The sequence below is a fragment of the Alistipes sp. 56_sp_Nov_56_25 genome, from assembly GCF_001915285.1.
GTDB lineage: Bacteria > Bacteroidota > Bacteroidia > Bacteroidales > Rikenellaceae > Alistipes > Alistipes shahii.
On sequence record NZ_MNQF01000066.1, the window covers coordinates 57672 to 115342 of the forward strand.

General features: G+C 58.2%; 39 protein-coding genes and 1 pseudogene (2 of these 40 cut by a window edge). 27 read left to right on the forward strand and 13 right to left on the reverse strand.

What is annotated here, in order from left to right; all coding sequences use genetic code 11:
• The 8 genes in view from BHV64_RS12675 to BHV64_RS12710 are tightly spaced (at most 49 nt apart) and all read left to right on the forward strand, a layout consistent with a single transcriptional unit that may run on beyond the window.
• Positions 1 to 1289 carry the 3' portion of a beta-N-acetylhexosaminidase gene (locus BHV64_RS12675; protein WP_009599147.1) on the forward strand. Its footprint begins 565 nt before the window's first position, so only the last 1289 of its 1854 coding nucleotides appear in the window; the start codon falls outside the window, past its left edge; the stop codon is at positions 1287 to 1289.
• 10 nt (positions 1290 to 1299) lie between these two features.
• Positions 1300 to 3630: a beta-glucosidase family protein gene (locus BHV64_RS12680; RefSeq protein ID WP_015546730.1), complete on the forward strand. Its 2331-nt coding sequence runs from the start codon at positions 1300 to 1302 to the stop codon at positions 3628 to 3630.
• A 34-nt stretch (positions 3631 to 3664) separates the two neighbouring features.
• Positions 3665 to 5953: a glycoside hydrolase family 3 protein gene (locus tag BHV64_RS12685; protein ID WP_039940910.1), complete on the forward strand. Its 2289-nt coding sequence runs from the start codon at positions 3665 to 3667 to the stop codon at positions 5951 to 5953.
• A gap of 22 nt (positions 5954 to 5975) precedes the next feature.
• On the forward strand, positions 5976 to 7562 hold the full coding sequence (locus tag BHV64_RS12690) for a beta-N-acetylhexosaminidase (RefSeq protein ID WP_014775056.1): 1587 nt from the start codon (positions 5976 to 5978) through the stop codon (positions 7560 to 7562).
• 32 nt (positions 7563 to 7594) lie between these two features.
• A complete protein-coding gene (locus BHV64_RS12695) occupies positions 7595 to 8704 on the forward strand; it encodes an acyltransferase family protein (RefSeq protein ID WP_014775057.1) in 1110 nt (369 codons plus the stop codon).
• A 49-nt stretch (positions 8705 to 8753) separates the two neighbouring features.
• Entirely contained in the window at positions 8754 to 10769 is a 2016-nt protein-coding gene (locus tag BHV64_RS12700; protein ID WP_288116165.1) for a glycoside hydrolase family 97 protein, read from the forward strand.
• Positions 10770 to 10773: 4 nt separating this feature from the next.
• A complete protein-coding gene (locus tag BHV64_RS12705) occupies positions 10774 to 12768 on the forward strand; it encodes a glycoside hydrolase family 65 protein (protein WP_015546734.1) in 1995 nt (664 codons plus the stop codon).
• An 8-nt stretch (positions 12769 to 12776) separates the two neighbouring features.
• A complete protein-coding gene (locus BHV64_RS12710; protein ID WP_009599127.1) occupies positions 12777 to 13613 on the forward strand; it encodes an endonuclease/exonuclease/phosphatase family protein in 837 nt (278 codons plus the stop codon).
• A 59-nt stretch (positions 13614 to 13672) separates the two neighbouring features.
• Here the strand turns inward: BHV64_RS12710 and BHV64_RS12715 are convergent, their stop codons facing one another.
• Positions 13673 to 14530: a metallophosphoesterase gene (locus tag BHV64_RS12715; RefSeq protein ID WP_231839889.1), complete on the reverse strand. Its 858-nt coding sequence runs from the start codon at positions 14528 to 14530 to the stop codon at positions 13673 to 13675.
• A gap of 340 nt (positions 14531 to 14870) precedes the next feature.
• On the opposite strand from BHV64_RS12715, the gene BHV64_RS12720 reads away from it, so the two are divergent.
• The 10 genes and pseudogenes from BHV64_RS12720 to BHV64_RS12765 all read left to right on the forward strand — a co-directional run bounded on the left by BHV64_RS12720 (position 14871) and on the right by BHV64_RS12765 (position 33171).
• Positions 14871 to 17939, forward strand: a complete 3069-nt coding sequence (locus tag BHV64_RS12720; RefSeq protein WP_009599108.1) for a SusC/RagA family TonB-linked outer membrane protein — start codon at positions 14871 to 14873, stop codon at positions 17937 to 17939.
• A 22-nt stretch (positions 17940 to 17961) separates the two neighbouring features.
• A complete protein-coding gene (locus tag BHV64_RS12725) occupies positions 17962 to 19812 on the forward strand; it encodes a RagB/SusD family nutrient uptake outer membrane protein (protein ID WP_217726866.1) in 1851 nt (616 codons plus the stop codon).
• A 29-nt stretch (positions 19813 to 19841) separates the two neighbouring features.
• Complete coding sequence (locus tag BHV64_RS12730) at positions 19842 to 20714, forward strand: discoidin domain-containing protein (protein WP_217726864.1); 873 nt, start codon at positions 19842 to 19844, stop codon at positions 20712 to 20714.
• A 29-nt stretch (positions 20715 to 20743) separates the two neighbouring features.
• On the forward strand, positions 20744 to 22477 hold the full coding sequence (locus BHV64_RS12735) for a glycoside hydrolase family 5 protein (protein ID WP_254886326.1): 1734 nt from the start codon (positions 20744 to 20746) through the stop codon (positions 22475 to 22477).
• A 2-nt stretch (positions 22478 to 22479) separates the two neighbouring features.
• Positions 22480 to 23886 (forward strand): glycosyl hydrolase family 28 protein, encoded by a 1407-nt coding sequence (locus BHV64_RS12740; RefSeq protein WP_288116169.1) that lies wholly within the window; start codon positions 22480 to 22482, stop codon positions 23884 to 23886.
• A 37-nt stretch (positions 23887 to 23923) separates the two neighbouring features.
• Positions 23924 to 26140: a glycosyl hydrolase family 28 protein gene (locus BHV64_RS12745; RefSeq protein ID WP_288116170.1), complete on the forward strand. Its 2217-nt coding sequence runs from the start codon at positions 23924 to 23926 to the stop codon at positions 26138 to 26140.
• A 42-nt stretch (positions 26141 to 26182) separates the two neighbouring features.
• On the forward strand, positions 26183 to 27634 hold the full coding sequence (locus tag BHV64_RS12750) for a hypothetical protein (RefSeq protein ID WP_229104379.1): 1452 nt from the start codon (positions 26183 to 26185) through the stop codon (positions 27632 to 27634).
• Between the two features lie 150 nt (positions 27635 to 27784).
• The gene (locus BHV64_RS12755) at positions 27785 to 29290 is read left to right on the forward strand and encodes a hypothetical protein (protein WP_254886325.1); all 1506 of its coding nucleotides are present in this window, start codon (positions 27785 to 27787) and stop codon (positions 29288 to 29290) included.
• 57 nt (positions 29291 to 29347) lie between these two features.
• Positions 29348 to 31219 carry a beta-N-acetylhexosaminidase gene (locus BHV64_RS12760; RefSeq protein ID WP_172633811.1) on the forward strand — a complete coding sequence of 624 codons (1872 nt, stop codon included), beginning with the start codon at positions 29348 to 29350 and terminating at the stop codon, positions 31217 to 31219.
• A 1036-nt stretch (positions 31220 to 32255) separates the two neighbouring features.
• Positions 32256 to 33171: pseudogene (locus BHV64_RS12765) on the forward strand (DMT family transporter).
• Positions 33172 to 33313: 142 nt separating this feature from the next.
• Here the strand turns inward: BHV64_RS12765 and BHV64_RS12770 are convergent.
• The 7 genes from BHV64_RS12770 to cls form a co-directional block, all read right to left on the reverse strand.
• Positions 33314 to 33901 (reverse strand): histidine phosphatase family protein, encoded by a 588-nt coding sequence (locus tag BHV64_RS12770; RefSeq protein ID WP_015547380.1) that lies wholly within the window; start codon positions 33899 to 33901, stop codon positions 33314 to 33316.
• A 77-nt stretch (positions 33902 to 33978) separates the two neighbouring features.
• Positions 33979 to 35622, reverse strand: a complete 1644-nt coding sequence (gene recN / locus BHV64_RS12775; protein WP_015547381.1) for a DNA repair protein RecN — start codon at positions 35620 to 35622, stop codon at positions 33979 to 33981.
• Positions 35623 to 35693: 71 nt separating this feature from the next.
• Complete coding sequence (gene coaBC / locus BHV64_RS12780; protein ID WP_217726856.1) at positions 35694 to 36914, reverse strand: bifunctional phosphopantothenoylcysteine decarboxylase/phosphopantothenate--cysteine ligase CoaBC; 1221 nt, start codon at positions 36912 to 36914, stop codon at positions 35694 to 35696.
• A 12-nt stretch (positions 36915 to 36926) separates the two neighbouring features.
• The gene (locus tag BHV64_RS12785; protein ID WP_015547382.1) at positions 36927 to 37259 is read right to left on the reverse strand and encodes a DNA-directed RNA polymerase subunit omega; all 333 of its coding nucleotides are present in this window, start codon (positions 37257 to 37259) and stop codon (positions 36927 to 36929) included.
• Between the two features lies 1 nt (position 37260).
• The gene (locus tag BHV64_RS12790) at positions 37261 to 38079 is read right to left on the reverse strand and encodes an outer membrane protein assembly factor BamD (protein ID WP_044054464.1); all 819 of its coding nucleotides are present in this window, start codon (positions 38077 to 38079) and stop codon (positions 37261 to 37263) included.
• A 257-nt stretch (positions 38080 to 38336) separates the two neighbouring features.
• Positions 38337 to 38948, reverse strand: coding sequence for a porin family protein (locus BHV64_RS12795; RefSeq protein ID WP_022062258.1), 612 nt, complete (start codon positions 38946 to 38948; stop codon positions 38337 to 38339).
• A gap of 24 nt (positions 38949 to 38972) precedes the next feature.
• Positions 38973 to 40337 (reverse strand): cardiolipin synthase, encoded by a 1365-nt coding sequence (gene cls / locus BHV64_RS12800; protein ID WP_254886324.1) that lies wholly within the window; start codon positions 40335 to 40337, stop codon positions 38973 to 38975.
• A 165-nt stretch (positions 40338 to 40502) separates the two neighbouring features.
• On the opposite strand from cls, the gene greA reads away from it, so the two are divergent.
• From greA to BHV64_RS12815, 3 genes are all read left to right on the forward strand, one after another.
• On the forward strand, positions 40503 to 40979 hold the full coding sequence (gene greA / locus BHV64_RS12805) for a transcription elongation factor GreA (RefSeq protein ID WP_015547385.1): 477 nt from the start codon (positions 40503 to 40505) through the stop codon (positions 40977 to 40979).
• Between the two features lie 136 nt (positions 40980 to 41115).
• On the forward strand, positions 41116 to 41445 hold the full coding sequence (locus BHV64_RS12810) for a hypothetical protein (RefSeq protein ID WP_171024685.1): 330 nt from the start codon (positions 41116 to 41118) through the stop codon (positions 41443 to 41445).
• Between the two features lie 235 nt (positions 41446 to 41680).
• Complete coding sequence (locus BHV64_RS12815; RefSeq protein ID WP_217726854.1) at positions 41681 to 43984, forward strand: TonB-dependent receptor; 2304 nt, start codon at positions 41681 to 41683, stop codon at positions 43982 to 43984.
• A gap of 121 nt (positions 43985 to 44105) precedes the next feature.
• On the opposite strand, the gene mdh is transcribed toward BHV64_RS12815, so the two are convergent.
• On the reverse strand, positions 44106 to 45047 hold the full coding sequence (mdh, locus tag BHV64_RS12820; RefSeq protein WP_022062254.1) for a malate dehydrogenase: 942 nt from the start codon (positions 45045 to 45047) through the stop codon (positions 44106 to 44108).
• Between the two features lie 242 nt (positions 45048 to 45289).
• Positions 45290 to 45667 carry a glycine cleavage system protein GcvH gene (gene gcvH / locus BHV64_RS12825; protein WP_015547388.1) on the reverse strand — a complete coding sequence of 126 codons (378 nt, stop codon included), beginning with the start codon at positions 45665 to 45667 and terminating at the stop codon, positions 45290 to 45292.
• 176 nt (positions 45668 to 45843) lie between these two features.
• On the opposite strand from gcvH, the gene BHV64_RS12830 reads away from it, so the two are divergent.
• Complete coding sequence (locus BHV64_RS12830; protein ID WP_149887191.1) at positions 45844 to 46473, forward strand: hypothetical protein; 630 nt, start codon at positions 45844 to 45846, stop codon at positions 46471 to 46473.
• A 4-nt stretch (positions 46474 to 46477) separates the two neighbouring features.
• Here the strand turns inward: BHV64_RS12830 and BHV64_RS12835 are convergent, their stop codons facing one another.
• A complete protein-coding gene (locus tag BHV64_RS12835) occupies positions 46478 to 47203 on the reverse strand; it encodes a biotin--[acetyl-CoA-carboxylase] ligase (RefSeq protein WP_015547389.1) in 726 nt (241 codons plus the stop codon).
• Between the two features lie 2 nt (positions 47204 to 47205).
• Positions 47206 to 48033 (reverse strand): 2,3,4,5-tetrahydropyridine-2,6-dicarboxylate N-succinyltransferase, encoded by an 828-nt coding sequence (locus BHV64_RS12840; RefSeq protein ID WP_147619899.1) that lies wholly within the window; start codon positions 48031 to 48033, stop codon positions 47206 to 47208.
• A gap of 85 nt (positions 48034 to 48118) precedes the next feature.
• Here BHV64_RS12840 and BHV64_RS12845 point away from each other — a divergent pair, with 85 nt between their 5' ends.
• Complete coding sequence (locus tag BHV64_RS12845) at positions 48119 to 50251, forward strand: prolyl oligopeptidase family serine peptidase (protein WP_288116179.1); 2133 nt, start codon at positions 48119 to 48121, stop codon at positions 50249 to 50251.
• A gap of 215 nt (positions 50252 to 50466) precedes the next feature.
• Entirely contained in the window at positions 50467 to 51723 is a 1257-nt protein-coding gene (locus BHV64_RS12850; RefSeq protein ID WP_015547392.1) for an aspartate kinase, read from the forward strand.
• An 82-nt stretch (positions 51724 to 51805) separates the two neighbouring features.
• Here the strand turns inward: BHV64_RS12850 and BHV64_RS12855 are convergent, their stop codons facing one another.
• Entirely contained in the window at positions 51806 to 52903 is a 1098-nt protein-coding gene (locus BHV64_RS12855; RefSeq protein ID WP_022062188.1) for a DUF4435 domain-containing protein, read from the reverse strand.
• A gap of 84 nt (positions 52904 to 52987) precedes the next feature.
• Between BHV64_RS12855 and BHV64_RS12860 the strand changes: the two genes are divergently transcribed.
• The 3 genes in view from BHV64_RS12860 to BHV64_RS12870 are tightly spaced (at most 44 nt apart) and all read left to right on the forward strand, a layout consistent with a single transcriptional unit that may run on beyond the window.
• Positions 52988 to 53335, forward strand: a complete 348-nt coding sequence (locus BHV64_RS12860; protein WP_015547394.1) for a translation initiation factor — start codon at positions 52988 to 52990, stop codon at positions 53333 to 53335.
• 1 nt (position 53336) lies between these two features.
• Positions 53337 to 56276 (forward strand): DUF2268 domain-containing protein, encoded by a 2940-nt coding sequence (locus tag BHV64_RS12865; protein WP_217726851.1) that lies wholly within the window; start codon positions 53337 to 53339, stop codon positions 56274 to 56276.
• Between the two features lie 44 nt (positions 56277 to 56320).
• Positions 56321 to 57671, forward strand: the 5' portion of a protein-coding gene (locus tag BHV64_RS12870) for a transglycosylase domain-containing protein (RefSeq protein ID WP_022062190.1). It continues 1052 nt past the right edge of the window; only the first 1351 of its 2403 coding nucleotides appear in the window; the start codon lies at positions 56321 to 56323; its stop codon lies beyond the right edge, outside the window.

The window sequence follows — 57671 nt, forward strand, 5'->3', positions numbered from 1 at the left end:
TCGAATGGTGGAGTTACGGCGACAGGCATTATGTACCCGAGGACACACCGGGGGCCTATGGCGGTTACTATACGAAAGAGGAAATTCGCAGAATCGTTGCCTATGCTGCCGAACGCTTCATCGAGGTGATTCCGGAAATTGAGTTCCCGGGGCACTCCGACGAGGTTTTCGCAGCTTATCCGGAGCTCTGCTGCTCGGGCCGGGCCTATACTTCCGGCGAGTTTTGCGTCGGCAATCCGCTGTCGTTGAAATTTATGGACGAGGTCCTGACCGAGGTTCTGGAGTTGTTCCCCTCGAAATACATCCATATCGGCGGCGACGAGGCCGACCGGACAGCTTGGAAGAGCTGTCCCAGATGCCGGCATCTGGCCAGGGAGTTGGGCGGAGTGGACCAGGTGCAATGCTATCTGGTCGAACACGCCGAAAAGTTTCTGGCGGAACACGGACGCACGATGATCGGATGGGATGAAATCCTGAAGAACAACCTGCGATCCACCTCTACGGTAATTTCCTACAGGGGGCAGCGAGGAGGCATCGAGGCGGCCAACCGCGGTTACGATGTGGTCATGTCGCCGGGCGAGATCCTCTATTTCGACTGGTATCAGGCCGATCCTCATACACAGCCGCGCGCGATGGGCGGTTTCTCGCCGATTCGGAAGATGTACGGTTTTCATCCCGTCCCCGATACCCCTGCAAAGGCGGCCGACAATGAATCGATAATTCGCGGTGAATTCGTTTCGCCGGATTCGGTCGAATATATCTATGACGGCGGCAAAGAGCACGTCATCGGGGTACAGGGTTGCACATGGACCGAGTTTATAGAAACGGAAAAACATTTGGAATACATGATTTTCCCGCGTTTGCTGGCTGTTTCCGAACTTGCCTGGACTCCCCGGGAGCGATGTGAGTGGAATGATTTCCGTCGTCGTATCAATGTTCATGTATCGTTGCTGCATGCGCGGGGAATCAATGCTTTTCCATTGAGCGACGACGTTGTGATTACGGCTCAGATGCTTTCCGAAGGCAAAAAGGCCCGGGTGACGCTCGACACGGAGAAATATCCCGCCGAAGTACGCTATACTTTGGACGGTACGGCCCCGGTTCCCGGATCAGACCTTTACGACGGGCCTTTTGTCGTGAAAGCGGGGACAACCGTCCGGGCGGCGCTCTTTGTCGCAGGCAGGATGGAGGGGACCATGACGGAACTCTATGTCGATGCCCGCCGCAATGTCGATAATTACTATACTTATCTGAATACTCCCGAGGTATACGCCTCGACAGACCGTTAATCGATACTTTATGAAAAAACTACTGATCGCACTGTTTTTGTTTCCCGTGACGCTGGTCGTGGCGGTTCCGTCTGCAAAGCCCCGGTTGGGCGAGGCTCCGGTCCGGAAGATCGTTGCGGCTATGAGCCTTGAGGAGAAGGCCGGCCTGCTGGTGGGAACCTCAATGGAGGGTTACGCTGGCGAGGGCGCTGTAACGGGCCGCACGTTGAAAACAGTTCCCGGTTCGGCCGGAACTACCCGCTCTTTGGAATCCTACGGCATTCCGACAACGGTGATGGCCGACGGTCCTGCGGGCCTTCGTATCGATCCGGAACGTGCAGGAGATGCACGGACTTATTTCTGTACGGCTTTTCCGATCGGCACGATGCTCGCCTCGACCTGGGACGAGGCGGCTATTGAACGCTGTGGCGCAGCGATGGGTAACGAGGTGCTCGAATATGGCTGCGACGTGATTCTCGGTCCGGGTATGAACATCCACCGCCATCCGCTCTGCGGCCGCAATTTCGAATATTATTCCGAGGACCCGTTGCTGAGCGGCAAATGCGGCGCGGCGATGGTGCGGGGCATTCAGTCGCAAGGCGTAGGGACTTCGGTCAAGCACTTTGCGGCCAACAACCAAGAGTCGATGCGCTTACAGAATGACGCCCGGGTGTCGCAACGTGCGTTGCGTGAGATTTATCTGCGAGGATTCGAGATCGCCGTCAAGGAGGGGCGTCCGTGGACGGTCATGTCGTCCTACAATCGTATCAACGGACCTTATACGCAGGAGAGCCGCGAGTTGCTGACCACTGTTCTGCACGACGAATGGGGCTACGAAGGTCTTGTCGTGTCGGACTGGATCGGAAAACGTAACACCGTGGCACAAGTACATGCCGGCAACGACCTGATGATGCCGGGAGAACCGGCTCAGGCGAGAGAGATTGTAGAAGCGGTGCGCAGCGGGAGACTCGCCGAGGCGGATGTTGACCGGTGTGTGACCCGTGTACTCGAATATATTCTGCGGACGCCCCGTTTCCGGAAACAAGCCGTGTCGGAGACTCCCGACTTGGAAGCACATGCTGCCGTATCGCGTCAGGTGGCAGCGGAAGGCATGGTTTTGCTCCGCAACGAAGGCGCTGCTTTACCACTTGCCGCAGGATGTAATCTCTCGGTGTTCGGAGTCAATGCCTATGACTGCATTGCCGGAGGTACGGGCGCCGGACACGTCAACAAAGCCTATACGGTCGATTTGGACGAAGGTTTGTGCAACGCCGGATTCCGGCTTAACACCCGTACGGCAGATCTCTATGCAAAATACATGTCTTTCGGTGAGGCACTGCTCGCGGAGCAGAACGCCCTGCGTTATTTGGGCGAAAAGTGGTTTGTCCCCGAAACGACGCTGACGCCGGAATTCATCGCTTCGCGTGCGGCGGACAGCGATGCGGCCATCGTTGCCTTAGGCCGCAATTCGGGTGAATACAACGATCGTCCTACATCGGATTTCTACCTGACGGAAGCCGAACGGGAACTGCTCGAATCGGTCTGCTCGGCGTTTCATGCCGCGGGTAAGAAGGTGGTCGTGGTGCTCAATATCGGCGGCGTGATCGAAACCATGTCGTGGAAGGAACTTCCCGACGCTATCTTGTTGGCCTGGCAGGGAGGTTTGGAAGCCGGGAATGCCATGGCTGATGTTTTGAGCGGCCGCGTATCGCCTTCGGGAAGGCTGCCGATGACTTTTCCGGCGGATTATTCGGATCATCCGTCATCGAAGAATTTTCCGCTCGACTATCGGGGGCGCTGCGGCGATTGGGCCGACGACGCCCCGGAACGGCACCTGCGAAACCTGGGATTCACTTGTTACGAGGAGGATATCTGGGTGGGTTACCGCTATTTCTCGACCCATGCTCCGGAGGCGGTGTCCTATCCTTTCGGCTATGGTTTGGGGTATACGACCTTCGAGTGGACGGATGCGGCCGTCAGGCGTTCCGGGACGGATTATGCGGTAACGCTCCGTGTAACCAATACAGGTTCGCGCGCCGGACGGGAGGTCGTTGAACTTTATGTTGCAGCCCCGCAAGGGGCGCTGCCGAAGCCCGTGCGCGAATTGAGGGCTTTTGCCAAAAGCCGGGAATTGCAGCCCGGGGAGTCGCAGGCGCTGACCCTTCGTTTCGCGGCTGCCGATCTGGCCTCGTTCGACGAGCGTATTTCGGCGTTTGTCGTCGATTCGGGGCGCTATATGGCCGAACTGGGGCGTTCTGCCGACGACATTGTCCAGCGGCTGCCTTTTGTCGCCAAAGCTTCCGAGCGCAAGGTGCATGACGTACTGAAACCGCAGGAGCCCCTGCGACGACTCAAATTCTGATGCAATGAAAATAATAGCTTGTTTGTTGATTTGTATGGGCTGCAATGCGCTGTTTGCAGCAGTGCCGCCCGCTATCCGGCCCGATGCGAAGATCGAAACCCGGATTGAAAAGATACTCGGCCGCCTGACGCTTGAAGAGAAAATCGGCCAAATGTGTCAGTTGACCGTCAGCATGGTGACCGATATGAATGATTCCGGGCATCCGTTCATCAGCGATGAGCTGCTCGATACGGTCATCGGACATTACAAAGTCGGGTCGATTCTCAACGTACCGTTCGATGAGGCGCAGTCCCGGGAGGCATGGACGCAGATTATCGGTAGGATTCAGCGTCGTTCGCTCGACTGCCTGGGGATTCCCTGCATTTACGGTGTCGATCAAATGCACGGTGCTTCCTACACCCGCGGTGCAACCTTTTTTCCGCAGGGGATCAACATGGGTGCCGCGCTGAACTGTGAACTGATGCGCCGTTCGTCGGAGATTTCGGCTTATGAAACCCGTGCCTGTGCCATTCCGTGGAATTTTGCGCCGGTGATGGATTTGGGACGCGATCCCCGATGGTCGAGGATGTGGGAGAGTTACGGAGAGGATGTTTGTGTCAATTCCCGGTTGGCGGCGGCTTCCGTGCGCGGTTTGCAGGGCGATGATCCCAATCGGATCGGGATGTATCGGGTGGCTGCTTGTTTGAAGCATTTCATGGCCTACGGCGTCCCCGTGTCGGGCAAGGACCGAACGCCTTCGTCCGTTACGCGCAACGCCCTGCGCGAAAAATATTTTGCCCCCTTTCTCGAATGTATCCGGGCCGGGGCGCTGTCGTTGATGGTCAACTCGTCCAACAACGACGGTATGCCCTTTCATGCCAACCGCGAGTTGCTCACGGGGTGGTTGAAGGAAGAACTGAACTGGGACGGGGTGATCGTTACGGATTGGAATGATATTTACAATCTATATGAGCGGGATCATATCGCCGAGAGCCGCAAGGATGCGGTTCGGATCGCTATAAATGCCGGGATCGATATGGCCATGGTCCCTTTGGACCGGGATTTCTGCGTCTATCTCCGTGAACTGGTCGAGGAAGGGCTGGTTTCCGAAAGACGCATCGATGATGCCGTTCGTCGGATTTTGCGGTTGAAAATGCGCATCGGGCTGTTCGAAGAGCCGTTCCCGGACACTTCGAAGTTCGATCGTTTCGCGAGTGATGAATTCGCCGCCGTGGCTTTGCAAGCTGCTGAAGAGTCGGAGGTGCTGCTCAAAAACGACGGAGGTCTGCTACCGCTCCCGAAGTCGGCGCGTATCCTGCTCACCGGCCCCAATGCCAATTCCATGCGCTGTCTCAACGGCGGCTGGTCTTACACCTGGCAGGGTGAGCGTTGCGATGAGTTTGCAGATCGTTACAATACGATTTACGAGGCCTTGGCGCGTAAATTCGATCATGTTACCTGGATTCCAGGCGTAGAATACGGCACCCCCTCGGAGAATTGGCAGGTGGAGCGTGTGCGGGGAATCGGCGAAGCAGTCTCGGCAGCGGCCGATGCAGACGTGATTGTCGTCTGCATCGGCGAGAACTCCTATTGTGAAACTCCGGGCAACATGAATGATCTGAACTTGTCGCAAAACCAGAAAAAACTGGTCCGCGAACTGGCGTCTACGGGGAAACCCCTCGTATTGGTGTTGAACGAGGGACGGCCGCGTCTGATCGGCGATATAGAGCCGTTGGCGCAGGCTGTCGTCGATATCCTGCTGCCCGGCAATTACGGGGGTGACGCACTGGCCAATCTGCTTGCCGGGGATGCGAACTTCAGCGCCCGGCTTCCCTTTACCTATCCGCGCTGGCCCGATGCGTTGGCCACCTATGACTACAAACCCTGTCAGAAAAGGGGTACGATGGAGGGCGAATACAACTACGATGCCGTGATGGACGTGCAATGGCCTTTCTGCCACGGATTGAGTTACACTACATTCGAATACGGAAATCTGCGGGCTAACCTTACGGAATTTCGGGCCGGAGATACGCTTTCGTTCACGGTCGATATCTCCAATACAGGCGACTGCGCGGGCAAGGAGGCCGTATTGCTCTGGTCGAGCGATTTGGTGGCAAGCCTGACGCCTGACGTGATCCGGCTGCGCAATTTCGAGAAGATCTCCCTTGAACCGGGCGAAACCCGTACGGTGACGCTTTCGATACCGGCATCCGATCTGGCGTTTGTCGGTTATGACGGTCGCTGGCGGCTCGAAAAGGGCGATTTCCGGATCCGTATGGGTACGGAGACCCTGTTCGTCCGATGCGTGGAAACCCGGGTGTGGGACACCCCTAACATTCCCTGAAACCGTTCTAAAACATACCGATATGAAAAATGTTTTTTTTGCCGTCATGGCGCTTGCTGTTTCATTTACGGAAACCCGAGCGGCGGATTCTCCCGCGATCGTTCCCATGCCTCAGCACATCGCTTACGCAACTGGCGAAGGAGCGGTGCTCTCCGCCGGATCGCGGATCGCTGTACCCGGCGGGGCTAAAGCGTTGCGGAGTGTCGCGGAACTCTTCGTGCGGGATATTTGCCGAGAACATGGACTTCGGCTGAAAGTTTCCGGAATTTCCGAAAGCGGCATCGTACTCGGGATCGATCCGGCGCTCAGGGCGGAGGCCTATTCGCTCGACATCGGCCAAGGGCGTGTCGCCGTGACGGGCGGTTCCCCTTCGGGACTCTTCTACGGATTGCAGAGCTTGCGTCAACTTATCTCGCAGTATGGCATGCGACTTCCGGCAGTGCATGTGGAGGATGAACCTTGTTTCGCTTATCGCGGCGCCATGCTCGACTGCTGCCGTCATTTCTTCACGGTTGACGAGATCAAAACGTTCATCGACATATTGGCGCTCCACAAACTCAACCGTTTTCACTGGCATCTGACCGACGACCAGGGATGGCGTATCGAGATCAGGCATTATCCCGGATTGACGAAAGAGGGGTCACGGCGTGCCGAAACAGTCCTTGGACGCAATACGAATATCTACGACGGCATACCTTCGGGAGGATACTATACGCAGCGACAAATTCGTGACGTCGTAGCCTATGCGGCCGAACGGTTCATTACGGTCATCCCTGAAATCGAAATGCCGGGACATGCCTCGGCGGCACTGGCGGCCTATCCCTGGCTGGGGTGTGCCGGTGAGGGGTATATGGTACGGACGCGATGGGGCGTATTCCCGGAAGTTTATTGCGCGGGCAAGGATTCGACGTTCGAATTCATGGAGAACGTGCTTGCAGAGGTGTGTGAACTGTTTCCCTCGGAATATATCCATATCGGCGGGGATGAGTGTCCCAAACAGAGTTGGACGAGCTGTCCCGCCTGTCAGCAGCGTATCCGTAATGAGCGGTTAGAGCATGAAAACGAATTGCAGAGTTATTTTGTCCATCGGATTGAAAAATGGCTCAACGCCCGGGGGCGCAATCTGATCGGGTGGGACGAAATACTCGAAGGAGGGATTTCAAAGACGGCTACGATTATGTCGTGGCGCGGTGCCGATGGCGGCGTTGCCGCTGCCAAGGCCGGGAATCAGGTGATCATGACCCCCAACACGCATTGTTATCTCGATTATTTTCAGACGCAGGAGCCGGAGCGCCTCGAACCACTCGGTATCGGCGGTTACGTGCCGGTTCGTAAGGTTTATTCGTTCGATCCCTATGACCGTCTTTCTTCAGCGGAACAATCCTGTATTCAGGGAGTACAAGGGAATATATGGACGGAATATATCGCTTCTTTTGCCCATGCACAGCATATGGCCTTGCCGCGGCTGGCCGCATTAGCGGAGGTGGGATGGGCCTGCGACCGCCGCGATTTCGGGGATTTCACCCGGCGCATGACGGTATTCCGGAAACTTTACGACAAATGCGGCTATCGCTACGCCTCCTATTTCTTCGATGGAACGGGCGAATAAATCGGTCTACCGGTGCTAAATATACTGCGATGATGAACCCGAACAGACGACTTTTATCTTTGGACACCCTGCGGGGGGTCGATATGTTCTTTATTATGGGCTTTTCAGGGCTCGTGACCTCGTTGTGCGCACTGTGGCCCGGATCTTTTACCGATATGCTTGCGTCGCAGATGCAGCATGCGGCGTGGAATGGACTAACGATTCAAGACACGATCTTTCCTCTGTTTCTTTTTATCGCAGGCGTGGCGTTCCCCTTCTCGCTGGCCAAACAGCGTGCACGCGGATTCGGCAGAAAACGGATTCTGGACCGGATTTTCCGCCGCGGACTGATTCTTGCCCTGTTGGGAATGGTTTATAACGGGTTGTTCGAGCTCAATTTCTCCTCGTTGCGCATAGCAAGCGTGCTGGGACGGATCGGCTTGGCCTGGATGTTCGCCGCACTGCTCTGCGTGTATTGCAGCGTGAGAACTCGGATAGCTGTTGCCGGGATTATCCTAATAGGCTATTCACTGCTGCTCGGCCTGGTCGTAGCCCCCGATGCTCCGGTCGGTGCCGATCCGCTTTCGGTGGAGGGGTGTCTGGCCGGATGGATTGACCGACAGTACCTTCCCGGACACATCCTTTACGGGGCATTCGATCCGGAAGGGATATTGAGCACCCTGCCGGCAGTCGTATCGGCTCTATTCGGAATGTTCACCGGCGAATTTTTGCTCGATGGCCGGAGAGGGCTCTCTGGCTCTTGGAAAGCGTTCTATATGGCCGTCGCCGCACTGGCGATCACGACGGCGGGCTTGTGCTGGAATCTTATCATGCCGGTCAACAAGAATTTATGGAGCAGTTCGTTCACTTGCGTGGTCTCCGGTTATTCGCTGGGGATGACCGCCTTGTTTTATTACCTGATTGACGTGTGCGGGTACAAACGATGGACGTTCGTTTTCCGGGTTATCGGATTGAATTCCATTACGATTTATATGGCGCAGCGGATTATTCCACTGCGTTATGCGTCCGATTTTTTCGTCGGCGGACTTGCTTCCAAATGCAGTGAAACAGTAGGGGCGGTGATCTACGATATAGGTTATATCGTGCTCTGCTGGCTGTTTCTCTATTTCTTGTATCGAAAAAACACTTTCCTTAAGGTATGACCGGCAAATAGCCCGAAAATTACAATAACCTCATTTAAATAAATTTAGCATGAACCAAACTTTGAAGTTCTCGTTCCGGAACTTGTTTTTGTCCTGTGTGTGCTTGCTTCTGTTTGCATGCGGCGGGAATCCGGAGATAATTTCTCCCGACGGGCGCACACGCCTTTCGTTCGTGACGGGCGCCGACGGCTGCATGGCCTATACCGTCGAACGCGACGGCAAACCTTTGATCCTTCCTTCTGCCTTGGGCCTCGTGGTGCAAGAACGGAACCTCGCCGGCGGCTTTTCGGTACGGGAGATTGTGAAAAGGTCCGTGGACGAAACATGGACGCAGCCGTGGGGCGAAAATAAAATCCTGCGCGATTGCCACAACGAAATGACGGCGGTATTGAAAAACGACGACGGCGTGTTGCTGACGCTTCGTTTCCGGGCTTTTGACGACGGTGTGGCATTCCGCTATGAATGGGAGGTGCCGGACCTCGATTCGCTGACCGTCACCGATGAACTGACCGAATTCCGCTTCGCCGAAGACGGCGTGTCGTGGTCGATTCCTGGAAATTTCAACACCTATGAATTGTTGTATCGCGAACTGCCGGTTTCGGCCGTCGAAAACGCCAATACGCCTTTCACATTCCGTGTGGACGGCACATACGGTTCGATTCACGAAGCGGCGCTGTACGATTTCCCCGAAATGAATCTCTACCGGACCGATTCGCTGGCCTTCAAAGCCGAGTTGGCTCCGCTGCCTGACGGTATAAAGGCTCGTATTCCCTCGAAATTCATGACGGCGTGGCGGACGATCCAAGTGGGAGACAAAGCGGTGGACCTGATCAACTCGTCGCTGATCCTTAACCTGAACGAGCCTTCGAAGATTGCTGACACTTCGTGGATCAAACCGCAGAAATATATCGGCGTATGGTGGGGACTGCATCTCGGCACCCATACATGGACAATGGGACCCCGGCATGGAGCGACGACGGAGAATGCTCTGCGTCATATTGACTTCGCAGCGGCGAACAATATTCAGGGAGTGTTGTTCGAAGGGTGGAACGAAGGCTGGGAGAACTGGGGTAAAACGCAGCACTTCGATTATGTGAAGCCCTATGCAGATTTCGATCTCGACCGCATTGCCGCGTATGCCCGGGAGAAGAACATCGAGTTGTGGATGCACAATGAAACGGGTGGTAATATTCCTGAATATGAAGCGGCTCTGGAAACGGCTATGCAGCGCTATGCCGGATTGGGTGTGCATGCCGTCAAAACGGGATATGCCGGAGGCTTCAGGGACGGCCAGCTCCACCACTCGCAGTATGGCGTGCGGCACTACCAGCGTGTCGTCGAGACGGCGGCCCGTTATGGGATCGTCATCAATGCCCACGAGCCGATCAAGGATACGGGCATTCGCCGCACGTGGCCCAATATGATGACCCGGGAGGGGGCACGCGGCATGGAGTGGAACGCATGGTCGGAAGGGAACTCCGCGGAGTATCTCTGTACACTGCCTTTCGTACGGCTCCTGAGCGGTCCGATGGATTATACGCCGGGGGTATTCGATCTTGATTACTCGCGCGTCCGGGGCCGGGAAACCGGAATGCAGGAGTGGAACGGCGACAACAATTCGTGTTGTATCAAGACTACGCTGGCACGTCAGATTGCCAACTGGGTGATTATTTATTCTCCGCTTCAGATGGCGTCCGATCTGATCGAAAACTACGAGGGACATCCGGCTTTCCAATTCTTCCGGGATTTCGATGCCGACTGTGACTGGTCCGAAGCATTGCAGGGTGAACCCGGCGAATATATTGTCGTCGTACGCCGTGCGGGTGACAGTTTCTTCCTGGGCGCCGGCACGAACGATGAGCCCCGGACATTGACCCAGAAACTCGGCTTCCTGAAGTCCGGTATGACTTATACTGCAACGATCTATGCCGACGCTCCGGATTCTGCGGAGAATCCCGAAAACTATCGCATCGAAAAACGGACCGTGACTTCTGCCGATATGCTCGAAATTGCAATGACTGCCCGTGGCGGGCAAGCCGTGACGTTTGTTCCCGTAAATGAATAGAACCATGATGAGACTTGTTTTTTGGGTCGTGCTGCTGGCGGTCGTTCCGCTGTCGGTCGATGCCCGCAGCGAAGGGTGGGTAATTACCGCACGAGATACCACGGCTGATTATTTTGCCGTCGCCATGGCCAACGGAGAAATTGGCGTAGCCGTGGATCGGGAGCCTTTTGCCCTCGGTTCTGTGATTCTGGGAGGGAGTTATGAGCCGGGGTTCGGAGATGATGTGAGTCGTATTCTGGAAGGGATCAATCCGCTGGGGTTGACAATGGCTGTCGATGGTCATCGATTCGATCCGTCGGAGATCCGTCCACAGCATCAGTCGGTCGATATGCGGCGTGCAGTGCACACGACCCGTTTTTCAACGGACGGTGTGACGGTCGTCTATCGTATACGGGCCTTGCGGAACATGCCTTACGCTCTTATGACAGAGGTGGAAGTGACGGCGGAACGCGATGCAGAGGTTCTTTTTTCAAACGGTCATACCGTTCCCGGAGAGTTCGCCGACACCCTGCGGGAGTCGCGCACGGTCGGATGTGAGGACGGCAGCCGTATTGCCGTGCAGCGCACTTCCGGCAGTTACAACCGCGGCCGCGACCATATTGTGGCTTCGTCGACTTTCCTTTGCGGTGAAGGGTGCGAAGCGGTCTCACCGGAAAGCGTGAGGATTGTTCTGCGCAAGGGCGGCCGGGCGTCGTTCTCCCTTGTGGGAACAATCTGTACTACAGCCGCTTTCGCCGACCCGTGGAATGAGTCGGAAAGGCAGGCTATTTATGCAGCCCGGGAGGGAGCGGCGCAACTCGTTGCGGCACACGAACGGAAATGGGCGGAGTTGTGGCAGGGCGATATCGAGATCGAAGGCGATCCCACGGCACAGTTGGATGTGCGTTTCGCCTTGTTCAACCTTTACGGCTCTATCCGTGAAGGCAGTCGCCGGAGTATTCCGCCGATGGGCCTTTCGGCCCGGGGCTTTTACAACGGTCATATCTTCTGGGATTCTGAGATCTGGATGTATCCGGCGCTGCTGGTGCTCCGGCCCTGCCTGGCGCGCCAGATGCTCGATTACCGAACCGACGGACTCGATGCGGCCCGTCGTCGGGCCTACGCCCACGGCTATCGGGGCGCGATGTTCCCCTGGGAAGGGGATGACCGGGGCGAGGAGGCTACGCCGACCTTTGCCCTCACCGGTCCGCTCGAACATCATATTACAGCCGATATCGCCATCGCCAGCTGGAACTATTACTGTGTGACGCAGGACCGGGAGTGGCTGCGCCGCGAGGGTTTCCCGCTGATGCGCGAGGCTGCACGTTTCTGGTGCGATCGCGTTACGGCGAATGCCGACGGCAGCTACTCGATCCGCAATGTGATCGGAGCCAACGAATACGCCGTCGGCGTCACGGACAATGCCTTTACCAACGGCGCGGCCCGCCGGGCACTGGAGTACGCTTCGGCTGCGGCGGAGCTTTGCGGCGAGCGTCCCGATCCGCAGTGGAGTGCGGTAGCCGCGGGCCTTCGCATCCCGCACTTCGCCGACGGAACGACGCGCGAGCATGCCGGCTACGACGGCGAGATGATCAAACAGGCCGATGCCAACCTGCTGGGCTATCCGCTGGGCATCGTGACCGGACGCGAAGCTCAGTTGCGCGATCTGGAATACTACGAGCGCCGAATCGATCCGCGTAACGGTCCGGCGATGAGTTACTCGGTTTTTGCGATTCAGTATGCCCGGCTCGGAATGGCCGAAAAAGCCTGCGAAATGTTCCGTCGCTCCTACTTGCCCAACCTGCGGCCGCCGTTCGGGGTGTTTGCCGAAACGGCCACCAGCGGCAATCCCTATTTCATGACGGGTGCGGGCGGCATGTTGCAGGCCGTGCTGTTCGGATTCGGCGGGCTGGAGATTACGGCGGACGGTCTCGTGCAGCGCCCGTCTGTCCTGCCGCCGCAATGGAAGAATCTGAGAATCAAAATAAATGGTAAAATCTATCAGGCAACGAACCAATAAATATTCCGATGAAAAAGACAATGCTTTTTTTGCTGCTTGCGTTCTGTTTCTCGAACTCGGTCCAGGCCGGTCAGGATGCAGTATCTATCAAACTGATTTCTTTCAATATGCGTACCAGTTGGGGGCGCGACGGCGACAACAGTTGGCCGAACCGTCGTCACGCCACGGCGCAAATGCTCCGGCAGGAGGCTCCCGATGTGATGGGCGTGCAGGAAGCCATGCAAGACCAGTTGTATTACATCGACACCGAATGTCCCCGGTATGCCCGTGTCGGCGAAGATCGTGACGGCGGGGCCGAAGGCGGCGAAACGATGGCGGTGTTCTACCTCCGCGACCGGTTCGAACTGCTGGACAGCGGCACCTTCTGGATCAGCGAGACTCCCGACAACGTGTCGCGCGGATGGGATGCCGCCTGCAACCGCACGGTAACATGGGTCGAATTGCGCGACAAGAGTTCGGGCAAAGAGTTTTTCTATTTCAACACTCACCTCGACCACCAAGGGAAAATTGCCCGTGAGGAGGGCGTGAAACTGATCGTGACGAAGATTCGACAGATTGCCGGTAAGAAAGCGGCGGTTATCTTGGGCGGAGACCTTAATACATCCATTGACAATCCGCATCTCAAGCCGTTGACCAGACTGATGGCTTCGGCACGCGATACAGCGGCGGAAACCGATCAAAAGGGAACATTCAATGGTTTCGGATCGGCTCCGGACACGATTATTCTCGATCATCTTTTCTACCGCGGCAGGATGAAATGTCGAAAGTTCGTCACCCTCGACGGCGATTACGGGGCGCCTTACATTTCGGATCACTATCCGATAGCAATGGTTTTTACGCTCTGAAAGCGACGAGGCCGATTCGTCGAACCGGCCTCGTCGTACCGTCCGGAATTTGAACTCCGTTATCGGAGAGCCTGGATCAGTCCGGTTCGAGCGTCCGGTATTTCATCGAGCGGATAGTACCGGTGGATGATCGTTCGATCCTTGATGACAATAATCCGCACTCCCGAAGGAGCGTCTCCCAACGGTCGGCCCACGGCACTCGTGGTTATCATTCCGATGTTGTCGTACGATGTCTCCGCGTTGTCGTGCAAATGTCCCGTAAAGACGGTTTGCACACCGGTTTCCCGGAACAGTTCGAAATATCTCCGGCGTTTTTCCGGCGAAATGGTCGAATAGCCGTCCGGTTCGTCGATTTGCCGGAGAAAGAACGGGTGGTGTGCGAAGACAAGAGATGTCCGGCTGGCCCTTTTCTTTTTGAGCGAACGGGCCAGCCACCGGAACTGATTCTCTTCTTTCGAGGGGTCCCGGGTTTCGTCTTTCAGGTAATCCGAGTTGATGCCGGTCAGTAGGATCCCGTTCACACGCACACAGAAGCGGTCGGTTCCGAGGTGTTTCGTGTAGGGTTCCACATCGACGGAACCCTCTTCCAGCCGGACGTCGTGGTTGCCCGGGAGATAAAGGGTCTTGATGCGGGGATTTATTTCTGCGACGATCCGCAGGAATTCCGTCCATTGGCTCTCGTCCGCTGCATTGTGCACGTAATCGCCGGCGAAGACGACGACATCGGGGCGGAGCCTGTTTATTGCTTCGACGGTTTTTGTGAGGGTGCGGGTTTCATAGGCCATGTCGCGGTTGTCGGCATAGAACCCCATCTGGGGGTCCGAAACCTGCATGATGATCGTGACCGGAGATTTTTCCCTTGCGGATGTGAGTGCGGCCGTCAGACAGCAAAGAGTTGTTAAAATGATCTTTTTCATTGGATTATAGATGAATGCATAGCCAAAAATAACGAATGGGTTGCCGAAATCCAAAAAAAAACGAAGGAATCCCACTTTATTTTCCTTCCGGTGTTTTTCCGGTAAAATTTCGACCTTTTTTCTAAATAAGAGAAGAATTTTGTATCGGCATTTCAACCGAAACTACTTTATCTGAAAATTGTAAAATGAAACATGCTCATGACACACGTTTACGACATTACTTCTTATCCCGTTCTCTATTTGTAGTCGGGTCCCATCTCTACGAATCGCTAATGTTTGATCCCAGAAAATCATGAAATGTATTAAGATTGATAATATGTTGCGGACTGCGCGGTTGATTATGCTCGCCGTGTTGTCCGGAGGTATTTTCGCGGTTCCTTGCGGAATATATGCACAGTCTGCTCCCCGAACGGTTTCCGGTACTGTCACCGATGCGGCCACCGGAGAGCCGCTGATCGGAGCCACCGTACAGGTAAAAGGTGTGACCATCGGTACTACGACGGACCTGAACGGAATGTTTTCGATCAACCTGCCGGCAAACCGGAAAACACTGCTTTTCTCCTATGTCGGGTATGAAGCCCAGGAGATTGCGGTTGGCCGTGAGAATTATCTCAACGTGGCGTTGAAACAGGACGCCAATGCGTTGGACGAAGTTGTGGTGGTGGGTTACGGCCAGCAAAAGAAAGGCATGCTGGTGAGTTCGGTACAGTCCATCGCTCCCGCGGAACTGCGGATGCCTTCGTCGAGTTTGTCGACCGGGTTTGCCGGACGCCTGGCCGGTGTGATCGCCGTGCAGCGCAATGGACAGCCCGGTGCCGACCAGGCGGATTTCTGGATACGTGGTATCTCCACGTTCGGTTCCGCGACCAAGCCGTTGATCATCCTTGACGGTGTGGCTATCGACGCGAATGAACTGAACGGGCTGGACCCGGAGATTATCGAGAGTTTTTCGGTGCTCAAGGATGCTACGGCGACCGCTCTCTATGGTTCGCGGGGAGCCAACGGCGTGATGATCGTTACGACGAAGAACGGTAAGAATCTGGATAAGCCGGTCATTAATTTTCGCTTCGAGACGGCTCTTTCGACTCCGACGAGCCGCCCGGAAACGGTCGATGCGGTGACCTACATGCAGATGTACAACGAGTCGGTTCTGACGCGCGGTACGGGGCAGATTCCTTATACGCAGGCGAAGATCGACGGTACGCGGGCCGGCAGCAACAAATATATCTATCCGGATGTGGATTGGTACGATGAGATGTTTAAAAATTTGGCAGTCAACGAAAACTTTAACTTCAATATCCGCGGCGGCAGTTCGAGGGTCGATTACTTCATGAGCGCCACCGTCCGTCACGAGGAAGGTATGTTGAAGAACCTGAGCCGGGATTACTTCTCCTATAACAACAATTACTCGGTTTGGCGTTACGCTTTCCAGAACAATGTCAACGTCAATCTTACGAAGTCTACCAAAGTGTCGCTGAAAATCAACACCCAGCTCCGGGATACGCACGGGCCGGTGAAAAGCAGCGAAAACATTTTCGGAATGATCATGAACGGCAATCCCGCCGATATGCCGATAACCTTTCCCGACGATCCGACGGTAAACCATATCCGTTGGGGCGGCAAAGCCATGGTGAAGAATCCCGTGGCTGAAATGGTTACCGGCTACAAAGACGAGTTCCAGAGCGTATTGAACGCCAATCTGAGTCTGGATCAGAATTTCGATTTCATCACCGAAGGGCTTTCCGCTTCGGCGCTGATCTCTTTCAAGAACTATTCCTATACCCAGACATCGCGTTCGGCAGGTTATAATTCCTACGAAATTTCGGGTACGCATACGGGCGATGACGGATTGGAAGACTATGATCTGGAGATCCGCGGCAACGAGCAAAGTACGACACTCGCCACCTCCAGCAGTACTGACGGAGACCGCAAGATATATATCCAGGGAATGATCAACTATAACCGCAGTTTCGGCCGTCATGACGTGAGTGCTATGGTCGTGTATAATCAGGAGGAGACTGCGCTCGGAAATCCCGGTAGTCTGTTCAGTTCTTTGCCCAAGCGTAAACAGGGCCTTGCGGGCCGTCTGACCTACGGGTACGACAACCGTTACCTCATCGAGGCCAATTTCGGATACAACGGCAGTGAGAATTTCGCCGAGGGACGGCGCTTCGGCTTTTTCCCTTCGGTGGCCGTGGGATACGTGGTCAGTCAGGAGAAATTTTGGGCGCCTATCAAGAAGGCCGTCTCTTATTTCAAACTCCGCGGTTCGTACGGTCTTGTGGGAAACGACAGCGAGGAGACGCGTTTCATGTACATGTCGGACCTCTCCCTTTCCGGAGCCGGATATACGACGGGCGCCGACGGGGAGTATACGCTGAGCGGTCCCGTTTACAACCGTTTCGAGAATAAGAAGATCACTTGGGAAACCGGAGAAAAACTCAATGTCGGTGTCGATCTGCAATTTTATAACCGACTGAATGTAATGGTCGATCTGTTTCAGGAGGTCCGGAGCGGTATTTTCCTGGAACGCGGCACAGTTCCGGCTTTTCTCGGAACGGCTACGACAAAAGTGTACGGCAATCTGGGTAAGGTGAGAAATCGCGGTTTGGATCTCTCGATGGATTATACCCATCAGATCGGCAAGGATTTCTTCATTTCTGCCAAAGGAACCTTCACCTTCGCCCGCAACCGGGTGCTCGAACAGGATGAGCCGGATTACCTGCAGTATCCCAATCTTTCGCGGGTCGGCCGTTCGGTCAATTCGTTCCTGCTTTATGAGGCGCAACGCCTGTTTATCGACAATAACGAGGTGAAATACAGTCCTGAACAACTGCTGGGCGGTGAAATCATGGCCGGCGACATCAAATACGTCAACCAGCCCGATGCGAACGGCAACTACGACAACACGATCAATTCGAACGACCGTATTTATGCAGGGTATCCCGAAGTGCCGGAGATCGTCTACGGGTTCGGGTTCTCAGCGCAGTGGAAAGGACTCGATTTCTCGGTCTTCTTCCAGGGTACGGCCAATACGTCGCTCGTGATGAGCGGATTCCATCCGTTCGGTATCAATAACAATGTCAAGCGCAACGTCATGCAGTTCGTCGCCGACGATTACTGGAGCGAAAGCAATCCGAATATCTATGCGGCCTATCCGCGGTTGAGCGTCGTGGAATACGGCAACAACACGGTTGCCTCGACCTACTGGCTCCGCGACGCGTCGTTCCTGAAACTGAAAAACGCGGAGATCGGCTATACCTACAAGAAAATGCGTTTCTACATCAGCGGATCTAACCTGCTGACCTTCTCGAAATTCAAGTTGTGGGACCCCGAACAGGGCGGCGGATCGGGACTGAAATATCCGACCCAGCGGGTTTTCAACATTGGAATCCAGATGACGTTATAAAATAAATTCCAAACGAAATCCTATGAAATATTACACACATATTCTATCCCTGATTTTATCTGCCGCATTCCTGTTTCAGGCGTGCAGTTATCTGGACGTAGTCCCCGATGAGACGCCGGACGAGAAAGACGCCTTCCAGAACCCGACGATGGCCGAACGCTATCTCTATTCCTGTTATTCGTTCCTGCCCAATCCGCGTCACGAAACAGCTTCGCTGGACCTGATGACGGCCGACGAGGTGGTCACTCCCTGGGAGCACGAGACCTTCGCCAATTTCCCGAAGGGGAACTACAACGCCAGCGAACCGGTGATCTCCTACTGGAATACGCTTTTCGGAGGTATCAGGCGGTGCTATATCCTGCTGGAAAATATCGACGCGGTGCCCAACATGACGGAGGCGAACCTTCGGATTTACAAGGGCGAGGCGAAATTTCTGATCGCTTATTACCATTTCCTGCTTTTGAAGAACTACGGTCCGATTCCGCTTATCAAGGGCGTCATGTCCATCGATATGGACAAGGCAGACTTCCCCGAGCGGGACAGTTACGACGTATGTGTGCAGTGGATCTCTGACCTGTTCGACGAAGCGGCCGGGATGCTGCCGGCAGAGCAGACCTCCACGGCCTACGGCCGGGCCACGAGCGTTGCCGCCAAAGCACTGAAATCACGGTTGTGGCTCTATGCCGCTTCCCCGCTCTTCAACGGGAACAGCGAATACTATGCGAATTTCGTCAGCAAGGTGGACGGGCGCCATCTGATCAGCCAGACTTATTCGGAGGCAAAATGGGAAAAGGCAGCTTCCGCAGCCGAGGAGGCCATTGAGGTCGCTAAGGCCGCAGATTATAAACTCTATACCGAAAGTCCGGTGGCTACGTCGAGGTTCGCCCAACCGACCGATCCCGTGCATCGGGTGCTCCGTCTGAATTTCATGGATTACAACACTTCGAAAGAGGTGCTGTGGGCCGATACCCGGAAAGAGGGCCATTACGGGTTGCAATACAAGTCCACTCCCTACCGCGTGGGTCCGTCATCGGGCAACGGTGTCGGTGTGACATTGACGATGGTCGAGATGTTCTATTCGAAAAACGGACTTCCGATCGATCTCGATCCGGAATACGACTATACCGGGAGGTACCGTTACGGGGAGTATCATAACGATGTCTGCGACGGCGTGACCATGAACCTGAATATCAATCGTGAACCTCGCTTCTATGCGTGGGTGGCTTTCCAGAACGGGTATTACGAAGTGCTCCGTCGCGACGGAGCTGACGACAACGCGAACATCGTGCAGACGAGGTTCCGCAAAAACGATGTTTTCGGCATCAAGGAGCGCACGACGAACTACACCCCTACGGGATATCTCAATAAGAAAGGCTGTTCGCCGCTCTACAACAATATTCAGGAGGATGTTGCCGCTCCGCATTATCCGTGGCCGGTGATTCGCATGGCGGAGCTGTACCTGAATCTTGCGGAGGCTTATGCCAACTTGGGACGGATTGACGAAGCGGTAGCAGCGCTGAAACCGGTCCGCGAACGGGCGGGACTGGACCCGGTAGACGAGGCTTTCGAAAAGGCGGGGCTGACGCTTGGACGCGACGAAATGATCCGCATGGCACGTCAGGAGCGGACTATCGAACTTTATCTGGAGGGGCACCGCTTCTGGGATGTGCGCCGTTGGAAAGAGGGCGACAAGTATTTCAACGTCCGCCCCAAAGGCATGAATTACAACGGGGAGTCCGATGCCGATTTCTTCCGGGTGACTGAAGTGATCGTCCAGCGCAAGTTCATGACTCCGATGCATTACCTGATGCCGATACCCAAGGATGACATCAACAAGAACGAACGAAAGTTCGTCCAGAATCCGGGTTATTGACAGAATCACGAATTTGAAAAACTGCATCTATGAAAAGCATATATAAAATACTGTTGCTCTTTGCCTGTTCGTGCGGCGTTTCGTGCGGCGGGGACGATGAGCCGGCCATGACGGCGCTCGCCGTACAGGGAATCCGTGCCGAGGCATTTCCGGGAGCGATCCGACTGACATGGAACCCGATCGAAAGCCGCGACTTCCTCTATGCCGAGGTTTCGTATTACGATTTCGGCACGCAGACGACAGTCTCTAAGCAGTGCAGCCGCTATACCGGTACCCTCTACATTGACGGACTGCTGAACAGATATGGGAAGTACCGTTTCACATTTACGGCTTACGATGTAAACGGAACGCCCGGGCAACCCGTCTATATCGAACGGCAGTGTGAAAAGGCCGAGTCCTATTATGTGGTTGTTGCGGAGAATCTGATCCCGCTCGCAGCAGACCAGTTGGCTACCAATGCCCAGGAGCCGAGCGAAGGCCCCCTGGAATTGCTTGTGGATGGAAATCCGGATACTTTTTTCCAGAGTTTCTGGGATGAGTGGACCTATCCCGAATTGAAGCCTACGGGTTATCATCACCTGACTTTCGATCTTCGCAAGGAAGTTTCAGCGCTTAAATTCCAATATTGGAACCGTAAGAAAGCGAACGGTTCGCTGCCCAAGACCGTGAATATTTACGGCAGTCCGGATGGCGAAACGTGGGCGTTGCTGGCCCAATTGGATAACCTGCCCGGTGATCTGGGTTCCTCCTACACTTCGGAGTTGTTTCTGTCGGAAGAACCTATTTCCCATGTAAAATACGAGGTGGTGAAAGGAACCGATGTCTACCAGCCCTATTTTTCACTCGCAGAGATCGAATTTTACGAGGTCGTGCGGGAATTGGTCGATCCCGAAGCCGAATGACAATCATAATTGAAAAAGCAACGATAAAGATGAAAAAACTCTTGAAATACATATTGCTGCTAATTTATGTCGCATTGATGCCTGCTTGTGGGGAAGATTCCGGACTGGACGGCGTATTTGCGAATAAGCCTTTTGCCCTGGTGACCGCTGCCGACGGCGGGCGGACTTCCATTTCGGCGGTCATCGACGACGGCAAGCGGACGATCCGTCTGACTTTCGACAAAAAGCGGGATGTGGATGCCGTGGAGTTGACGTTCCAGTTGAATCCCGGGTATGCGATGGTTTCTCCGAAGGAACCGGAGACGACGATGGACCTGACGCAACCCCGAACCGTGACGGTCAGCTCGGGAGCCGGGGAGGTCTCCTACGAAATCTCAGCCCGGAACGAAACTCCGGTCTTGTCGGCCTCTTTCCTGTTTCGCGGGAAACCGATCGAGGGAGTGATTGACCATGAGACGAGGACGGTTTCGTTCCCGATCACGACGATCTATGCTTCGGAATATCCGGAGGAGCTGTTGGGTGCCGTACCGCTGGATATCACGCTTTCCGACGGCTATCGGCCGACAAGCGAAAAGGTTTCGTACGACCTTTCGACCGGGGAGAGTTTTTCCGTTTACAAAGGCCGCAATACGTACACTTATAGACTGGTTGCCGACATTGCTCCGATATCGGTGGCAGATCATCTCTCTGACTTCCGGTTTCGGCGCGGCGTGAACCTCGCTTATTGGATGACGGAAGCCGATCGTGACTGGTTGGGCTATGTCATGCCCGCTCAATTCCCGTTGTGGAAAGAGTTGGGATTCGACCATTTCCGGGTTCCCGTCGACGAGCTGTGCATCTTTGACCGGGAGGGGCAGTTTAACGAAAAGGCCGTCGGGAAATTACACGAACTTTTTACATGGTGCGAGCAAAACGGCATGTATGCGATTCTCGACATGCACACACTGGCTCCCCGTGAAGGCTCGGACAGTTACCGGGAGGAGGAGTTGTACGACCCTGCCTATCCCGAATTTCGCACCCATTTCGTAAATGTTTGGCGAAAACTTGCTGCAGAATTCAAGGCTCACAATCCGAAGTGCGTGGCCTTTGAACTGCTGAACGAACCGCATGACGGGACACCCGACGCAACTGGTTGGAATAAGCTCCAGAATGAGGTTCTGACGGCAGTCCGAGAGCAGGACCCCGAACGGATCGTATTCGTCCCGGCAATGGGCTGGCAGGACTACAACTACATCAAGTATGCACGGGTGGCCGAGGAAGATCCCAATGCGGTTGTGTCGTTCCATTATTATCTCCCGATGCTGCTGTCGCATTATAAGATGCTGGCGTGGGTCGGCTATCAGGGAGCCGTGCAATATCCGGGGGTGGTCATTCCCACTCAGTCGGATGCTGACAAATACCCGCAGTATGCCTCTTTTCACAAAACGACCTACAATGCCGACCGGATTATGGGTGAAATGTCCAATGCGGCGTCCGACGGTCGGAATGCCGGACTTGCGGTACATTGCGGCGAATTCGGATGCAGTAAAAACGTCGCGGAAGCGATGCGTTTGGCGTGGTTCACGGATATGGTGGCTGCCATGGAGGCAAATAATATTCCATGGACGCTTTGGGAGTGCCTCGACGGCGGATTCGGATTTGTCGATATGGAATATGGCATTTACCGGATCAACTGTCCTCTGCTGAAAGTGTTGACCGGCAAGGAATTGACAGATGCAGAGGCGAAAGTTCTGCTGCAAAAGTATGGATTTAAAACTGAATAGGAATGTTGTTGAAGATTACACAGGGCGTATTCTGGATACTTGCTGTTTGCCTGATGCCCGGAACAGCCTATGGGGAGGGCCGGGACGTCTTGCCCGGAAACGCCGCCTATAAGGTCGAGGTTTTTCGGGGCGGAACCTGGGAGGAGATCTTCGTTTATAATGCTCGGGTTTCCGATTATGCCGGCAATCCCGAGGCGGGATATACCCAGTATACAATGGGGTTCGCCTTGTTTACGGACTCGTTTCGGCAGCCGTTGAAGGTCCGCGTGACCCGCCGTGCGGGGACGTTTTCGAAAGTGGAGATTCGTCCGCTCTCTTACGGCATCGTGCCCGACGTGCAGACCCCGAACAGCGTCGAGTTCGAACTGGGCGATCCCGCGCAAAAGGTTTCGGTGGAGTTCGACGGCAATCGGATGGAGAACCTCTTCATCCTGCCCGACCTGCCCGACACGGCGATCCCGATGGGTGCCAATGTAACTTATTTCGGTCCCGGGGTGCACAATGCGGGTGTGATCCGTATTGCGAATGAAAGCGGCCGTATTCTCTATCTCGATGAAGGGGCGGTCGTGCTGGGACGGATCGAGGCTGAAAATGCCGCCAACCTTACAATTCGAGGACGAGGTGTTTTCTGTTCGTCGCAGGAGGATCACGGCGCCGGCCGGCGGCCGCAGATGGAGTTCCGCAATTGCGACAATCTGAAGATCGAGGGCATCCTGCTGCGCGACACGCCGAACTGGACGCTCAAGATCGTCGGGAGCACGGGCGTGCATATCGACAATATCAAGGAGATCGGCTGGATCATGAACTCCGACGGCATGGATTTCATCTGCTGCCGCGATGTGCTGGTCGAAAACACCTTCCAGCGTAACTACGACGATAACGTGACCATCAAGGCTTTCAATGCCACGCCCGAATACATCGCTTCCCATACGAATACCGACGGCTCCTATTCCGACGGGGCGATCTGGATGGTTGCCGGGCTTCGCGATTTCGAGGTCTGCAACTACGAGATCCGCAACTGCGTTTTCTGGGCCGACAAGGCGCACAATATGCTCGTAGGCCCCGAGGCGCGGGGCATTGCATTCCGGAATATCCGGTTCCACGACAACATTGTGCTGGAAAACCGTCAGGACGACGGGATTTATCCCGGGGCAATGGCGGTGATGATCGCCGACGACGGCACGTTCGAGGACATTGCGTTCGAAAACATCATTGTCGAGGACATCGACGGCGGAAAGGTTTTCTGCGCGCACTTCACCAACGCCTGGGCGTTCGACGGACTTTATGGACAAGAGCTGGATCAGAGGACGCAACGACGCGCAGTCGATCGACGGAGTGACGATCGGGAACTTCACGGTCAACGGCACGCCGGTAACCGACGGATCGGGCCCCCATCTGGAGATCAATGAATATGTCCGAAACGTAACGTTCGAATAGACTTTTGTCATGAGAAGAATCTTAATAACCTCTCTTGCCCTGTGTACGGCCGCGCTGTCAGCCGCCTGCTCCGACTCCGCGTGCGATTCGGACTTGGTTGCGGGCGGAATGGCTATGGTGCGGGCCGTACCGCAGTCCGTGACTGCGGAGGCCGCCTATGCCCACCGTGTCTGCCTGATCCGTGAAGGCGTTGTTGCGCAGTCCGTCTCTGCGGCATCCGCCGCGGCGCTCGCACCGTTTCGGGTAGAGCCGGGAACCTATGGAATGCTGGCGGTTGCTGCTGCGGACGAGGATAATCTGACCTTTCCGGCAGCGGAGGGGATCGCTCTGTCGGAGTACGGCGTCCGGATAACGGACATGACCGCTCCGATTCCCGACCTGCTGATCGGGTGCAACAGCCGTTTCGAAGCCGTCGCCGGATCGGTTTCGGCTCCGGTCGGGATGAAGCGGGCCGTGGCTCACCTTACGGTGACTGTCGTGGGGCTGGAAGCGCTCTCCTGCGAAAGTATCACGGTCTCGATTCCCCGGATGTACGACCGGATCGCCTCCGACGGAACGCCCGGAAACAGCGGGGCTGAATTTTCCGAAAAGGCGATCGTGCTGGCTCGGAACAGCGCGGGACGTTATGTCGGCCAGGCCGTCGTCCTGCCGACTGACACAGCCTCCGCGACGTTGGAGTTCCGCTTCACGATCAACGGAAAGAATTATGTTTCCGTGCAGGAAACGCGTATCGAGGCTAATCGGAAATACGCGCTTTCGGTCGCGGCGAAATTTAAGGACGATACCGACCTGAAACTTACGCCCGTGATCAGCTATCTCCCCTGGGACGCTCCGACGACGATTCCCGACGACGGGCTGCCCGCCATGGACGACCGTCCGGCCAATGACGATTTCACGGTGGAGATTTTCCGCAACGGATGCTGGGAAGAGATTTTCGTGTACAATACCGAAGTTTCGGACTATGCCGCCAATCCGGCTGCGGGGTACGTCCAGCATGACATGGGCTTTGCAATGTTCACCGATGCGTTCGCCGCTCCGTTGAAGGTCCGTGTGACCCGCCGTGCGGGGACGTTTTCGAAAGTGGAGATTCGTCCGCTTTCTTACGGCATCGTGCCCAACGTGCAGACCCCGAACAGCGTCGAGTTCGAACTGGACGATCCCGCGCAAAAGGTTTCGGTGGAGTTCGACGACAACCGGATGGAGAACCTCTTCATCCTGCCCGACCTGCCCGACACGGCGATCCCGACGGGTGCCAACGTAACTTATTTCGGTCCCGGCATTCATAATATGGGGCGCAAGGAGATTCTCTATAAGGATAATCAGACGATCTATCTCGACGAGGGGGCGCTGGTCTACGGCAGCATCTATGCCAAGGGATGCCGCAACTTGACGATCCGGGGGCGGGGCATCCTCTGTTCGTCGAAGGAGAATCACGGTGACGGCCGCCAGCCGCAGATCGAAACCTTCGACTGCAACGGTTTCAAGGTCGAGGGCATCCTGCTGCGCGACACGCCGAACTGGACGCTCAAGATCGTCGGAAGCACGGGCGTGCATATCGACAACATCAAGGAGATCGGCTGGATCATGAACTCCGACGGCATGGATTTCATCTGCTGCCGCAATGTACTGGTCGAGAATACGTTCCAGCGCAACTACGACGACAACGTGACTATCAAGGCCTTCAACGGAAAGACCGATTACGTCACCGCGCACACCGCCTCCGACGGATCGTTCACCGACGCTTCCATCTGGACGGTCTATTATCTGGCGCAGAACAAGTTTGATGTCTACGATTACGAGATCCGCAATTGTGTTTTCTGGGCCGACAAGGCGCACAACATGCTCGTCGGTCCCGAGGCGCGGGGCATTGCATTCCGGAATATCCGGTTCCACGACAACATCGTGCTGGAAAACCGTCAGAACGACGGGATCTATCCCGGAGCGATGGCGGTGATGATCGCCGATAACGGCACGTTCGAGGATATTGCGTTCGAAAACATCATTGTCGAGGACATCGACGGCGGAAAGGTTTTCTGCGCGCACTTCACCAACGCCTGGGCGTTCGACGGACTTTATGGACAACAGAGGACGCAGCGACGCGCAGTCGATCGACGGAGTGACGATCGGGAACTTCACGGTCAACGGCGCGCCGGTAACCGACGGATCGGGGCCTCATCTGGAGATAAACGGATACGTCCGGAACGTGACGTTCGAATAACCGCCTGAAATCAATAAAAAAATTTTATTAACCACCTTAAACGCATAATTATGAAAAAGTGTTCCATGTACACATTTGCCGTCGCCATGCTGGCCGGTATGATTCTGACGGGCTGCTCCTCTTCGGAGGAGATTCCGGGAGGTACTCCCGACAACGGACCGAAACTGAAGATCGAGACCCGCTCGGCGGATGCCGCCGAGGCTGCTTATGCACACCGGGCGATTCTGGTGTCGGAGGGTAACATTGCGGATGCAAAGAGCGCCGCCGACGCTGCGTCTTTAGGAGCCTTCTCCGTCGAGCCGGGTAGCTACACCGTTTACGCTGTCGCTTCCAGCGACGAGGCGAATCTCACTTTTACGGGTGTCGCCGCTTCGAATGCCGTTGCCGATGCACGTGTCAAAATAACCGACATTTCGGCTCAGATTCCCGAACTGTTGGTCGGTAATTCCGACGTCGTTACGGTCGGTGCCGAAGGCGCGGCGGCCGCACTCCAGCTCAAGCGCGTCGTGGCATCGGTCACGGTGACGGTCAGCGGACTGGAGAACGTCGATGCCGAGAGCATCACCCTGACGATCGGCAACATGTACGATCAGGTGAGTCTCGACGGCGCGTTTTCCAAGAGCGGAGCTGCGTTCGCATCGAAAAGTCTTGTACTCACCAAGAATGCCGAAGGCAAGTTCGTCGGCAACGCTATCGTGATGCCTACCGATACGGAGGCTTCCAACCTCTCGCTGACTTACAGCGTCAACGGCACGGATTACACCAGCACCCCTGCGGGCCGGATCGCGGCCAACGGGCAGTATGAACTGGCGACGACGGTCGAAGCCGGCAGTTCCTCCTCGAAGGTCAACCTCAACTCGGCGATTACCTACGCGGCCTGGGACAGCACGGTGGTGAATCTTTCCGACAGCTTTACCATCGACGAGACTACCCCTGACAAGCAGTGGATGGGTCCGACAGCCCTTCCGATCAGCGGTACAGCCGCTCCTGGATACGACAATTTCTGGGCGTCGTCCGATGGAGGCGATTCCGGCTGGGGCGAGACATTCTGGCAGTACAACCTTTATGACGGGAACAAAACGGACGGAAGCAACTATTGGTGTCCTGCCGAATGGGACCGTACAGCTCCCATCTGGTATATCAACCTCGGCGCTGCCAAGCAGGGCGTGACCATCGACTACTGGAACAAGGCTGGCGGTAAGGGCGGTCAGAAAATCAAGACGATGGACATTTACGCAAGCAATACGCGAGCCGATTACGGCGGTGGCAATGCGGATTGGGTGAAGATCATGACTTTCACCTCCGACAAGACCACTCCGACCACGGACGCCGGGGCGCAAGTGACGACGGGCAAGATCGCATTCTCGGAGGATGGAAGCGTCTCCTATCAGTATGTAAAATGCGTGATGACATCTAAGGTTAATACCGACGGTGCGACCATTACGGATGTGCTCGACGTGAATGTCGGCGAACTGGAGGTTTCGACTTGGGAGTACAAATAGTTGTCGGAAAGGAGTTTCCCTCCTGCGATACGCTGAATGGGGATTTGCGGGAGCGGACTTTAGCAGTCCGTTCCCGGTATCGCCCCGAACGGCAGTCGTGTGGGCCTGCGGGGCCTGAAGAATCAAGTATATAATATGAAAGCCATGATGATGAAAAAACAGAATGTCGGGAATGCCTGCGGATGGGCGGATCGCCTTGCACGTCTCCTGTTGCTGCCTGCGCTCACGCTCGTTCTGCTTTGCTCGTGCGACGAGGACAAGGCGAAATCCGAAAGACCGGAAGAGGGGGATCAGCTTTGGAAGATCGTGCCCGTTCTTGCATCCGAAAGCGATGGCTTCGAGGGGCTCGGTGAGTATGGGGTGTCGCTCTACCTTTTCAACGACATGTCATCCGACTGCTATAAATACCAGCATGCCGACTCGTTCGGCGATCTCGAACCGTTCGTGGTGGAAAAGGCGGCTTATTCGCTCGTCGCGCTGATGATGGATCGTGAAGTCCCTCATGTTTCCTACGAGGCTTCGGACGAGGCCAAAAAGAACACAACCGTGACCGTAACGGACATGAACGAAGCTATTCCGGATATGGTGCTCGGTACGACGTCCGTTTCCCGGAATGTCGGCGCGACGGTTCCCGTTTCCGACCTGCAACGCCTGGTCGGGGCCTTGGATGTCCGCCTGACCGATGTCCCGAATGATGTCACGGCCGTGGAACTTACCGTGGGCGATCTCTACGACCGGGTTGACCTTACGGGGCAATACGACTTTGCGACGGGGGAGCCCGCTTCGAAGCGAATCGAGCTGACGAAAGAGGGTACAGTTTTTTCAGCCCGGAGTGTGCTGATGCCTTCGGACGAGACGAGGGCCAATGTGAAGATGGATTTTCGGGTTTTCCGGGGCGACGCGTATGAGGATTTCGTCGTACGTCTTTCCGGAAGTATTCCGGCAGACAAACTCACGCGGCTTGAAGGCCGTGCGGAAGAGATCTTGAAGAATGCTGAACTGACGTTGGGTTTGACCTATGCTCCGTGGGATGCGAGCATAACGATCGAGGATCACTTCCAGACCGACGACGACCTGAATAAGGTTTGGTCCTCGGCGCCGCTTCCCATCAGCGGCGCAGCCGATCCCGGATATGACAATTTCTGGGCTTCGTCCGTATTCACCGACTGGGACGGTTCCGTAAAATACGATTCGTATCTTTATGACGGTATCATGGACGGGAGCGACGAGCACAAGGACCTCTATTGGGGCCCCGACGCAGTTGGGGAGGCAGAAAAAGGCACCGTTCCGTCGTGGTATGTGGATTTGGGAACCGGATGTCAGGGCATTACGCTCACCTACTGGAACAAATTCGGAGGCAAAGGCGGCCAGAAGCTCCGCACGATGAATATCTATGGAAGCAATGCTCCGGAGGACTATCGGGGCGGCAACGAAAGTTGGACGCTGATCACGACTTTCACTTCCGACCGGACGAAACCTACGGAAGACGCCGGAGCCGAGGTCACGACCGGGCGGATCGAATTCGACAAGGGAAATGCGACCTACCGGTATGTGAAATGCGAGATCACCTCCCGGGTCGACGCCGACGGCAATGTGGTCGAGGATTCCGATGTGAATGTTGCCGAAGTGCAGATAACCGTGTGGTCCTGTAAATAGGAATGTTTCGGCCCGGCTTGACGGCCGGGCCGTATTTTATGTAAAAATCAATTGGACATGAATGAACGATTGTTGCCGGGACGTATCCGTTCGGGCTGGGGAGTCTCTATTCTTTTTCTTTGTTTAATGGCCCTTTCCGGGTGCTGTTCACACGAAGCGATTCGGGTGAATCTCATTCCGCGCCCGGCGGAAATGGAGGTGCTGTCCGGGTATTTTCAGCCGGGAAACACGACGGTGGACGACTTCACGACCGTAGTTGTGGACAATTCCCGGATGGATGCGCTGGGACGGGAGGGATACGAACTTACGGTCGATCGCTCGTCGGTGAGACTCACGGCCGCCACCCAGACCGGCATTTTCTATGGGAAACGGACGCTGGAACAGTTGATGACCGACAAGGGTATTCCTTGCGTAAGGGTCAGCGACCGGCCCCGGTTTGCCTACCGGGGCATGCACATGGATGTATCGCGGCATTTCTTTCCGAAAAGTCAGGTGCTGAAGATGCTGGACGAAATGGCCCGCTACAAACTCAACGTATTCCATTTCCATCTGACCGATAACGGTGGTTGGCGCATCCGGATCGACAAATATCCGCGGCTCACCGCCGAAGGGGCATTCCGCACGCAGCGGGATTGGTACGCGTGGTGGGACCGGAACGACCGTCGCTATCTTCCCGAGGGAACTCCGGGCGCTTACGGCGGATATTTCACCAAAGAGGACATCCGTGAGATCGTGACCTACGCCGCCGAGCGGCACATTACGGTCATTCCCGAGATCGAATTCCCGGCGCATTCCGACGCCGTGTTCATCGGCTATCCGGAGTTGTGCTGTACGGGCAAACCTTATACGACGGGAGAATTTTGTGTCGGCAACGAACAGGTATATACTTTTATGGAGGATGTGCTTACCGAAGTTATGGAGCTTTTCCCTTCGAAATACATCCATATCGGAGGCGACGAGGCCCGGAAAGTCGCCTGGGCGACCTGTCCGAAATGCCAGGCCCTGATCGAGCGGGAGAGACTTGACGGGATACAGGGACTCCAACCCTATATGATCGCCCGTATCCAGGATTTTCTCGCTTCGAAAGGGCGGGTTATGGTCGGCTGGGATGAAATACTGCACAACGAACTGCATTCCGAAACCTTGGTTATGTCGTATCGTGGACAGAAAGGGGCTATCGAAGCCGCTAATCGGGGCAATTATGCCGTAATGACACCCGGTGAAGTGCTCTATTTCGACTGGTATCAGGCCGATCCTTCCACTCAGCCGCGTGCCATGTACGGATATTCTCCCATTAAAAAGATGTACGCTTTCGAGCCGGTGCCGGCTGATCCGGAATCGGCGGCCCGCAACGAGTCGATCATCCGGGCCGAATTCGTGGACCCTGCGGCCGTGGAGCCGATCCGGGCGGATCGCGCCGACCGCATCGTCGGTGTGCAGGGATGTACGTGGGCTGAATATATCGAAGATGAAGAGCAACAGGAATACATGATCTTTCCGCGTCTGCTGGCTGTGGCAGAATTGGCATGGACACCGCAGGAGAAGCGCGAATGGAGCGATTTCAAAGTCCGGATGAACTCCCATATCCCACTGTTGCAGCAACGGGGGCTAAATACTTTTACGCTGAGCGACGAAGTTGAGATCACGACTCGCATTCGTTCCGGAAATAAAGCGGTTGAGGTGACTCTCGACTGTGAGAAATATCCCGCAGAGATTCGCTACACGTTAGACGGAACCCCGCCGACGCCCGACGCTTCGCTTTACGAAGCTCCTTTTACCGTGACCGATTCGACGGTGGTCCGGGCCGCCGTATGTCGGGATGGAGTGATTCGAAGTCCTGAACGGAAACAATTGGTTACTCTCGCCGCGGAGATCGACAACTATTATCCGTTCGATGTGCCGGAAATCTGGAAAGAATATTTCGATTAATCGTTCCATCGACTATTGTGCGTTATCGCCTTTTCTTTCTGGGCGGCAGACTGTGCGCAGCCTTGAAACGGAGTCGGACGTGGCTGACTTTGGGTTGATTCGGGAAAAGGTCCGGGTGGAGGGAATAACAGACAGCCCTTTTATTTTCGGCCTTCGGATTTTTCCCGTATGCCCTGGCGCGGACGAATATGCCGTTGGGTCGCTCCTGTTCCGAAAGATCGTCTTCATTTCGCAAACAGAAACGACATCGTAATTGACGTTCCGGAGGGGGCAATGCCCGATAAACACACCGGTCGATAACCGATTCGTCATAGATCGCCCCGGAGATTTGCTAGTTTTCAAAATCAAAGATCCCCGGGGCTTATCGTACGATTCAGAAGCGATCGATATTTATGTGAACGGTTCAACATCGCATATAATCGGCTTATCTATCAGGTTCAATCTATTTAGAGACGGGAGAACCAAATATTTAAAGTCATACGCTCTATATTAGTGTACAAGCGTTTGTCAATGTGTTTATGTTCCTCAATATTCCGGAACGATAACCCATATCCTCCGAGATAGTTTTGTTGTTCACGATCATTTGATGGAATATAACCATTGGAGGACTGTCTATTTATCATGGTGAAGTCATTCTAAATAAATTATCCAATTTGAAAAATCGGGACATTTTATTAAATTTGTATTCAATAACAGGAGTTGTTTGACAAGATGGAACGCAGATGCGAACAAATGCATACGACTGTTTCCTAACCATTACCTGCTATATGCAAATAGAGTCATAACTTTTTAAGTTACAACTCTATCTAAAAATGAATGGATAATACCTCAAGTACTATCCGTTCGTCCCGTTCTTCACGATGCCCGGACGGATCCGGCTTAAAATCAGAATCCGCCCGGACCGGGACGCGGTATCCGGCATCTGCGCCGTTCCGGCGAATGCACGGCCTGCTCCCGGACCGGCCCGTCCATTTGCCCGGACCGGTTTCGTTTTGCCGGCCGTTTTTCGTACCTTTGCGGCGGAAAGATGCACGTTATGAAAAAAGGAATACTCTACGCCGTGCTGGCCTCAGTATTGTGGGCGATTGTCAATCCGTTCATCAAGCAGGGGTTGAGCTACGATTTCTCGCCGATGAATTTCGCGGGCCTGCGCTTCACCGTTGTCGGAATCATTCTCTTCGCCTACACCTGGCATCGCGGCATGTGGCGCGAGATCATGCAGCACCGGCGGCTTTTCGGCAACCTGATCCTGATCAATATGTTCATGGGCTATACGGCCTTCTATTTCGGTGTCGATTTCGTCAGCGGGGCCATCAGCTCGATCGTCATGGGCCTCACGCCGCTGATCAACGTGCTGCTGGCGCACCTCGTGGCCAGCAACGACCGCCTGAACCGTTACAAGGTCGTGAGTCTTGCGGTGAGCCTCGCGGGACTGCTGCTGATCGTCGGCACGGGCAGCGACGGTTCGCCGCTCGACTGGCGCGGCATCGGGGGTATCGTCCTGCTGCTGGCCTGCATCCTGTTCCAGGGCTATTCCGCGATTTCGGTTTCGGAGGACAAGGGCAAGGTCGATCCGATCTTCCTGAATGCCGTGCAGATGTTTTTCGGCGGCCTGCTGATTTACGGCGTGGGCATCGCGGCGGAGGGTTTCCACCCCTTCTGGGCCAAGCCCGTCGGGTTTTATGCGAGTCTCGGCGTGCTGGTCTTCATCTCGGTCTTCGCCTTCAGTTTCTGGTTCATGGCCCTGCGCACCGAGGGCACGAAGGTCAGCGACATCAATATGTGCCGTTTGATCAATCCTGTCCTGGGAGCCGTGCTGAGCTGGATCATGCTGCCCGGCGGAATACCCCGATTTTAGCACCGTGGCGGGCATGGCGGTCATCGTCAGTTCGCTGGTCATCTACTTCCGGGGCGAGACGATCGTGCAACGGTGGCGGCTGCGCCGGCATTGACGCAAAACGGACCGTCCCCCGAAAGGAACGGTCCGTTTTCTTTGAGGCTGCGGCGGTTATTTCTCCTTGCCGCATTTGCGGTTCAATGCTTTCCATATGCCGGCCGGCAGGGCCGTGCAGGGGAGCGGTGTTTCCGGCGGGCTTACGGCATCCATTCCAGAATGCCCTCGACGGGGTTCGCCGCACGCCATGCTTCGAACTCGGCATAGGTGCGCACGCCGTCGCGAAGGACCGCCTGGTAGTATTCGATGCCCATGATCTTCACCTCGTCGGGCGTGTCGTACTTGATTTGCAGGACGGCGCGGCGCGTCTCGTCGGTCAGTACGGCGCTGATTCGGTCGGCCACGCGTTCGAAATAGCCGTCCCAGGCTGAGCCGCGGGGCATGTGGATCATGTCGATCTGCCAGAGCCGTTCGTCGGCGTCGGCATACCACGCATGCCATTCGAGACACTGGTCCTGCGCGTCGAGCAGGTTTCCGTACTCGATGCGACGGATGCGGGGATTTTCGGCCAGCCGGGCCATGGCGGCGAAGCTGTCGGCCACGCGGAGCGGTGAGGAGTAGATGTGAAAGTCGATGTCGCGGTGCTTCATCAGCAGACCCGTGCGGAGCGAGCCTACGAGGTTCGCTTCGGCGCCCACCGAGCGCCAGATGGCCTCCAGATCGGTGTCGCGGATGACCTCGCGGGCGCGCTGCTGGTTGGCGGCCGCAATTTCGAGGATGTCGTTCATGTCGTGTTTTTTAGGGGTTATAATGGCGGGCGGAGCGGTCCGGCCGCTCCGTCACGTGTGAAATCGGTTTTGTACGGCTATTTGCCGAGCAGGATGCGGGCCTGGGCCACGGCGGCGTCGGTGATTTCCGAGCCGGAGAGCATCTTGGCGATCTCGGTCACGCGCTCCTCGTCGCCCAGGCGCGTGATGTCGGTGCGTCCGCCGCGCTTGTAGACCACGAAGTGCGCCGTGCCCTTCGAAGCGACCTGCGGCAGGTGGGTGATGTCCACCACCTGCATCGAGGCCGAGAGCGAGGCGATGATTTCGCCCATGGCGTCGGCGATGCGGCCCGAAACGCCCGTGTCGATCTCGTCGAAGATGATCGTCGGCAGCTGCATCCGTTCGGCCAGCAGGGCTTTCAGGGCCAGCATCACGCGCGAAAGCTCGCCGCCTGAGGCGATGCGCTCGACGGGCTGCGGCGTCATTCGCGGATTGGCCGTGAAGAGGAATTGCACGCTGTCGCGGCCCGTGCGTCCCGGCTCTGCGAGGGGTGTCAGGGCGATGCGGAAAACCGTCTCGGGCATGCCCAGCCGGGCGAGGGTCGAGAGGATGTGTTTCTCGAATCCCGCAGCGGCCTTCTCGCGCGTCTTGTGCAGACGGTCGGCCAGCGTCGCGGTCTTTTCGGCTGCTTCCGAGAGGGCTGCTTCCGCCTGGGCGATCTCCTCGTCGCTGTGGACGATGGCTGCGAGTTGTGCAGCGCAGCGGTCGCGCAGGGCGATCAGCTCCGCTTCGTCCGCCGCGCGGTGTTTCTGTTGCAGGGCGATCAGCGTGTCGAGCCGCGCCGAGCACTTCGCCAGCCGCTCGGGGTCGGCATCGAGCCGTTCGCATGCGGCGGCGGCCGAACCGTTGATGTCCTTCAGTTCCTCCAGCACCGAGCGCAGCCGTCCGGCATATTCCCCGGCGGCGGGGTAGTGGCTGCGGATATGGTTGAGTTCGTTCTCCGAATTCTTGAGCTGCGCCAGCACCCCGGTCTCGTCGGCGTCGAGGGCGTTGCGCAGGGAGGTCAGCGCCTCGCCGATGCGGTCGGCGTTTTCGAGCACCGCCAGCTCCTCCTCCAGCTCTGCCTGCTCGCCGGGGCGCAGGTTGGCCGAGGTGAGTTCCTCGGTCTGGAACCGGAGCCACTCTTCGTCGCGGCGGCCGTTGGCGGCCTCTTCGCGCAGGGCCGCGAGACGGCGGCGCAGCTCCGTAAGCCGGGCATACTGCGCGGCGTACTGCGTCAGCAGTTCCCCGTTCGCAGCCACGGTGTCGAGCGCCGAAGTCCTGAACTCCTCCGACGAGAGGATCAGGTTCTGGTGCTGCGAGTGGATGTCCAGCAGGCGTGCGCCCAGTTCGCGCAGTTGCGCCAGCTGCACGGGTACGTCGTTGACGAAGGCGCGGCTCTTGCCCGCAGGGGTGATCATGCGCGTCAGGGTCGTTTCGGGGGCATAGTCGAGGTCGTTCTCGGCGAAAAACGCTTCCAGACTGCTTCCCGCGAGGTCGAAGGTCCCCTCCACCGTGCAGTTGCGCGTTGCGTCCTTCATCGCCTGCCCGTCGTTCTTGGCTCCGAGCAGCAGGCCCAGCGCGCCGAGCAGAATGGATTTTCCGGCCCCGGTCTCACCCGTGATGATGTTCAGGTGGGGGTCCAGCTCCATTTCGAGCTTGTCGATGAGCGCGTAGTTTTCGACCGACAGACGGCGTAGCATACCAATTCGGAATTAAGAATTCAAAATTAAGAATTAAAAATGAAAAAACGAAAACCGGGTGCGATTGCGCGCTATTCGGCGAAAAACTCTTCGATACGTTCGGCGATGCGTTCGGCGACTTCGCGCTTCGACAGCAGGGGAAGCTCTTCGCGGCCCGTGCGGTCGATGAAGGTCACCTTGTTCGTGTCGCCGCGGAAGCCGGCTCCGGCGTCGCGCAGCGAGTTGAGGACGATGAAGTCGAAATTCTTCTTTTCGAGTTTGGCTTCGGCGTGCGCCTGTTCGTCGTGGGTTTCCAGGGCGAATCCCACCAGCAGGCGGCCGCCCTTGTGCGCTCCAAGCTCGGCGGCGATGTCGCGCGTGCGGCGCAGGGTGATGCACATGTCGCCGTCGCATTTCTTGATTTTGGTGTCCGAAACCCGGTCGGGGGTGTAGTCGGCCACGGCGGCGCACATCACGGCCCCGTCGGACCCTTCGAAAGCCCGGACCGCGGCGTCGTACATCTCGGTGGCCGAGAGCACGTCCACGCGCTCGACGCCCGCGGGCGTCGGCAGCTCCGTGCGGCCCGTGACAAGCGTCACGCAGGCCCCTCTGTCGGCCAGCTCCCCGGCAATGGCATAGCCCATCTTGCCCGAGGAGTGGTTCGAGATGAACCGCACGGGGTCGATGGCTTCGATCGTGGCTCCTGCCGTGACGATCAGCCGTTTACCTTGCAGGCTCTTTTTTTTTTCACGGAGAAGGCCGCCGACGAATGCGGCGATCGCATCGGGTTCGGCCATGCGGCCCTTGCCTTGAAGACCGCTGGCCAGTTCGCCTTCGCCCGGCTCGACGATGTGCACGCCGCGTCGGGCGAGTGTCCGGAGGTTCTGCTGCGTGGCCTCGTGGGCGTACATGTCCAGGTCCATGGCGGGAGCCACGGCGACCGGGCAGCGGGCCGAGAGGTAGGTGGTCAGCAGCAGGTTGTCGGCGATGCCGGAGGCCATTTTGGCCAGAGTGTTGGCCGTGGCGGGGGCGATCAGGTAGCAGTCGGCCCATTCGCCCAACGACACGTGGGAGTTCCACGCGCCGTTTTCGGGGTCGAAGAACTCCACCAGAATCGGGTTCTTCGAGAGCGTGGCCATCGTCAGGGGCGTGATGAACTGCTTCGCCAGCGGAGTCATCACCACGCGCACGTCGGCGCCGGCCGTCTTCAATAAACGACAAAGCACGGCAGCCTTGTAGGCCGCTATGCTACCCGTGATACCCAGCAGTATGTGGCGTCCCGCCAGCGGGGGACACGTGCCCGGGGATGCCATTGCGTGCGGATTTTAAATCTCCTTCATCACGCCGTCCTTGCCCTCCTTGTAGACCAGCTCGTGGTCGAGGAACTCCTCGGTGGCGATGATCACCGGTTTGGGCAGGCGTTCGTAGTAACGCGAAATCTCGATCTGCTCGCGGTTCTCGAAGGTCTCCTCCATGGTGTCGGTGGGCGACGAGAAATCGGCGAGCTTGCGGTTAAGCTCCGTCTTGAGTTCGGTCGAGATCTGGTTGGCGCGGCGGGCGATGATATTGATGCTTTTGTAGACGTTGCCCGTCTCCCGGTCCAGATCCACCAGCTTGCGCGTGATGGTGTTGTTGGGAATGTTCTTCTTGATTTCCATCTTATATGTTGTTGTCTTTGTTATTGCGGTCGAGGTAGTCGCGTGCCTGCTGGGCCATGCGGTCGAGGCTCTTGATGTGCGTCGATTCGGGGAACTCCTCCTTGAACGAGAGGTAGGAGTCGAGCATCGACAGGTAGCGGTCGGTCTGCTTTTCGGAGATCGAGTTGCTGGCCAGGCGGTAGCCCGAATCGACGATCAGGTACATGATCTCTTCGCGGCGTTTGCTCTCGGGGTATTGTTTCAGCGCGTTCTTGAACGCCACGATCGCCGATTTGTATTTGCCCGTCTTATAATAGGTGTAGGCGTTCAGGTAGGCTTTCTCGTGGAGCCGTTCGGTCAGCTCGGTGTTGATCTTGCGGAAGTTCTCGACGCGGTCGCTCTGCGGATAGCGCGACATGAATTCGTTGATGGCGATCAGCGCGTGCCCGGTCATCGTCTGGTCGCGCGAGGGACCTGGCGAGAGGTAGTAGAAGCAGAGCGCGTACATGCCCTCGGCGTCTTCGATGAAGGCGCTGCGGCCGAATTTGCGGCGGAAGTCGTCCAGCAGGGTCGAAGCCGTGTCGAAATCGCGGTTCTTGTACTTGCAGCGGGCGTTGAAGAACGAGATGCTGTCTTCGCGCGACGAGCCCGTGTAGTAGTGCTGCACGCCTTCGAAAAGGGTCGAGGCGCGCTGCCATTTCTCCTTCTGGTAGTACTCCAGCGCCTTGCTGTAAATCAGTTCGGGCTGCCCGCTTTTCAGAAGGGCGTTCATCCCGGAGCATCCTCCGAGGATGATCGCTGCCGCCACTCCGCAAAGGGCGTATAAAAAAGTCTGCTTCATTTATGAATCTTTTACGGCGCTTTATCGCGCAAAGTTACGCATAAATTAACGATTTGCAAAAAAAATATTGCTCGCGGAGGCTGCGAAGATGCCGTGCGGGGCGTTTTTTCCGGCGGCGCGTGAAAAAGCCCCTGCCGGGGCGGGGGCTTGAGGGCGGGGCGAAGGTGCCGGAACGATGTTTCGGGGTGTGGATAAATGCCCGATTTGCAGCTTGTTGCGGTGGGGCGCGCCGTGCCGGGACGTTTTCGGCGACGGTGTCAGAAGAAAAATCCCAGGGACCCGCCGTAGACGATGTCGTGGGGCACTTTGACGCGCCGGGCGATTCCTTCGGAGGTGAAATCGTGCCAGACGCGCGAACGCGGGTAGCCCGAGATGCGGAAGTCGATGAAGAATTTGCGGACGTTGAAGCCCAGTCCGCCCATGACGCCCACGTCGCCGTTGTTGAAGCGGACCTTGAGCAGCTGCGGGACGCTGCTCCGCTCGGATTCCGTGACGCGGAACAGCGCGCCGCCGAACAGGCGCAGCACGCCGAACTGGAAGCCCAGCTGGACGGGGATTTCGAACCGCTCGGTGCGCAGCGCGATGCGGCGGCTCCCGGAGTTCTCGGCCAGCACGTTGTAATTGACGAAGGCGTAGTTCAGTTCCGATTGCAGGTGGAGGTGTTTCGAAAGGTTGAGCCGCAGGACGAAGCCCACGTCGTAACCGGCCCGGACGGCGCCGGGCGTGAAGCGGGTGTCGCCGATGCGGGTCGGGACGAACGAGTAGTCGGCGAAGTTGACGCCGCCGCGTACGCCGACCATTAGGCGTTGGGCGGAGGCCGCGCCGGAGAAGACGAGCGCGGCGAGGAGGGTGAAGACCAGGTGTTTCATAAAACGTTGATGTTTAGGACGGGATCACATCAGGGGTGACACGAGCCGGAGCACGTCGCCCAGCGTCCGGCGCCACAGCGGCGGCCTCCATTCGGCGCGCGTGATGCGGCGGCACGAGGCGAGGTCGTCGTCGAAGGTCGCCGCCAGCTGCCGGACCGTCTCGCGGTCGCGGATGAAGGCCGTGACTTCGAGGTTGTCCGTCAGACTGCGGTAGTCCATGTTCGCGGTTCCGACCGACGCCAGCGTGTCGTCGACGATCACCAGTTTGGCGTGCAGGAATCCGTTGTCGTAGCGGTAGAGCTCGACTCCGGCGTCGAGCAGGTCCGCGACGTAGGAGTCGGACACGAGGTCCGAGAACGGCGAGTCGCTGCACGTCGGGATCATCACTTCGACCCGGATGCCGCCCCGCGCCGCAAGGCGCAGCGCGTCGAGGATCAGCGTCGGGGGCAGGAAGTAGGGTGAGCAGATGCGCACCCGCTGTCTGGCCCGGACGACGGCCGCTGCGAAAGCCTCGGCGATGGTCAGCCGCGAGGGGCCTTCTTCGGACCAGGCCAGCTGGATCGGCAGGCGTTGCCGGATGCCGTGCGGGGCGACGTAACGGCGCAGGTCGAGACATTCGTCCGTGACCCGCGCCCAGTCGGCGATGAAGAGCCGTTGCAAGTCCTTCACGGCGTCGCCCTCGATGCGGAGGTGCTCGTCGCGCCACTTGCCCATGTAATCTCCGTCGAGGTAGTATTTCGCAATATTTATGCCACCCAGAAAGGCGACACGGCCGTCCGTGACGACTATTTTGCGGTGGTTGCGGCGCGAGACGCGCGTGGTGAACCACGGGAAGCGCACCGGCTCGAAGGCGGCCGTGCGTACCCCGGCGTCGTGCATGCGGCGCAATGTCGTGCGGCTCAGCCGCCACGAGCCTACGGCGTCGTAGATGACGCGCACTTCGAGTCCGGCGCGGGCTTTGCGGATCAGGATTTCGGCGATGGTGCGCCCGATGCGGTCGTCGCGGATGATGTAGTACTCCATGTGGATCGAGCGGACGGCGTGTTGCAGGGCGGCGATCAGCGCCGTGAAGGCGTTGCTGCCGTTGTGCAGCAGACTGACGCTGTTGCGGGGTGCGGGGCGGGTTCCGCAGCCGCGGGCGACGATCTGCTCCACGGCGTCGCCCCGGCAGTCGCAGGACTCTGCCGCCGGGACCGCGCGGCGGTATCCGGCCAGCACGTAAAGCAGCGTGCCGGCGACGGGAAGCAGGAAGACCAGCGCCAGCCAGGCGGCCGCCGAGGCCGGTATCCGTTGGCGGCGCGTGATGACGGCGGCCGCGCCGAGCGTCCACAGCAGATGAAGCGTAAGGGCGATGTACATACCCCGCACGGCGGGCACGATCCGTGCCACGGGGCGCGAAAAAAGATTTGGAAATATGGATTTTACTTCCTATCTTTGTCTATGCAATAGCAACGGGGTTCTGGCCTTTTCGGGTCAGGATTCTTATTTTTTACGTTTTATTCGGTTTTTGGAATTTCCGGCTTCCGGCGGGAGATTCCGGAGAGTTATTGGATTATGGCACAAGAGATTATTTATCTGACAGCGGAGGGCTACAAGAAAATCAAGGACGAACTCGAGCACATGCGTTCCGTCGAGCGTCCGGCGATTTCGGCGGCGATCGCCGAAGCGCGCGACAAGGGCGACCTTTCGGAGAATGCGGAGTACGATGCCGCCCGTGAGGCACAGGGGCTGCTGGAGATGCGTATCGCCAAACTGGAGGATACGATGGCCAACGCCCGCGTGATCGACGAGTCGAAGATCGACAAGAGCAAAGTGCAGATTTTGAGCAAGGTGACGCTTCTGAACCACAACAATCAGAAGCAGATGACCTACACGATCGTCGCCGAGCACGAGGCGAATCTGCGCGAAGGCAAACTGGCGATCGGCACGCCTATCGCGAAGGCGCTGCTGGGCCGCAAGAAGGGCGACCGTGTGGACGTGGAGGTTCCGGCCGGCACGATCCATTTCGAGATCCTCGACATCAGCATTTGAACCGCCCGGCTTTTTCCGGGGGTGTCCGCTTCCCCCGGGGAGTGCCGGACAGGACATACATCCTCATTTGTAGGTGTTTTTGCAGGGGCCGCTTGTCGCGGTCCCTTTTTTTCGTATCTTCGCCACCGTGAAGACAATGCACCTCCGCCTCAAACAATGCCTCGCGGCCTTTATGCTGGCCGTTCTGCTCGCAGCCCATGCGGGTCAGAAGGTGCATATCTATTTGGAGGACCATGCCCATTTCGCGGCTTTCAGCGGCGATCTGGTTCCCGACAACGGCGCTGCCGAACAGGTCGTCGAATTCTGTGTCGTCGACGATTTCTATTTCTTCCCCTACCTGGCCGAGACCCAGCCTCCGCATGAATTCTACGCCGAGGTGCTGGCCGTGCTGCAACCCGAAGCCACGCGCTGCAAATGTGCGGTCGAGGTCCGGCGTTTCTCCCTGCGGGCGCCTCCGGCGGCGTAATTGCGTTTCGTAATATCGGCATGTCCGGCTGCATCGCGACAACTGCGGCGACAGGCGAGGGCCGACGATTTATCGTTTGCCGAGCCGTCAAAGCGGAAGCGGCGTGTGTTTTTACGCCGTAAGTCCCTTCCGAGGAGGGGATTCAGGGGTGGACCGGATTTGTAAACGCGGCCGGAAGCCGCAATCATCCGCATGCCGGAGCGGACTTACTTTCACCATTATTCAATACTTTCGTATGAAACGATATATTTTGTTGGCGCTGTCCGTGTGCCAGAGCCTTGTCGTGCTCGCGGCCGAAGCGCCGCGCAAAAGCACGGACGCGAATCTTTTCGGCCACGTCGTGGACCGTGAAACCCATGAACACATTCCCTACGCCTCGGTGGCCGTCGTCGGCACGGCTTTCGGTACGACGACCGACGCTTCGGGCCACTATTTCCTGAAAAACCTCCCTGTCGGCGAACTGACGCTCGAAGTCCGTGCGCTGGGCTATGCCTCCGGTCGGATGACCGTCGCTCTCGAACGGGGCGAGACCCGGGAACTCAACTTCGAGGTGGCGCAGAGCGGCATTTCGATGGACGAAGTGGTCGTCTCGGCCAGCCGTTCGGAGACGCTGCGGCGCGAAGCTCCGGCGCTGGTGAGCGTGCTGGACGCCGGCCTGTTCGAACGGGCCAACGCCTCGTGCCTGGCCCAGGGCCTTTCGTTCCAGCCCGGGGTGCGCGTCGAGGACGACTGCCAGAACTGCGGCTTCACGCAGGTCCGCATCAACGGTCTCGACGGCCACTATTCGCAGATTCTGGTCGACTCGCATCCGGTTTTCTCCTCCCTGACGGGTGTCTACGGGCTGGAGCAGATTCCGGCCAATATGATCGAGCGGGTCGAGGTGCTGCGCGGCGGCGGGTCGGCGCTCTACGGCTCGTCGGCCATCGGCGGCACGATCAACATCATCACCCGTGAGCCGACGCGCAGTTCGGCTCAGCTGTCGCATACGCTGACCTCGCTCGGAGGCAGCAACTCCTACGACAACAACACGATGCTCAACGCTTCGATCGTCTCCGAAAGCGGCCGTGCGGGCATCAGCGTCTTCGGCCAGAGCCGCCACCGTTCGGGCTACGACCACGACGGCGACGGATTCACCGAACTGCCCGTCATCAGCAGCCAGTCCGTGGGCATGCGCTCGTTCTTCCGCACGGGGGCCTATTCGCGCATCACGGCGCAGTACCACCACATCGACGAGTACCGCCGGGGCGGCGACCTGCTGAAGCAGCCGCCCCACGAAGCCTTCGTCGCCGAGCAGACCGACCATGCCATCGACGGCGGAAGCCTTTCGTTCGACATCTCGTCGGCCGACCGCAGCAACCACTTCAATGCCTACGCCTCGTTCCAGAACACGGCCCGCAAGAGTTATTACGGCAGCAAGCAGGACCTCGACGCCTACGGCACGACGCACGACCTGACCCTCGCCGCGGGCATGCAGTATGTCCATGCCTTCCGCAAACTGCTCTTCATGCCCTCGGAGCTGACGCTCGGTACGGAGTACAGCTACGACGACCTTTCGGACCGTTCGATCGGTTATGACATCCGCACCGACCAGGCGGTGCACATCGTCGGGGCCTATCTCCAGAACGAATGGAAGACCCGGAAATGGTCGCTGCTCATCGGCGGCCGCCTCGACAAGCACAACCTCGTGGACCATGCGATCTTCAGCCCCCGGGCCAATGTCCGCTTCAATCCTTCGGAGTCGGTCAACCTGCGTGTGAGCTATGCCGGGGGCTACCGCGCCCCGCAGGCCTTCGACGAGGACATGCACATCGCCATCGTGGGCGGCAAGCGGGTCCGCATCCGGCTTGCCGACGATCTGAAGGAGGAACGCTCGCACAGCGTGAGCCTCTCGGCCGACCTCTACCACACTTTCGGCCGGGTGCAGACGAACCTGCTCGTCGAGGGATTCTACACCCGTCTCGACGACGTGTTCGCCCTGCGCGACATCGAGGACACGGCCGACGGCGGCAAAATCAAGGAGCGTTACAACGGTTCGGGCGCCACGGTGAGGGGCCTGAACGCCGAAGGCCGGGCGGTTTTCACCCGCTGGTTCGAGTTGCAGGCGGGCGTGACGTGGCAGCGGAGCCGCTATGTCGAGCCTGAATACTGGAGCGAGGACAAAACGGTGCCTCCCGTGCGCCGGATGTTCCGCACGCCCGATCTGTACGGTTATTTCACGGCGTCGCTGAAGCCCTTGCGCAATTTCACGGCCGACGTGACGGGAACCTGCACGGGCGAGATGCTCGTGCAGCACATGGCCGGATCGGGCGTGGAGCGGGATGTGGCCGTCACGACGCCTGCGTTCTGCGACGTGAACCTGCGTCTGGCCTACGACCTGCGGGTCTACAAGGAGATCACCCTCCAGCTTTACGGCGGCGTGCAGAATCTGTTCAACGCTTACCAGAAGGATTTCGACAAGGGCGTGGACCGCGACTCGGGCTACATTTACGGACCTTCGTTGCCCCGCAGCTGGTTCATCGGCGCGAAGGTCAGCTTCTGATAGACGCTCCTTTCCGGATACGAAAAAGCCGCTCCGAATCGTCGGAGCGGCTTTTGTAAAGGAGTTCCCTGGGTTTTGCGGGACAGGCTTTCCGTATTCCGGTCCGCCACCCACCCCCGGTTTAGAGCGCCTTGATCTCGTGCAGGATGTTGTTCGTCTTGCGGACGGCCTCGGCCGAAGCGGCGAACTTCTCGGCCTCTTCCTTCGTGAGGTCGATCTTCACGATCTTCTCGATGCCCTTGCGGCCGATGATCGCGGGAACGCCGATGCAGATGTCCTTCTGGCCGTACTCGCCGTCGAGGTAGCAGCAGCAGGGAACCATCTTCTTCTGGTCGTTGAGGATAGCCTCGACCATCATCGCTGCGCCTGCGCCGGGAGCGTACCATGCCGAAGTGCCGATGAGTTTGGTCAGCGTGGCTCCGCCGACCATCGTGTTGGCGACGGCCTCTTCGAGTTTTTTCTTCGAAGCGAACTGCGAAACGGGAACGCCGTTGACCGTGGCTTTCGATACGAGCGGAATCATCGTCGTGTCGCCGTGGCCGCCGATGACCATGCCGTCGACATTGTTGATGTTAGCGCCCGTGGCCTTGGCCAGGTAGCACTTGAAGCGGGCCGAGTCCAATGCGCCGCCCATGCCGATGATACGGTTCTTCGGGAGTCCCGAAGCCTTCAGGGCCAGGTAGGTCAGCGTGTCCATCGGGTTGGCAACCACGATGATGATGGCGCGGGGCGAGTACTTGATGACGTTCTCGATCACGCCCTTCATAATGCCGGCGTTCGTGCCGATCAGCTCCTCGCGGGTCATGCCCGGCTTGCGGGGAATGCCCGAGGTGATGACCACCACGTCCGAATTGGCCGTCGTCTTGTAGTCGTTGGTTGCGCCTACGACCTTCGTGTCGAAATCCATCAGCGTCGAGCACTGGTACATGTCCAGCATCTTGCCTTCCGAGAGACCCTCCTTGATGTCGATGAGGACCACTTCGCTCGCCACCTCGCGGCAAGCCATCACGTTTGCACAGGTTGCACCTACGGCGCCTGCACCTACGACAGTAACTTTTGACATAACAGTAAGTATTTTGTGTTAATTGTTCGTTTTGCTTCTCTTGGATGGTTCCATTCGCGGCGTTCCGCCGCGTTTGCAAATTGGACCCACCCCTAAATCCCCGCCTTGGCGGGGACTTTATCCGAAGGCTTCCTTGTTTATTTTCGCCTGCGGCCGGATTTTCGACCGGAAAACGGACGGATAAACCGAAATGAAAAACTAATTTTTAATTCTTAATTTTTCATTTTTAATTCTCCTTCGGACTATCCGATCAGTTTCTCGTAGTCTGCGGCGCCGAGCAGGGCGTCGTATTCGGCCGGGTTCGACATTTTGACCTTCACGAGCCAGCCTTCGCCGTAGGCGTCGCGGTTGACGACGGCGGGATCGGCGTCCACGGCCTCGTTGAATTCCACGATCTCGCCGCCCACCGGAAGGAACGCGTCGCTCACGGTCTTCACGGCCTCGATCGAGCCGAAAACCTCGCCTGCGGCGAGCGTCTCGCCCACGGTCGGAACATCGACGAAAACGATGTCGCCCAACTGGCTCTGGGCAAAGTCGGTGATGCCGATAACGGCCGTGTCACCCTCGATGCGGCACCACTCGTGGTCGCTGGAGTATTTCAGATTTGCAGGTACGTTCATAATATCCTTAAAATTTGATTTGAATTAGGCTGTTTTACGATGCAAATATAACTGTTATTTCTGTAACAGCAAGAGGTTTCGGTTATTATTTCTGTACTTTTCGTCTGATTTTGCGCCCCGGATTTGGTGCGGCGGAGAATATCCGTTATCTTGTGTTGTCCAAAGGTGTGTTTGCGATGAAAAAACGGGTTGCTCTGCTGGTTGCATTGTGCATCTGGAAGGTTGTTGCGGCGCAGACTCCGTACGGAGAGATGCCGGAGCGCTTCCGGCCGGACACGCTGCCGTGCCGGCTGGGCGGCGGCGTATGCTTCGGAATGGATGGGCTTGACGCGGCGATACCCCGGGGCGAGGGAGCCTCCTCCTGCCGCGATCCCCGGGTCGTGTTTGTCGCCGGCGATACGCTGATAACGTTCATCTCCGTTGCCGGAGTCGCGAATACGGCGCTCGGGGACCCTGTCTGCCGGTTTTACGGCAGGAACGTGGCGCGCGTCGTTTCCCGGACGCGCAGAATGACGGGCGGACGGATGGGTGCGGCCGACAACGATTTTCCGGACGATCCGGATTTTGCGGAGTTGCAGGGAGTCGTGATTGAAAATCAGAGGTATCCCTGGGAATCGTATGCCGCAGGCGATTCCGCCTACCGGCTGCCTGTGGCCCGGAGTCTCGTCGGGGGAAAGGAGGACCCTCTTCTGGGATCGGATATGCGCCGCCGGTATGTTCGGTTGCTGACCGAAGTCTCCGTTGAATTGAAAGCGGGCGGGACGCGGCCTTTCGTGCACGTCGTCTACCTGCTGCCGGACCCCTGACGGGCTATTTCCCGGCAATCACGAATTCGATCTCCTTGAACAGATATTCCCGGAGCGTGCCGTCGGCGTGCCGCAGCAGCAATTCGCCCGTGGGGCGCACGCCCTCGATCGAGGCCTCGGTCGGCGTGCCGTCGGGGTAGCGGAACGTATGCCGTTCGCCCAGTCGGTACATCCGTTCGCGGTAGTCGCGCTGGAGGGTTTCCCGTTCGTCCAGCTCGAGCTGGGCGTAGCGGATGCCGATGTGGCGGCGGAAGGCTTCGAGCACCTCGCCGCGGTCGAACGTGCGTCCCGCGACCATGGCCATCGACACGGGGTTCGGAAGCGCGGGGTCGAACTCCGTCTGGTTGACGTTGATGCCGATTCCGACGATCGTGCGGGCGAGCGTCTGCCCGGAGTAGCTGTGTTCGATCAGGATGCCGACCAGCTTTTTGTCCCCGGCATAGATGTCGTTGGTCCACTTGATGCGCGCCGCGATGCCGAACTGCGCGAAGGTGTCGGTGAGAGCGAGGGCCACGGCCTCGTTGAGCAGGAACTGTTCGCCGGCGGGCAGGAACCGGGGTTCGAGCACCAGCGAGAAGGTGAGGTTCAGACCCTCGGCGCTCGACCATTTATGGCCCCGCTGGCCGCGGCCGGCGGTCTGGCGTTCGGCCCAGACGATGTCGCCGTGGCGGTATTTCGCGTCGCGGGCGTCGTCGTTGGTCGAGGTGGTCTCTTCGATGCGGTGAATCATGTCTATACCGATACGCCGAAGTCGCGCAGGGCGTCGTTCAGCGAGGTTTTCTTGTCGGTGGATTCCTTGCGCCGGCCGATGATCAGCGCGCACGTGACGCTGTATTCTCCCGCCGGGAACTGCTTGCGGTAGCTGCCCGGGACGACCACCGAGCGGGGCGGCACGTAGCCCTTGTAGGTGACGGGTTCAGGCCCCGTGACGTCGATGATGTGCGTCGAGCCGGTGATCACGGTGTTCGAGCCGAGCACCGCTTCGCGGCAGACGTGCGCACCCTCGACCACGATGCAGCGCGAGCCGATGAAGCAGCTGTCCTCGATGATCACGGGCGCGGCCTGCACGGGTTCGAGCACGCCGCCGATGCCCACGCCGCCCGAGAGGTGGACGTGTTTGCCGATCTGGGCGCAGGAGCCCACCGTGGCCCACGTGTCGACCATCGTGCCGGTGTCGACGTAGGCGCCGATGTTCACGTACGAAGGCATCAGAATGGCTCCCGGGGCGATGTAGGCGCCGTAGCGCGCCACGGCCTGGGGCACGACCCGCACGCCCAGCTCCCCGTAGCCGTGCTTGAGTTCCATCTTGTCGTACCACTCCAGTTCGCCGGCCTCCATCTTGCGCATGGGCTGGATCGGGAAGTAGAGGATCACGGCCTTCTTGACCCACTCGTTGACCTTCCATTCGCTTTTGGCCGGGTCGACGGGTTCCGCCGTGCGGAGTTCGCCCTTGTCCACCAGTTCGACGACCTGCCGTACGGCCTGCTGCACGGCGGGGTCCTGAAGCAGCGCGCGGTTTTCCCACGCCTGCTCGATTATCGTTTTGAGTTCGTTGTGCATAGTCTGTTGTTTTCAATAGGCAAAATTACTGAAAATATTGAATTTTTCATAACTTTGTCCCGATCATTACCCAAACGGTTCAATTATGAAGCATTTATCCATCAAAGCCGCCCTTCTGCTCGGTGCAGCGGCGGCGGCAAGCTGCGGCAATATGAAACAGATAAAACATCAGCCTTACCCCGAGACCGTGCGCGGCGACGTGGTGGACAACTATTTCGGCACGGAGGTTCCCGATCCCTACCGCTGGCTCGAGGACGACAACTCGGAGGCCACGGCCGCGTGGGTCGCCGCCGAGAACGCCGTGACGCAGGACTACCTCTCGCAAATTCCGTTCCGCGGGGCCATCCGCGAGCGGCTGACCGAAGTGTGGAACTACGCCAAGGAGAGCGCCCCGCGCAAGCACGGCGACTGGTGGTACTACACTTATAACGACGGTTTGCAGAACCAGTCGGTGATCTACCGCACGAAGGAGCCGGGCGAGGCCGGCGAGGTGTTCCTCGACCCCAATAAGCTCTCCGACGACGGGACGGTGGCCCTGACCGACATGTCCTTCTCGAAGGACGGCCGCTGGTTTGCCTATTCGGCCGCCGCGTCGGGTTCGGACTGGGTGGAGATCCGCGTGATGGACACCGCCGACAAGTCGCTCGCTGCCGACAAGATCGAGTGGGTGAAATTCTCGGGCGCACGGTGGGCGCCCGATTCCAAGGGATTCTATTACAGCGCCTACGATGCCCCGAAGCAAAACGCCTACTCTTCCAAGAACGAGTTCCAGAAGGTTTATTACCATGCGCTGGGTACGCCCCAGTCGGCCGACAGGCTCATTTACGAGGACCGGGAACATCCGCTGCGTTACTTCTCGGCATGGCCTTCGGAGGACGGCAAATGGCTCTTCGTCATAGCTTCGGAGGGCACGTCGGGAACGGAGGTCCTCTATAAAAGGGTGTCGGACCCGAAATTCCGCGTCCTGCTGCCGGGCTTCGATGCCGATTATTCGCCCGTCGACTGCAAGGACGACCGGCTTTATTACGTGACCAACAGGGATGCGTCGAACTACGCGCTGATGAAGGTCGATCTGAACCGTCCCGGGATGATCGAAACGGTGATTCCCGAGAGTGAAAGGAACCTGCTCGAAGGCGTGGGCACGGCGGGCGGCAGCCTGTTCGCCTACTACCTGCAGGATGCGCAGAGCCGGATTTACCAGTACGACTACGCCGGCAAGCAGGTGCGCGAAGTGGCGCTTCCGGCCATCGGCTCGGTCGGCGGATTCGACGGCCGGGAGGAGGACTCGGAACTTTACTATACGCTGGCCAACTACACGGCTCCGGCCACGATCTACAAATACGACATCGCTTCGGGCGAATCGACGCTCTACAAGGCTCCGGAGGTGAATTTCGATCCCGAACTGTTCACGACCGAGCAGGTGTTCTACACCTCGAAGGACGGCACGAAGGTCCCGATGTTCATCACCCGCCGCAAGGACATGAAGCGCGACGGCAAGAATCCCTGCCTGCTTTACGCTTACGGCGGTTTTCAGATCAACCTCACGCCCGGCTTCAACCCCTCGGCGCTGATGTTCGTCGAGCAGGGCGGCATCTACTGCGTCGCCAACCTGCGCGGCGGCTCGGAGTACGGCGAGGAGTGGCACAAGGCCGGCATGCTCGAAAACAAGCAGAACGTCTTCGACGACTTCATCGCCGCCGCCGAGTACCTGATCGCCGGAAAATACACGTCGACGGACAAGCTGGCCATCCACGGCGGCTCGAACGGCGGCCTGCTGGTCGGCGCCTGCGAGGTGCAGCGTCCGGACCTCTATGCCGTGTGCCTTCCGGCCGTGGGCGTGATGGACATGCTCCGCTACCACAAGTTCACCATCGGCTGGGGCTGGGCCGTGGAGTACGGTTCGTCGGAGAACGAGGAGCAGTTTTCCTATATTTACAAGTACTCTCCGCTGCACAATATAAAGGAGGGCGTGAAATACCCCGCGACGCTGGTGACTACCGCGGACCACGACGACCGCGTCGTTCCGGCCCACTCGTTCAAGTTCGCCGCCGCGATGCAGCATGCCCAGGCGGGCGACGCCCCGATTCTGATCCGCATCGAGTCGAAAGCGGGCCACGGCGCCGGCAAACCCACTTCGAAGCGTATCGACGAGGCGGCCGACATGTACGCGTTCCTGTTCCAGAACATCGGCGTTCCGTATCGGGAAATTGAGAATTAAAAATTGGTTTTTCATTTCGGGATATCCGGTTGTAAATCCGGTCGAAATCCCGGTCGAAATCCCGGTTGAAATCCCGGTTGCGTCGCGACAAGCCCCTCCCGCGGGAGGGGCTTGGGGTGGGGTAGATTTGTAAACGCGGCCATCGGCCGCGAGAGTACAGCGGTCAACTGTGCAAAAGGTAAAGGAAGGTACGTTAGGTTAATAAGCGAAATAACATGAAAGTCTATAAATTCGGAGGTGCGTCGGTGCGGAATGCCGACGGAGTGAGGAATCTGCGCAAGATCATCGACGACGAGCAGAACCTGTTCATCATCGTTTCGGCGATGGGCAAAACGACCAATGCCCTGGAAAAGGTGTTCGAGGGGCTTCAGAAAGGCGATAAACAGCTCTCGCTGGAGCATGTCGAGTCGCTGCGGAAGTACCATGCGGAGATCATCGACGAGCTGTGGCACGAGCCGAAGCGGCTGCCGGCGGTCGACGCGCTGTTCGGCGAACTGGAAAAGGTCGCGACGGAGACCGTCTACAAACCCGGCGACGCCGAACTGTGGTACGACACGATCGTGGCCTACGGCGAGCTGGTCTCGACGACGATTATCTCCGAGTACCTGAACTACGCCGGGGTGTCGAACCGCTGGATCGACATGCGCCGCTGTTTTCTCACCGAGCAGCGCCACAAGGACGCCGGGGTGAACATCGAGGCTTCGGCTTCGCTGCTGAAAAACGCGCTGGGCAAATGCGTCGAGAACATCTTCATCGGACAGGGCTTCATCGGCGGCGCGCCCGACGGCACGACCACGACCCTGGGGCGCGAAGGCTCGGATTACTCGGCGGCCGTGGTGGCCAACATTCTCGACGCCGAGTCGATGTCGGTGTGGAAGGATGTGGACGGCGTGATGAACGCCGACCCGAAAGCGTTTCCCGATGCCGTGCAGATCGCCGAGCTGAACTACCTCGACACCATCGAACTGGCTTACAGCGGCGCGCAGATCATCCATCCGAAGACGATCAAGCCGCTCCAGAACAAGAATATTCCGCTTTACGTGCGGCCCTTCGGCGACAAGCGCAAACCCGGCACGGTGATCCGAGGCATGTCGGCCCCGGTCGACGTTCCGATCCTGATCCTCAAGAAGGACCAGGTGCTGCTGACCATCCGGTCGCGGGATTTCTCCTTCGTGTTGGAAGAGAAGTTCGCCACGATCTTCTCGCTGCTGGAGCGTTTCCGCATCAAGGCCAACCTGATCCACAATTCGGCCGTGAACCTGAGCCTGTGCGTCGACAACTCGTGGCATATCGACGAGGCCATCGAGGCGCTGCGCGAGGCGGGTTTCGACGTGATGAAAGCCGAGAACATGGAGCTGCTCACGGTGCGCGGCTATACCGACGAGCTGTGGCGGCGTTACGCCCGCGGTCCGCAGGTCTTCGTGCGGCAGGCCACGCAGTCCACCGTGCGCGTGGTCCGCAAACGGGAATAACCGGTCCCAAGGGCCGGATTCATGGGCGGGAGTCGCCGGATGCGTTTCGAGCGTGTCCGCGTTCCCGCCCCTCTTTTTTCCGTTATTGCTGTCCGGTGCGGAGTTTGTGGATAATGCCGATCATCGACGTGTCGCGGATTTCGCCGTTGCGCTTCATGTTCCAGATCGTGCGGGCGATATACCGCTCGATGTCGCGTTCCAACCGTTTGTAAAGCGGGCTTTTGGTGTAGTTTTCGTTGTCGAGCAGCACGTCGCGGATCGAGCGCAGCGAGTTGGTGTAGTTCGACATCTCGTTCTTGAGCGCCACGCCCTGCTTCTTCGAGGCGGTGATCTTGGCGATCGACATGGCCCGCAGCTTCTCGCACACGGTGTTGAGCATGATCAGCACCACGTTGTCCATCAGCGTGTGGCCGTGCATGAACAGGTAGGCGTTTTCGGGCGTCAGGCCGCGCCCGCGGAGCTGCACCTCGAACTCCTTCATGGGTTCGATCATCCGCGGGTTGCGCTGGCGGAGCAGGTTCTCGCGCTTCGAGACGTTGCGCCGCAGCCACTCGATCGTCTTCGAGCCGTTGTCCTCGATGTCGAGGTAGCCGATGCGCACCGACTGCTTGAAGTCGATCAGCGGAAAGACGTTTTCCGTGGCCAGCTGCGCCGAGTAGGCGTACCAGAGGAACAGCGGGTAGATCGTGCACGAATATTCGTGCATGAACTTCACGAAGTCGAAGATGCGCGTGTCGTTCTTGGTGGCCTTGACGCAGACGTTGTGCAGCGAGGGGGCGTAGCAGAGGTAGTTCTCGGTGGCGTAGGCGTAGGTGTGGAACATGAATTTGGCCTCGGCGACCTCCTTCGACTGGGGCGTTCGCCCGGCGAAGAGGTAGTCGAAGTCGGAGTCGACGCAGAGGAGCAGTTCCTCCGACGAACGGGGGATCATGCCCATGAGGACCTTCTTGCCCTTGGGCAGGTCGCCGCGGTCGGGGACCGAGATTTCGAAACGCAGGTAGGGATTCTGGAAATGGTCGAAGATGCCGCGCCAGAAGGCCACGTCTTCGTAGCCTTCGACATAGACCTTCACCAGCCGCTGGTCGGGGTTGGCCGGCAGCGGTTTGGGCAGTTCGTCGAGCGTCATCGGACGCGTGAAGGGGTTGAACTTGCGCAGTTTTTCGCGGAACTTCTTTGCCATGCATTAACAAAGATAAATATTTTGCTAATTTTGCGCAATAAATGACGCCGCTTTCGGCGTTTAATTTCAACCATTCGAACAACTATGGCCGACAACGACTGGAAATCACGGCTCGGGATGGTCTATTCGACCGACCCGGGTTTCAACTACGAAACGGACGACGAACCCGAAGCCGAGACGCTGCCTGCGGGGCAGCAGGACCTGCGCGTGTGGCTCGACCGCAAACAGCGGGCGGGCAAGGTCGTGACCCTCGTCAAAGGTTTCGTGGGCCGAGATGCCGACCTTCAGGAGCTGGCGCGCATGCTGAAATCCAGGTGCGGCGTCGGCGGTTCGGCGAAGGCGGGCGAAATCATCATCCAGGGCGACCACCGCGACCGTGTGGCCGAACTGCTCATCCGCAGCGGCTACCGCTGCAAAAAAGCCGGTTCGTAACGTGCGCCGGCAGCTTCTCCTCTTGGCGTTGCTGTGCGCGCTGTGCGGCGCCGAACGCGCCGCGGCCCAGTATTACACCTGGGGTTCGGACCCTCCGCAGAAGTGGTCGGCGATCCGTACGCCCGACGTGCGGATGATCTATCCCGATACGGTCGCCGGCATTGCCCGGCGTACGCTGTTCTACATCCGCTCGGTCCGGCCCGACATCGGTTACGGGTTCCGCCACGGCCCGATGCGCATTCCCTTCGTCATGCATCCCGAGAATTTCCAGTCGAACGGACTGGTGATGTACCTTCCCAAGCGCGTGGAATTCCTCACCTCGCCCGCCGTCGACAGCTATTCGATGCCGTGGTACAAGCAGCTCGTGGCCCACGAGTACCGCCACGCCGTGCAGTACAACAACCTCGACCGGGGCGTCATCCGCGCCTTGAGTTACGTGCTCGGACAGCAGGGGTCGACCATCGGTCTGCTGTGCATGCCGATCTGGGCCATGGAGGGCGACGCCGTGATGTCCGAAACGATGCACTCGTCGTTCGGCCGCGGTCTCCAGCCTTCGTTTTCGATGGCCTACCGCGCCATGGGCAGCGTCGGCCGCGACCGCCGCAACATCGACCGCTGGTTCTGCGGCTCCTACCGCGACTACATTCCCGACCACTACGAGCTGGGCTATCAGATATGCTCCTACGCCTGGGAACGCTACGGCGAGAACATCTGGGACAAGGTCGCGTGGTACGGGTCGCGCAACCCCTACGTGCTGGCCACCACGCGCGTGGCGCTGGGCAAATTCTACAAGACCAACGTCATAAAGCTCTTCCGCGAAACCTTCGACGAACTGGAACGCTACTGGGATTCGCTGCCGGAAACCGGGGACAGCGCCGTGCCGCTCACCGCGCTGCCCGAAAAGAACCACACGACCTACCAGTGGCCCCTGCCGCTGGGCGACACGGCCGTCGTGGCGCTGAAAACCGACCTCGACCGCGTTTCGCGTTTCGTCGTGATCGACCGCCGTACGGGCGGGGAACGGACGGTCTGCCATACGGGGCTGGTCTCGACCCGTCCGTCGATGGCCGACGGCCGCGTCTGGTGGACCGAGTACCGCCGTTCCACGCTTTTCGAACAGCGCGTCAACTCGCAACTGTGTTACATGGACCTCGCCGACGGTGTGCCCCGCACGGCGGAACGGCAGCGAAATACGCTCTATCCCACGGCTTCGGGCGAGGAGTTCGGATGGGTCGAGTACAATCCCGACGGCCGTTATACGGTCGTGGTGCGGCACGGCGAGGGTCCCGAACGGCGGTTCGAAACGCCCGTCCGGTCGGAGATTCACGGATTGGCGTGGGACGATCGTACGGTGGCGTGGTACGTCCTCGTCACGGACGACAGCGGCATGTGGATCGGCCGCATCGACTCCGACGGCCTGCACCCGATTACCGAGGGGGCTTACATCACCCTTTCGAACCTGCGGGCTGGGGGCGGCAAGCTCTATTACGGCTCGATCGCCTCGGGCCGCGACGAGGCCCACTGTTACGACCTGATGGCCCGCCGCGAATACCGCATCACCACCTCGGCCTACGGCTCCTTCGCGCCCGCCCCGGCGGACGGAGGGGTGCTGCTGACGACCTACGACCGCCTCGGCTACCGCGTCGCGGAGCAGCGGGTCGCCGCCGATGACAGCCTGCTGATTCCCGTCACGCCTTCGCGGCTGCCCGTCAACCTGGTGAACCCGCCCCGCAAACGCTGGGACGTGGTGAACCTCGACACGGTGCGCTATACGCGCGCCGATTCGGTCGGACAGTCCGGCGAGTTCCGCGCGAAGCGGTATCGCAAGGTGCCCAATCTGGTGAACGCCCACAGCTGGATGCCTGTGGCGTTCAACCCCTTTGCGGCGGTCGACGAACACGTGATCGACCTCAATGTGGGCCTTACGCTGATCTCGCAGAACCTGCTTTCGAGCGCCGAGGCCTACGCCTCCTACGGCTGGAACCGGCACGAAGGCTCGCTCGTTAATCTGGGCGTGCGCTATTTCGGACTGGGCGTGCGTTTCGACCTGGACGCCTCCTACGGCGGCAACCAGCTCTTCTACTCGCTGGCCGGCCGCGACGGGCAGGGCAATCCGGTCTACCAAAGCCGTCCTGCTCCCGACAAATATTACTCCGTGGGGCTGTCGGCCACGCTGCCGCTCTATTTCCAGCGGGGTTATCACACGCGCCAGCTCTCCCTCTCGGCGGGCTGGAACTACTCCAACGGCATGGTTGCCGATCTGGGCAAGATCGAATGGGAGAACGGCAGCATCTCCAACATTCAGCGGGTCGGTTTCCGCGAGGGGCTGCACAAGGTTTCGTTCGGAGCCGGATTCTCCGACCAGGTGCGCATGGCGCACCGCGACATCGCGCCCCGCTGGGGCTACACCCTCAGCGCGAACTACACGTTCAACCCCGAGAACGCCCATTTCAGCGACCTGATTTCGTTCTACGGGCAGGCTTATCTGCCGGGATTCGCGCCCCACAACTCGGTGCTGGTGGCCGCGACCTACCAGACCTCGATCGGCGGCTACAAGTTTCCGTCGGGATATGCTCCGTTGAGCTACAAATCCACGCGGCTGGTTCCGCGCGGGTTCACCTCCGCGGACATCGTGTCGAACAACTACGCGGCTTTTCAGGCCAACTACCAGCTGCCGGTGTGGTATCCCGAGGGCGGCATCGGCTCGGTGATCTACATCAAGCGCATCCGGCTCAACGCCGGAGGCGACTACGCGCAGTTCCGCGACGTGGGCCGCGGAGGAATGACGTGGCGGCGGATCTGGTCGGTGGGCGGAGACATCGTTTTCGACTTCAACGCCTTCCGGCAGCCGGCGTCGGCCACTTCGACCTTCAAGCTGTCGTGCTACCATCCGTCGAGCGGCGGGGTGTACGTCGCAGCGTCGGTGGGACTGCCGTTTTGAGGGATTTGTAATATATTTCGTATCTTTGTCGCAAATATCGTCGTATGGGACAGAAAAAAAAGACGGGTGTCAGCCCGAAAACGATAAAATGGATCTGGTACGCGGCTTTCGCACCCTTTGCGCTCGTGGCGTTGATGCTGGTGCTCACGGTCTTCGGCGTGTTCGGCCGCATGCCCTCGTTCGAGGAGCTGGAGAATCCCCGCAGCAACCTCGCCACGGAGATCTACTCCGAGGACGGCAAGGTGATCGGAACCTTCTTCGTGCAGAACCGCTCCTATGTGCAGTACGCCGACCTCTATCCGTCGGATTCGACGCTTCACATCCGGCTGGCCGGGCATGAGGTTCCGCCCATCGTCGCGGCGCTCATTGCGACCGAGGACGTCCGTTTCCGCACCCACTCGGGCATCGACATTCCTTCGCTGGCGCGTGTGGCCGTGAAGACCCTGCTGTTGCAAAACACCTCGCAGGGCGGCGGCTCGACCATCACGCAGCAGCTGGCCAAGAACCTCTTTCCGCGCGATACGGTCCGCAACCGCGGCGCCGTCGTCCGCAAGGCCAAACTCGTGACCTCGAAGTTCAAGGAGTGGATCACGGCCCTCAAACTCGAATACAACTACACCAAGGAGGAGATCGCCGCCATGTACCTCAATACGGTGGAGTTCGGCTCGAACGCCTTCGGCATCAAGTCGGCGGCCCACACCTTCTTCAACAAGGAGCCGGACGAACTCAACGTGCAGGAGGCGGCCGTGCTGGTGGGGGTGGTGAACGCCCCGACGCGCTATTCGCCCATCCTGAATCCCAAGAACGCCCTCGTGCGCCGCAACCTCGTGCTTTCACGCATGGAGGAGGCCGGGGCGCTGACCCGCAGGCAGCGCGATTCGCTGGCGGCGCTGCCGATCGTGACCAACTACAAGCCCGTGTCGCACAACGAGGGTGCGGCGACCTATTTCCGCGAGATGCTGCGGCTGGTGATGAACGCCCGGCCTCCCAAGCGCAGCCAGTTCTACAACGAGTGGGACTATGACCAGGCGGTGGAGGAGTACAACGAGAATCCGCTCTATGGCTGGTGTCACAAGAACCGCAAGGCCGACGGCACGCCCTACAATATCTACCGCGACGGGTTGAAAATCTATACCACGATCAACTCCGTGATGCAGACCTATGCCGAGCAGGCCGTGCAGCGGCAGATGGAGAAGGAGATTCAGCCCAAGATGGACGCGCAGTTCCGGGCGACGAAGACGCTTTTCGTCGATGCCGACAAGGAGGAGCGCGACCGGATCATGCGCCATGCCGTCCGTTATTCGGACCGTTACCGCGAGATGAAGCACGCCGGGGCGGGCGAGAAGGAGATCAACGCCGCTTTCGACAAACCCTGCAACATGCGGGTGTTCACCT

Bases quoted from the DNA above. Each gene is read 5' to 3' on its own strand.
- BHV64_RS12680 (WP_015546730.1), top strand. From the start codon at position 1,300: ATGAAAAAACTACTGATCGCACTGTTTTTGTTTCCCGTGACGCTGGTC.
- BHV64_RS12685 (WP_039940910.1), top strand. From the start codon at position 3,665: ATGGGCTGCAATGCGCTGTTTGCAGCAGTGCCGCCCGCTATCCGGCCC.
- BHV64_RS12690 (WP_014775056.1), top strand. From the start codon at position 5,976: ATGAAAAATGTTTTTTTTGCCGTCATGGCGCTTGCTGTTTCATTTACG.
- BHV64_RS12695 (WP_014775057.1), top strand. From the start codon at position 7,595: ATGAACCCGAACAGACGACTTTTATCTTTGGACACCCTGCGGGGGGTC.
- BHV64_RS12700 (WP_288116165.1), top strand. From the start codon at position 8,754: ATGAACCAAACTTTGAAGTTCTCGTTCCGGAACTTGTTTTTGTCCTGT.
- BHV64_RS12705 (WP_015546734.1), top strand. From the start codon at position 10,774: ATGATGAGACTTGTTTTTTGGGTCGTGCTGCTGGCGGTCGTTCCGCTG.
- BHV64_RS12710 (WP_009599127.1), top strand. From the start codon at position 12,777: ATGAAAAAGACAATGCTTTTTTTGCTGCTTGCGTTCTGTTTCTCGAAC.
- BHV64_RS12715 (WP_231839889.1), bottom strand. From the start codon at position 14,530: ATGAAAAAGATCATTTTAACAACTCTTTGCTGTCTGACGGCCGCACTC.
- BHV64_RS12720 (WP_009599108.1), top strand. From the start codon at position 14,871: ATGCTCGCCGTGTTGTCCGGAGGTATTTTCGCGGTTCCTTGCGGAATA.
- BHV64_RS12725 (WP_217726866.1), top strand. From the start codon at position 17,962: ATGAAATATTACACACATATTCTATCCCTGATTTTATCTGCCGCATTC.
- BHV64_RS12730 (WP_217726864.1), top strand. From the start codon at position 19,842: ATGAAAAGCATATATAAAATACTGTTGCTCTTTGCCTGTTCGTGCGGC.
- BHV64_RS12735 (WP_254886326.1), top strand. From the start codon at position 20,744: ATGAAAAAACTCTTGAAATACATATTGCTGCTAATTTATGTCGCATTG.
- BHV64_RS12740 (WP_288116169.1), top strand. From the start codon at position 22,480: ATGTTGTTGAAGATTACACAGGGCGTATTCTGGATACTTGCTGTTTGC.
- BHV64_RS12745 (WP_288116170.1), top strand. From the start codon at position 23,924: ATGAGAAGAATCTTAATAACCTCTCTTGCCCTGTGTACGGCCGCGCTG.
- BHV64_RS12750 (WP_229104379.1), top strand. From the start codon at position 26,183: ATGAAAAAGTGTTCCATGTACACATTTGCCGTCGCCATGCTGGCCGGT.
- BHV64_RS12755 (WP_254886325.1), top strand. From the start codon at position 27,785: ATGAAAAAACAGAATGTCGGGAATGCCTGCGGATGGGCGGATCGCCTT.
- BHV64_RS12760 (WP_172633811.1), top strand. From the start codon at position 29,348: ATGAATGAACGATTGTTGCCGGGACGTATCCGTTCGGGCTGGGGAGTC.
- BHV64_RS12770 (WP_015547380.1), bottom strand. From the start codon at position 33,901: ATGAACGACATCCTCGAAATTGCGGCCGCCAACCAGCAGCGCGCCCGC.
- recN (WP_015547381.1), bottom strand. From the start codon at position 35,622: ATGCTACGCCGTCTGTCGGTCGAAAACTACGCGCTCATCGACAAGCTC.
- coaBC (WP_217726856.1), bottom strand. From the start codon at position 36,914: ATGGCATCCCCGGGCACGTGTCCCCCGCTGGCGGGACGCCACATACTG.
- BHV64_RS12785 (WP_015547382.1), bottom strand. From the start codon at position 37,259: ATGGAAATCAAGAAGAACATTCCCAACAACACCATCACGCGCAAGCTG.
- BHV64_RS12790 (WP_044054464.1), bottom strand. From the start codon at position 38,079: ATGAAGCAGACTTTTTTATACGCCCTTTGCGGAGTGGCGGCAGCGATC.
- BHV64_RS12795 (WP_022062258.1), bottom strand. From the start codon at position 38,948: ATGAAACACCTGGTCTTCACCCTCCTCGCCGCGCTCGTCTTCTCCGGC.
- greA (WP_015547385.1), top strand. From the start codon at position 40,503: ATGGCACAAGAGATTATTTATCTGACAGCGGAGGGCTACAAGAAAATC.
- BHV64_RS12810 (WP_171024685.1), top strand. From the start codon at position 41,116: ATGCACCTCCGCCTCAAACAATGCCTCGCGGCCTTTATGCTGGCCGTT.
- BHV64_RS12815 (WP_217726854.1), top strand. From the start codon at position 41,681: ATGAAACGATATATTTTGTTGGCGCTGTCCGTGTGCCAGAGCCTTGTC.
- mdh (WP_022062254.1), bottom strand. From the start codon at position 45,047: ATGTCAAAAGTTACTGTCGTAGGTGCAGGCGCCGTAGGTGCAACCTGT.
- gcvH (WP_015547388.1), bottom strand. From the start codon at position 45,667: ATGAACGTACCTGCAAATCTGAAATACTCCAGCGACCACGAGTGGTGC.
- BHV64_RS12830 (WP_149887191.1), top strand. From the start codon at position 45,844: ATGAAAAAACGGGTTGCTCTGCTGGTTGCATTGTGCATCTGGAAGGTT.
- BHV64_RS12835 (WP_015547389.1), bottom strand. From the start codon at position 47,203: ATGATTCACCGCATCGAAGAGACCACCTCGACCAACGACGACGCCCGC.
- BHV64_RS12840 (WP_147619899.1), bottom strand. From the start codon at position 48,033: ATGCACAACGAACTCAAAACGATAATCGAGCAGGCGTGGGAAAACCGC.
- BHV64_RS12845 (WP_288116179.1), top strand. From the start codon at position 48,119: ATGAAGCATTTATCCATCAAAGCCGCCCTTCTGCTCGGTGCAGCGGCG.
- BHV64_RS12850 (WP_015547392.1), top strand. From the start codon at position 50,467: ATGAAAGTCTATAAATTCGGAGGTGCGTCGGTGCGGAATGCCGACGGA.
- BHV64_RS12855 (WP_022062188.1), bottom strand. From the start codon at position 52,903: ATGGCAAAGAAGTTCCGCGAAAAACTGCGCAAGTTCAACCCCTTCACG.
- BHV64_RS12860 (WP_015547394.1), top strand. From the start codon at position 52,988: ATGGCCGACAACGACTGGAAATCACGGCTCGGGATGGTCTATTCGACC.